Raw genomic sequence first — 57528 nt, 5'->3', positions numbered from 1 at the left:
TCGCGCGCCTGTTGAGTGGCACGCTCGACGTCTTCGAGGTAGATGCCGGTGCCGAGCATCCAGCCCCAGCGATCGAGCATCACGACGTAGGCAAGTTTGTCGGTCACTTGACCCGAGGAAGGTTTGTTCCAGGCATAGCGTTGAAAGCCTTCACCCGATTGCGCGCTTTTGAGCAAGGCCTGGATGACGGGCAGGCCATGGGGGTCTTTCATGTCCCACAGGTATTTGCCGACCAGCTCCGACTGCCGCGCGTGCATCAGGCTGCGGCCCTCGTGGTCGTAGACGAAGAAGTAGCCGTTGATGCCAAAGCTGAGTTTGCGCAACTCTTCGAGCACTTTTTGCTGGGCCTGGGCGTCACCGTGGCCGTCATCGTAAAGCGGCTCGATGAGGCTTTTCGCCATTTCCACGTAGTTTTTCAGTTCGGCGCGTTTGCTGGCCAGAATGCTGTCTTCGATCAACTGAGCCTGTTGATCGCCCAGTTGCCGGTTCAGGGAAATCACCAGCGCGCAGATGACGGCAATGGCCAGCACCAGCGGCAGAATCCCGAGGGCGACGATCTTGTGTTTGAGTTGCATGCTGACTCCTGCGCGCGAAGGCTCGGGATCATATGCCAAACATACGCCTGGCCAGTAGCGTTGCAGGACGGAATGACTGATGGCCCAAGTCCTGTAGGAGCAAGCTTTGCTCCTACAGGGGTTTGCATCAGCATGTTCTACGTAGAACTACGTAGAGGCCACGTACGTAGTAACGCGGATTTATTTGTGGACGGCATGCGCGGATATTGGGCCAGCTCCGCACAGCGGACACAATTATAAAAATTACCGCCGCAGTTCACTGGCTGTGGCAGGAGACACGCTATGCCCCGTCTGGCTAAACACCTTGCCTGGTTTGCCGTGGCTGTCCTGGGAGCGATTGCGCTGAGTGTCGTGGCCTTGCGCCGCGGCGAAGCGATCAACGCCCTGTGGATCGTAGTCGCAGCCGTTGCCATCTATCTCGTTGCTTACCGCTATTACGGTCTGTTCATCGCCAACAAAGTGATGCAACTGGACCCCAATCGCGCCACTCCCGCCGTACTCAATAACGATGGTCTGGACTATGTGCCGACCAATAAACACGTGCTTTTTGGTCACCACTTCGCGGCGATTGCCGGCGCGGGGCCGCTGGTCGGTCCGGTGTTGGCGGCGCAGATGGGCTATCTGCCCGGCACGCTGTGGCTGATCGCCGGCGTGGTGCTGGCCGGTGCCGTTCAGGACTTCATGGTCCTGTTCATGTCCACCCGCCGCAACGGTCGTTCGCTGGGTGACATGGTCCGTGAAGAAATGGGCCGCATTCCTGGCACCATCGCGCTGTTCGGCTGCTTCCTGATCATGATCATCATCCTCGCCGTGTTGGCGCTGATCGTCGTCAAAGCCTTGGCCGAGAGCCCGTGGGGGATCTTCACGGTGATGGCGACCATCCCGATCGCGATGTTCATGGGCATTTACATGCGCTACATCCGCCCGGGCCGCATCGGTGAGATCTCTATCATCGGCGTGCTGTTGCTGCTGGGTTCGATCTGGCTTGGTGGCGAGATCGCCGCTGACCCGATGTGGGCCAAGGCCTTTACCTTCACGGGAATCCAGATCACCTGGATGCTGATCGGCTACGGTTTTGTCGCGGCAGTGTTGCCGGTATGGCTGATCCTGGCGCCGCGCGACTACCTGTCGACCTTCCTGAAAATCGGCACCATCGTTGCCCTGGCCATCGGTATTCTGGTGACCATGCCGGAGCTGAGAATGCCGGCGCTGACCCAGTTCGTCGACGGTACCGGTCCAGTGTGGAAGGGCGGTCTGTTCCCGTTCCTGTTCATCACCATTGCCTGCGGTGCGGTATCCGGCTTCCACTCGTTGATTGCTTCCGGCACCACGCCGAAGCTGCTGGCCAGTGAAGGTCATGCCCGCTACATCGGCTACGGCGGCATGCTGATGGAGTCCTTCGTGGCAATCATGGCCATGGTCGCCGCTTCGGTGATCGATCCGGGTGTGTACTTCGCGATGAACAGCCCGGCCGCCGTCGTCGGCGCCGATGCTGTAACGGTCGCGCAAACCATCAGCAGTTGGGGCTTTGCAATCACCCCGGAAGCGCTGCAAGCGGTGGCCCATGACATCGGTGAAACCACCATCCTGGCCCGTGCCGGCGGTGCACCAACCCTGGCCGTCGGTATCGCGCAGATCCTGCACAGCGTGCTGCCGGGTGAAAACACCATGGCGTTCTGGTACCACTTCGCGATCCTGTTCGAGGCGCTGTTCATCCTCACGGCGGTAGACGCCGGTACCCGTGCCGGTCGTTTCATGCTGCAAGACTTGCTCGGCTCGTTCGTTCCGGCCCTCAAACGTACCGAATCCTGGACCGCCAACCTGGTTGCAACTGCCGGTTGCGTGGCGATGTGGGGTTATCTGCTGTATCAAGGCGTGATCGACCCGCTGGGTGGCATCAACACCTTGTGGCCGTTGTTCGGTATTTCCAACCAGATGCTGGCCGGTATTGCGCTGATGCTCGGCACCGTGGTGCTGATTAAGATGAAGCGCCAGCGTTACGTCTGGGTCACGTTGCTGCCAGCCGTTTGGCTGCTGATCTGCACCACGACGGCGGGCTTCATCAAGTTGTTCGACGCTAACCCGGCAGTCGGCTTCCTGGCCTTGGCCAAGAAGTACAGCGATGCCTTGGCCAACGGTCAGGTATTGGCGCCAGCGAAAAGCATCGACCAGATGCAGCACGTGATCTTCAACGCCTACACCAATGCAACGCTGACCGCGCTGTTCCTGTTCGTGGTGTTCAGCATCCTGTTCTTTGCGCTCAAGGTCGGCGTTGCCGCCTGGGGTACCAAAGAGCGCACGGATAAAGAAGCGCCGTATCAAGCGCTGCCGGATGCCTGATCATGTTCAATGACCTGAGTCGTCTCGGCAAATACCTCGGTCAGGCCGCGCGCCTGATGGTGGGCATGCCCGACTACGATAACTACGTCGAGCACATGCAAACCAAGCACCCGGACCAGCCGTTGATGGACTACGAGGCGTTCTTCCGCGAACGCCAGGAGGCCCGTTACGGGAGCAAGGCTGGACCGAAGTGTTGTTGAGTGAATAAAAAAACCGGCCTGAACAGGCCGGTTTTTTTATGCGCAATTCTGTAACGCCAGCGGATCACGCCGCCAGGCGAGCCGAGGCATGGTCACTGTGTGTAACCTGAACCTCGGTATTTCGTTCGCGGGGCGCCAAATCCCGCCGTTGTTGTGCCTGAATTGCCCGATCAGCCAGTTTGGCCTTGTGGATCAGGCGACAGAATACGAAGGCGGTGGCGATTGACAGCAATGGCCAGTAGATGAACAGCGCTTTCATGGACATGGCGTTTCCTCATGCTGCCGATGTTTTTGGTGACTACCGAGTGTGTATGGCAGTGGTGTAATGTCATTGTGACATCTTTTCATGAAAAAGACTGTTCATTTCTTATGTATCGGCATGAATAGTCGCTAGGAATGGCCATTTCAAAGTCACTTCCAAACCAAAGCGGGATAGCCGTTTGCCAGGGGTATCGGTATGCTCTGCGCGTCGTCTGAATGCCATCGATTAATAACTACAGTGATGCCATGAGCCAATCAGAATCGCGTGCGAATGTTCTAGCGCTTTATCCGGAAGACTCCCGCGAGGCCGCTGCGTTGCTCAAGCAAGCCGTGCCCCTGATGGTTCGCCACAACATTCCGCCCAATCCTGTGCATTACGCGCTCTGGTACACCTATAGCAAGGGGCTGGATCCGGAGCTCAACCGGCACCTGGACCGGGTTGTGCGGGACTTCGACGGTTGCCCGCCAGAATCCGCCACCCGGCTGTTTCGCGAATACATCATTCGTGACGAGCTGGAAGACGCCCGCGCCGAGCAGCACCAGGTCATCAGTCTGGTCGACGGGATGGAGCGCGACATTTCGCGTAGCGTGCAGGGCAGTCAGAACTTCCAGAACCGCTTGGGGCAGTGCCTTGAAATGCTCGACGAACCGGTCAGCGATCGCTTGCCGGGCATTCTCAATGAGCTGCAGCAGAGCACCCGCGTGATGCAAAGCCAGCAGGAGCACTTCCTCGGTCAGTTGCAATCTGCGCAAAACGAAATCAAGACCCTGCGCGACAAACTGGAGCGCGCCCAACGGGCCGCCACCGTCGATGGCCTGACCGAACTGCTCAATCGCACGGCGTTTACCCGTTTGCTGCAGCAGGCACTGGGCAAGGCCTCCCGGGCGGTGGCGCTGGTCATGCTCGACATCGACCATTTCAAGCAATTCAACGATCAGTACGGTCACCCATTGGGCGACCGCGTGTTGCAGCATGTCGGGCAAGTGTTGCGCGGCGCGCTGCCCGCCAATGCATTCGCAGGACGTTACGGCGGCGAGGAGTTCTGTGTCGTGCTCGAGGGCTGCGCCGATCTGGCCGCCGCCCATGCCTTCGCCGAACACCTGCGCCTGAAAGTGCAATCCCTGCGGATCAAGGCGCGTGGCACCGATACTGTGCTGGACACAATCACCGCGTCTTTCGGTGTCGCCTTCGCACAGCCCGACGACAATCTTGAAAGCCTGGTGACCCGCGCCGATGACGGACTGTATGAAGCCAAGCGCAACGGTCGCAATCAGGTGCATGCCTTGCAGAAAAGCCCGGCATAGTCTTGCGCTTGCGTCGCGCCGGATTTCTGTTTACTGACCGTCCACGCTGCGCGGCACGCCGAAGGGGTTGCTGTCACGCAAGACCTCGGGCAGTAGCGCGTCAGGGAAGCCCTGATAGGACAACGGACGCAAAAAACGCTCGATCGAGGTCATGCCCACCGAGGTGAAACGGCTGTCTGACGATGCCGGAAACGGCCCGCCGTGAATGGTGGCGTACGACACCTCCTGCGGATGGGCGAAAGCGTTGACCACGATTCGCCCGGTACGACGCTCGAGGATCGGCAGCAATCGCCGGGCCAGTTCAAAGTCTTCCTCCTCCAAATGCATTGCCGCGCTGAGTTGGCCGCGCAGTGCACGCGCGACCGCGAGCATTTGCGCCTGATCCTTGACCTTCACCAACAGCGCTGCCGGACCGAACACTTCGTGTGCCAGGGCCGATTCGCTGAGGAAGCGATCGCCGACCACTTCAAGCAAGGCCGACTGGCCATCCAGGTCTGCCACCGCCGCCGTGCCTTCAGCGACAGGTTGAGCGCCAGCGTTTTGCAGGTGGTCCAGACCGCGGAGGTAGGACGCGTGAATGCCCGGCGTCAGCATCGGACGCGCTGGTGCGTCAGCCACACGTTTGATCATGGCGGCACGCATGGCTTCGAACCCGGCGCCTTCGATGGCAATCAGGATCGCCGGCTTGAGGCAGGCTTGCCCGACGTTGACCAGCATGCGCTCGACAAATCCGTCACCGATCTGCGCGCCGCGCACGGCCAAGGCCTGGGGCAGGATGAACGTCGGGTTGACGCTGGTCATCTCGGTAAACACCGGGATGGGCTCAGGGCGTAGCTGTGCGCGGCGGTACAGCGCCATGCCACCCTGTTCCGAACCGGTGAAGGTCACGGCCTTGATCAATGGATGGTCGACCAGCGCCTCGCCGATGGCATTGCCGCCGCCACGCACCATGGAGAACACGCCTTCGGGCAAACCGCTGTCCTGCACGGCTTTGCGAATGGCCAACGCTTGAATCTCCGAGGCACCAGGATGCGCGTTGTGCGCCTTGACGATCACCGTCGCGCCGGCCGCCAGCGCTGAAGCAGTATCGCCACCGGCTACCGAGTAGCTGATGGGAAAGTTGCTCGCACCAAAAATGGCCACCGGGCCGAGGGCGATTTTCTGCAGGCGATGATCCATGCGCGGCCGTGGCTGGCGATCAGGCTGCGCCGGATCGATGGCCAGTTGCAGGAAGCGACCTTTGCGCACCACTTCGGCGAACTGACGGAACTGGGTGGCAGCCTTCGCCGCTTCGCCCTGGAGTTGCGCCTCGGGCAGGCCGGTTTCCAGTGCGGCCCGCGCCGCCAAGGGCTGGGCGAGCGCATCGAGGTTAGCGGCGATGCGCTCGAGGAACGCCGCGCGTTCAGTCAGTGAAGTATGGCTGTAGTGGTCGAACGCTTCGTCGGCCAGATTGGCCGCCATGTCCACTTCGTTGACGCCACCGAAGGCGAAGTCTGGCTCGATGAGCAGATTGGTCGCTGGGTTGAGCGCTTTCATGGTCCCGGCACTGGCGGGGACTTCGCTGGTGCCGATCAACAGGTTTCCGGTCAGTTTCATGTTTGGCTCACGGCTTGAGGGTGGCGATCAGTTGCTCGGTCGTCACAATCGAATGGGCATACGTCGGGCCATTCAGTTCATGGGCGGCGTGCATCATTTCCGGTTTGAACGCGGCGGTGGCGTCGCGTACCAGGGTGACGTGATAGCCGAGTTCCTGGGCGTAACGGGCAGTGGCCTCAATGCAGGTGTTGGCGAGGAGGCCGACGATGATCACGTGAGTGATGCCTTTCTGTTTGAGCCGAAAATCCAGGTCGGTATTGGCAAAACCGCTGGAACCCCAATGCTCCTGGACGATGATGTCGCCTTCCTGCGGCGCGAAATCGGGATGCCATTCGCCACCCCATTCGCCACGTGCGAAGTGATGCATGTGCTGGATCTTGCATTGGGTGGGGCTGGGGTGATCCCAGTTTTCGTAGTCGCCGTGTTCCCAGCGACGGTGCGGTACGATGACCACCGGAATGTCGAGGGCGCGGACGGTGCGGTCGAGGCTGCGCAGGTTATCGAGCAAGCCGACCTGCTTGGCGATGGGCTCGAGCAAGGGGAAGATCTTGCCGCCTTCGGACAGGAAATCATTGTAGGGGTCGACCAGCAGGTAAGCGGTCCGATCAAGCGGGTAGGCTGCGTTGGACATGACGGATACTCCAGGAATTTAGACTGACCCATGCCATGGGATTGCCTTGGCATGTTGTTAGTATGATAATCATAGTAACTAGGAAAGAGGCAAGCCCGTATGGCGGTAAAGAAGAATAGTCCTGAAACGTTGTGCCCGATTGCACGGGCCGAGGACATCGTCGGCGATCGCTGGACCGTGCTGGTTTTGCGCGAGTTGTTCATGCGCAATCATCGTTATGACGAGATTCAAGTGCAGACGGGCGGCACGCCGCAGATGGTCGCGGCGCGTCTTAAAAGCCTGGAGGCTGACGGGATGGTTGAGCGCCGCGCCTACAGCGAGCGGCCGCCGCGCTACGAGTACCACCTCACTGCCAAGGGCGAGGCGTTTTACTCGGTGGTCCTGGCGTTGCGTGCCTGGGGCGAGAACTGGTGCAAATCCCCGGACGAGGGGCTGGCCGTGCGTCATATCCACCGGGTCTGCGGCCAGCCTGCGGGACTCGGGCCGTTGTGTGCACATTGCGGCGAGTTGCTGAGTCGTGAAACGCTGATCAGCGAGCCCGCGCCAGCCTACATCGAAGAACGCGCTGCACGGCGCGACGCTTTCAAGGGCAAGCGCGGGACGCTGGTCGATAAACTCGAACAGTGAGGCGCAGGTGGCATGAGGCCGCTAACGCCGACTATTCGTTCGAGTAATAGTGACCATCATTGATCACAAGTTCTGTTGCCTGCAGCAAACAGTGAAAATTGCGCCCAACTCAAACGCTTTTAACGGAACCGGCGCGATGAAGATTTTAACTCCACTGGCCCTTGTCGCATTTGTGCTGTTGTCGGGTTGTGCCTCCACGCCAAACGACCCGACGCTGACATTGCAGACGAAAAAAGCACCTGAAGAATACGCAGAGTGCGTTCTGCCAAAACTGCATGAAGGTGCACTGCACACCACCGTCTCGGAAACTCAGCGCAGTTACCGGATCGTGGTCTCGAGCAAGGTGGCTGCCGACGACGTTCTCGAGGCCTACAAAGGCAAAGTGTTCCTGTACGAGCGCGCTTTGCTGGCGTCGACGTTCGGTCCTTCCCGGCTTGAACGCGCTGCCCAGGAATGTCTGTGAGGCACCGCTAGCAGGTACGCTCCCGCCGGGGATCAGGTTCGCGCCGCTGTGCTGCTGCGCAACGTCAACTCAAATGGCAACACCACATGCCGCTGTGCCAGCGGTTTTTTCTCGATCAGCGCGATCAACATTTCGACGGCTGTCTGGCCGAACATTTCCGCCGGTTGCGCGATGGTCGTCAGCGGCGGGTCGCAGTAAGCCGCGAAAGGGATATCGTCGAACCCCACCAACGAAACATCCTCTGGCACGCGCAGGCCTTGTTGCTTGATGTGCTTGAGCGCACCGATGGCCATCTCGTCGTTTTCGCAAAACAACGCGGTGGGACGATCGGCCAGTTTCAGCATCGCTGCCGCGCCGTCATAGCCGGCTTTGAGGCTGAAATCACCGTGGCAGATCAAGGCAGGATCGGAGGCAATGCCCGCCTGATCCAAGGCAGCCTGATAACCCGCCACGCGATCGCGGGTCAGCGGGCTGCTTTTCGGGCCTTTGATCAGGCCGATGCGGCGGTGGCCGAGTGCGATCAAATGTTCAGTCATGGCTTTGGCGGCGGCGCGGTTGTCGAGGCTGATCGTTGGATGGCGACCGCCCTGGATGACTTCGCAGGCGTTGACGATGGGCGGCAGTTCGGCGTTGGGGAAGGGCGCCTCGAACGGGTCGTAGGCACGCAGCTGGATCACGCCATCGGCCTGGTGGTTGTACACCAGTTCGGCGAATTCCCGTTCGATTTCCTCCCGCCCCTGGGTGTCGCACAGTAGCAAACGATAGTTTGCGGCCTGGGCGGCCTGCTGCGCACCGCTGATGACCCGGGCGAAGAAGGTGTTGGCGATGGCCGGCACCAGAATCACCAGATTGCCGGTCCTGCGCGAACGAAACTGCACCGCCATCAGGTTCGGACGGTAACCGGCCTGTTCCACGGCGGCATTGACCTTGTCGCGGGTTTCGGGGAGCACGCGCTCGGGCGACTTCAGTGTGCGGGACACGGTGGCCACCGAGACACCGGCCAACCGGGCTACTTCGCGGATATTGGACAAGACCACCTCGTTTTCAAACAGCGCGGCCGGCGAGCTTACCGCAGGTCGGTCATGGGCTGAAATGTTCGTCAAGTTTTAACCGGGGTTTGACAGGTCACTGAACTGAGCCTAAATTTCCGCCACGATGTAACCGGTTACATCATGGCCGGTTTCCAGTCCAGATAGAGAAAAAATGCAATGAACGCTGTGGTGCCAAAAATAAGAATGGGATTTGTCGGCGGTGGCGAAGGTGCCTTCATCGCCAAGGCCCACCGTCAGGCCGCCGGGCTCGATGGGCGCTTTGAACTGGTGTGTGGCGCGTTCAGCCGCGACGCCGAAAACAATCAAGGCACCGGCGCAGCGCTGGGCTTGGCGGCGTCACGCTGCTACAGCGACTGGCGTCAAATGCTCGAAGCCGAACGTGCCTTGCCAATGGAACAACGCATGGAACTGGTGGTGATCGTCACCCCCAATCATCTGCACGCGCCGGTTGCCAGCGAGGCGCTGAGCGCGGGGTTTCATGTATTCAGTGAAAAACCCGCAGCGTTGAATCTGGCCGAACTGCTCACCCTCAAAACGGTGGTCGAGCGCAGCGATCGTTTGTACGGCCTGGCCCACACTTATCTGGGTTATCCCATGGTCTGGCAAGCGCGGGACATGGTGCGCAGTGGTGTGATCGGCGCCGTGCGCAAGGTGATTGTCGAGTATCCCCAAGGCTGGCTGAGCCAGGACGTCGCCGGGCAGGGCAACAAGCAGGCCGCCTGGCGTGATCTGCCTGAGCAGTCCGGTTTGGGTGGATGCATCGGTGATATCGGCACCCACGCGTTTTCCCTGGCCGAATTTGTCGCGGATCAACCCATTGAGCAGCTGTGCGCAATGCTGGGTATCCATATTGACGGCCGACAGTTGGACGACGATGCCTCGATGCTGTTCAAGATGGCCGATGGCGCCAGTGGCGTGCTGATTGCCAGCCAGGTCTGCGCGGGCGAAGAGAACCCGTTGAAGATCCGTGTCTACGGCGACAAGGGCGGGTTGGAGTGGCGCCAGGAGGAACCGGCCAGCCTGATCCACCGAGCCCTCGATCAGCCGTTGCGCATCCTGCGTTCCGGGGTCGGCCAGGCGTGGTTGTGCGAAGCCGCCAGCCAGCGCATGCGCCTGCCCGCTGGCCATCCCGAAGGCTATCTCGAAGCCATGGCCAATCTGTACAGCGATTTTGCCAATGCGATTCGAGGTGAGGTTGCCGGGCATGACGCGCTGGGCGTGCCCGGTATCGACGTCGGCCTGCGTGGCATGGCGTTCATTGAAACCGTCATCGCCAACCATCGCGGCGACGCCAAGTGGACCGAACTGGTCTGTACCCCATGACGCTGGAGACCTGCATGACCGACTTTTCTCAATCTTCATCCGGCATGCGCGGCCCGGGGATTTTCCTTGCGCAGTTCATGTCCGCCGAGGCCCCGTTCGATACCTTGGCCAACATCGCCCGATGGGCGGCCTCCCAGGGTTACAAAGGCATTCAGTTGCCGACGCTGGGGACGCAGTTCATCGACCTCGCACGCGCTGCCGAAAGCCAGAGCTACTGCGACGAATTGAAAGCCGTGTGTGCCGACGCGGGTGTCGAAATCAGCGAGCTGTCGACCCATCTGCAAGGGCAATTGGTGGCAGTGCATCCGGCGTTCGATACGCTGTTCGATGATTTCGCGCCACAGCATTTGCGTGGGCAGCCCGAGGCGCGCACTGCATGGGCCATCGACCAGTTGAAACTGGCCGCGCGCGCCAGTCAACGTCTGGGCTTGAAGGCTCACGCGACGTTTTCCGGTGCGTTGCTGTGGCCATACATGTACCCGTGGCCACAGCGTCCGGCCGGTTTGGTCGAGCAAGGTTTTGCCGAACTGGCCAAGCGCTGGCTGCCGATCCTCGACTGCTTCGAAGCCGCCGGGGTTGACCTGTGCTACGAAATCCACCCCGGCGAAGACCTGCATGACGGCGCTTCGTTCGAGCGTTTTCTCGAGGCGGTCGATCACCATCCCCGCGCCGCCATCCTCTACGACCCGAGCCATCTGTTGCTGCAGCAAATGGATTACCTGGGGTTCATCGACATCTACCACGAGCGCATCCGCATGTTCCACGTCAAGGACGCCGAGTTCCGCCCCGATGCCCGTTCGGGTGTCTATGGCGGTTACCAAGGCTGGGTCGAGCGGCCGGGGCGCTTCCGCTCGTTGGGCGACGGCCAGATCGATTTCAGATCGATCTTCAGCAAATTGACCCAATACGACTTCGACGGTTGGGCCGTGCTGGAGTGGGAATGCTGCCTGAAGGATTCCGCGCAGGGTGCCGCTGAAGGTGCAGCGTTCATCGAGCGACACATGATCACCAGGACGCGCAAAGCCTTCGACGACTTCGCCGGGGTGTCTGCTGATGAGCGTTTCAATCGGCGTTTGCTGGGGTTGCCCGACGCCTGATGCAGGTCCCTTGCTGGTAAAAAACAACAATAAGACGGTGACTGTTATGACGTTGATGACCGCGCGACTGAGCGCAATGATGTTCCTGCAGTTCTTTATCTGGGGTGGTTGGTTCGTCACCCTCGGTACATTCCTTGCCAGCAATCTGGGCGCCAGTGGCGGGCAGATCGGCATGGCGTTTTCGACCCAGTCCTGGGGCGCGATCATCGCGCCTTTTGTGATCGGCCTGATTGCCGACCGGTTCTTCAATGCCGAGCGCATCCTCGCGGTGTTGCACCTGGTCGGCGCGGTATTGCTCTATCAGCTGTATCAAGCGCCTGACTTCAGCACGTTCTACCCGTTTGTGCTGGCCTACATGATGATTTACATGCCGACCCTGGCGCTGGTGAACTCGGTGGCTTTCCGCCAGATGAGCGACCCGGCCCTGGAGTTTTCGCGCATTCGCGTGTGGGGCACGATCGGCTGGATCGTCGCCGGTGTGGTGATCAGTTTTGTGTTCGCCTGGGACTCGCAAGCGGCGATTTCGTCTGGCGGATTGCGCAATACGTTTCTGATGTCGGCCATCGCTTCGCTGCTGTTGGGGCTCTACAGCTTCACCTTGCCGCGTACCGCGCCATTGCAGCCAGAAGCGGGGCGTGTCGGCCTCAAGCAAATGCTCGGGCTGGACGCGCTGGGTTTGCTCAAGGATCGCAGCTACCTGGTATTTTTCATCGCCTCGATCCTGATCTGCATTCCACTGGCGTTTTACTACCAGAACGCCAACCCGTTCCTGGCGGAAATCGGCGTGACCAATCCCACGGCGAAAATGGCCATCGGGCAAGTCTCCGAAGTGTTGTTCATGCTGCTTCTGCCGCTGTTCATCCATCGCTTCGGGATCAAGCTCGCGCTGTTGGTGGGCATGCTGGCGTGGGCCTTGCGCTATCTGCTGTTTGCCTACGGCAATAACGGCGACCTGGCCTTCATGCTGTTCACCGGCATCGCTTTGCACGGCATCTGTTACGACTTCTTCTTCGTTTCGGGCCAGATCTACACCGACGCCAAGGCCTCGGAACGTTTCAGGAGTTCGGCCCAAGGCTTGATTACGTTGGCGACTTACGGTCTGGGCATGCTGATCGGTTTCTGGGTGGCGGGGCAGGTGACCGATCACTACGCCACGACAGCGGGCGGCCATGACTGGAAGCACATCTGGTTGTTCCCGGCAGGTTTTGCATTGGTGATCTTTTTCTTCTTCTCCCTGGCGTTCAAAGGCCGGGAGGCTGTGGAGGTGCAAACTTCGGTTTGATGATCACCTGCCAGCGCACATTCGCCGTCCGCCTGCGCGCGGGCGGTGTCGGCAACGAATTCGCCAGCGGTCTCTCCCGCTCAGCGGCCATGACTGAAAAGCACAAGACTTGCAGCTGAAAAGCCGGATAATGGCCGCCATTCGTTTAGCTCGTATTCTGGTAATCCCGCATGGAAATCAAGGTCAACTTTCTCGACAACCTTCGACTTGAAGCCAAGTTCGATGACTTCACCGTGGTTGCCGACCAACCCATCCGCTACAAGGGCGATGGTTCGGCACCGGGTCCATTCGATTACTTCCTGGCTTCGTCGGCGTTGTGTGCGGCTTACTTTGTGAAGTTGTACTGCCAGACCCGCAACATTCCCACCGACAATATCCGCCTGTCCCAGAACAATATTGTCGACCCGGAAAACCGCTACAACCAGATCTTCAAGATTCAGGTCGAGTTGCCGGCCGACATCTCCGACAAGGACCGTCAGGGCATTTTGCGCTCCATCGACCGCTGCACGGTGAAGAAGGTGGTGCAAGCCGGGCCTGAGTTCGTGATTGAAGAAGTGGAGAACCTGGACGCCGATGCCCAGGCGTTGTTGATGCCTGCTTCCATGTCGGAGGCGGGCACCTACATCGTCGGCAAGGACCTGCCGCTGGAGCAAACCATCGCCAACATGTCGGGCATTCTGGCCGGCCTTGGCATGAAGATTGAAATCGCTTCGTGGCGCAATATCGTGCCCAATGTGTGGTCGTTGCATATCCGCGATGCGCACTCGCCGATGTGTTTTACCAACGGCAAGGGCGCGACCAAGGAAGGCGCGTTGGCGTCGGCGTTGGGCGAATTCATCGAACGCTTGAACTGCAATTTCTTCTACAACGACCAGTTCTGGGGAGAAGAACTCGCCAACGCGGCGTTTGTGCATTACCCGGACGAGCGCTGGTTCCAGCCTGGCCCTAAAGATGAACTGCCGAGCGAGATTCTCGACGACTATTGCCTGAAGATCTACAACCGCGATGGCGAGTTGCGTGGTTCGCACCTGTACGACACCAACTCGGGCAATGAAGAACGTGGCATCGTTTCGCTGCCGTTTGTACGTCAGTCGGACGGCGAAGTGGTGTATTTCCCGTCCAACCTGATCGAAAACCTGTACCTGAGCAACGGCATGAGTGCCGGCAACACCTTGGCCGAGGCGCAGGTGCAGTGCCTGTCGGAAATCTTCGAGCGCGCGGTCAAGCGCGAAATCATCGAAGGCGAGTTTGCCCTGCCGGACGTGCCTGCCGAGGTGCTGGCGAAGTACCCGGGGATCCTCGCTGGCATTCAGGCGCTGGAAGAGCAGGGCTTCCCGGTGCTGGTCAAGGATGCGTCACTGGGTGGCGAATTCCCGGTGATGTGCGTCACCTTGATGAACCCGCGCACCGGCGGCGTGTTCGCTTCGTTCGGCGCGCACCCGAGCCTGGAAGTAGCGCTGGAACGCAGCCTGACGGAACTGCTGCAGGGCCGCAGCTTCGAAGGCCTGAACGATTTGCCCCAGCCGACGTTTGAAGGCCATGCGGTGACTGAGCCGAACAACTTTGTCGAGCACTTCATCGATTCCAGCGGTGTGGTGTCGTGGCGTTTCTTTAGTGCCCAGTCGGACTACGAATTTGTGGAGTGGGACTTCTCGGGCCAGGGTGAAAACTCCAATGCCGAGGAGGCCGCAACACTGTTCGGCATTCTCGAAAACATGGGCAAGCAAGCGTATATGGCGGTGTATGAGCACATCGGTGCAACTGCCTGCCGCATTCTGGTACCGGACTACTCGGAAATTTATCCGCTCGACGATCTGATTTGGGACAACACCAACAAAGCCCTGTTCTTCCGTGCCGACATTCTGAACCTGCACAGCCTCGACAAGGCCGGCCTGAAATCACTGGTCAAGCGACTGGAAGACAGCGAGCTGGATGACTACACCGATATCACCACGCTGATCGGTATCGAATTCGACGACAACACCGCCTGGGGCCAGTTGACGATTCTGGAGTTGAAACTGCTGATTTATCTCGCTCTGCAGAAATACGAAGAAGCGAAAGAAGCGGTGGAAATGTTCCTGCAATACAACGACAACACGGTCGAGCGCGGCTTGTTCTACCAGGCCGTGAACGTGGTGCTGGAGATGAAGCTGGACGAAGACCTGGAACTGGAAGACTACGAAGCCAACTTCCGCCGCATGTTCGGCAACGAGCGGATGGACGCGGCCATCGGTTCGGTAGAGAGCACCGTGCGCTTCTATGGCTTGACGCCGACGAGCATGAAACTCGAAGGCCTCGACCGGCACCAGCGGCTGATCGACAGCTATAAAAAACTGCACGCGGCGCGGGCCAATATGACGGCTTTGTCCAACTGACAGGTCTGCTGCACCAATCCGTGTAGGAGCCAGCCTGCTGGCGATGGGCCTGAAGACAGCGCGTTCATTCAGGCAGAGCGCGTCATCGTTGACGACCATCGCGGGCAAGCCCGCTCCCACAGGGGATCTACTGTGGTCGAAAATCCCGATCACACCGGGATCCACTGTGGGAGCTGGCTTGCCAGCGATGGTGCCGGCACATTCAGCACTTCTATGACTGATACCCTGCTTTCGTCGGAACGCCGCCAGGAGCGAGCCCGCTCTCACAAGGCTTGGGAGCCGAGCACAAAATCTTCCGCCAGCCCCAAAACCTGTAGGAGCATGGCTTGCCCGCGATGGCTGCCTGGCTGCCAGCCCATCTCTGCCAAATGTTCCCAAATCCTCGCGATCTTCCAGACGAGGCGCGTCATCGTTGATGCCCATCGCGAGCAGGCTCGCTCCTACAGCAGCATCGGCTTTTTACATTCAGCCCTCGCTTGCTGAAAACATTCGCGCCAGCTGTCGCTGTTCGAACACCTCACTGACGAAGTCGATGAACACTCTTGTCTTGGCTGGCATCAGGGCGCGAGTGGCGAAGTACATCGAAATGGTTCCCGCGTCGGCGTACCAATCCGGTAGCAGTCGCACCAGGTCGCCGCGCTCGATCCAGCTCAGCACATCCGGGACTGCGAGGAAGCAGACGCCCAACCCCAGCAATGCGGCCTCGCGCATCGCCGCCGGGTCGTTGACGACAATGGTCTCCTTGAGACGGGCGGTCATTTCTGCGCCTTGCTTGTCGCGCAGGGTCCAATGCCTGACACGACCGGTGCGGCCGGAGCGCATTACGATTCCATTCAAGTCTTCGAGTGCGCCTGGATGGGGGGGTGAGGTTTTTCCACGCATGTATTGCGGTGATGCAACCGCGATGACATGAGCCGCAGAAAGTCGGCGCGAGATGACGCCTTGAGCCAGTTCAAAGCCTGCACCAATGGCCACGTCAAACCCCTCGGCGATCAGGTCTACCTGCCTGTTCTCGAAATGCCATTCCGGGCGAACCAACGGATACCGGGCCAAAAACTCTGGTAGCAGTGGCAGAACGTGGCTGATGCCAAAGGTGGGGGGCATGCTCACTTTCAACAGCCCGGCGGGCTCACCGTGGTCCGCGGCAATCGAGCTGATGGCGTTTTGCAACGCGTCCAGGTTGCCGCCAATGCTTGTCAGAAAATGCTCTCCGGCTTCGGTCAACGTCAGCTTGCGTGTCGAACGATGAAACAATCTCACGCCGATGTTTCGCTCGAGCATCGCCACATTGCGACTGACGGCGGCGGGGGTCAGCGCGAGTTGGCGCGCGGTAGCGGAGAAGCTGCCGGACTCTGCACTACGGACGAAACATTCGAGATTGGCCAGGGTTTCCATGGGTCACCTGATACTAATACTTGAAAATGATGCTAATCATTGCACGCTAATCAATTCATTTTCAGCAAGCCATGATGATTTCACCCTAACTCAAGAGTGAAATGTTCATGACAACTCAAACACTCCCGCTTGCTGGAAAAGTCGCCTTGGTGACCGGTGGTTCCCGTTCGATTGGTGCTGCGATTGCCAAGCGTCTTGCCGCTGACGGCGCACGGGTTGCGCTAACCTACAGCGCCTCGCCTGACAAGGCTGAAGAAGTCGTAAAGGCCATTAACGCTGACGGTGGACGCGCCATTGCCATTTCCGCTGATGCCGGCAAGCCCGCTGCCGTGCGCGCAGCCGTTGCGCAAACCGTAGAAGCATTGGGTGGTATCGACATTCTGGTGAACAACGCCGGCCTTGCGCTCGGTGGTCCGATCGAGGACATCGAGTTTGAAACCTACCAGCGCATGATCGCCGTCAATGTCACTGGCGTTTTTATCGCCACTCAGGAAGCAGTTCGCTACATGAAAGACGGCGGCCGGATTATCCACATCGGCTCTTCCATGACCCGTTATGCCGCGTTCCCTACGGCGTCCCTCTACACCCTGACCAAAGGCGCCATCACCGGTTTCAATCGCAGCCTGGTGCGTGACCTGGGACCTAAAGGCATCACGGTCAACACCGTTCACCCCGGCCCGACCGATACCGACATGAACCCGGATGGCGGCCCGGTGAGCGACATCGTGAAACCTGGTATCGCGGTGGGCCGTTACGGTCAGTCCCACGAAATTGCCAGTGTTGTCGCGTTCCTCGCAGGGCCTGAAGCCTCCTTCGTCACTGGCGCAGACATCGTCGCGGACGGTGGTTTCACGGCCTGATCCAGCTCTTCATTGAACAGCCGCAATCCAGTCGTGCGCAGGATCTGCGGCTGCTTTTGTAAGGGAAATCTTTACCCGGGTTGGAGATTTCCCCCCTTCGGATGCTGTTCGTCTTAATACCGCTGCGGTGATGACTGACTTACCTTGCACAGACAAGAGGCGTGTCGTCGCAGCGGACCTTTCCATGAGTCCGCCTGGCGTTTTACCCATAACAACAAGAGGCCTGGCAATGCTCGATTCAAACGTCCCGTACATCTCCCCTCCAAACCGCCGGTATGTGACAGGCATCTGCCGGTAACTGCTTCTGGCGACTTTTAGTTTGACACTGCTCCTATAAATACAGTGCCCCGAGCACATACAGATGTGGAGATGTTAGATGCATCAGGTAAAGCAATCTTGCCGCGGGCTCGGTATGGCCGGCGTGCTGGGGATGATCTGTGCGCCGTTGGCGGCACAGGCCGATGTCATTGATGACAGTCATTTCAAAGTAGATACCCGTAACTTCTACTTGCACCGTAACTACACCAATCACAATGCCGCGGATTCCGAAGTGCACAGTTGGTCGCAGGGCTTCGATGCGCAATTCACTTCCGGTTACACCGACACGGCGCTGGCCATCGGCCTCGATGTGGATGCGCAATACGCCCTGCGCCTGGATTCGTCTGGCAACGACGGTTCGCTGCCCTACAGTGTGAGCGACCAGCAGACGGCCGATGACTACAGTCGCGCCGGTGCAACCTTGAAAATGCGCTACAGCAAGACCGAGTTGAAGGTGGGGGATCTTCGCCCGCAATTGCCGGTGGCGTTCGATGACCCCAGTCGGCAGTTGGACACCATCTATCAAGGGGCCGTGGTTGAGTCCAGGGAAATCGACAAGTTGACGCTGACCGGAGGCCGTTTCTGGTCTGCGGTGACACGTGAGTCATCCAACCACGAGAAACTGTACAAGTACGGCTCCACCGATAACCTCGACAGTGACGGCCTGGATTTCGGCGGCGCCACTTACGACATCAGCAAAAACCTGCAAGCCAGTTACTTCTATGGCGTGTTGCACGATATTTATCAGCAACACTATTTCGGCCTGATGCATATGGCTGATCTGGGCAACGGCTACAAACTGAAAACCGATTTGCGCTACTTCAATAACAATGAAGATGGCAGTGCGCTGAACGGTGAAATCGACAACCGTTCCTATGGTGCACTGTTCAGTTTGCTCAAGGGCGCGCACATGTTTGGCGTCAGTTACCAGCGCATGCTCGGTGACAGCGTGTTCCCGACGATGAACGGCTATATCCCGCAACCCTACCTCGTGCACTGGTCATCTCTGGGCTTTGTGCGCCCGGACGAAAAGTCCTGGTCGGCGCGCTACAGCTATGACTTTGCCGGAATGGGCATGCCGGGCTTGAAGTTCTTCACTCGCTACACCAAGGGCACCAACTGGGACCGTGGTGGCAACCTCAGCGACAACGAAGAAAGCGAGCGTTTCCTGGGACTCAACTATGTGGTGCAGAGCGGCGCGCTGCAAGGCTTGGCACTGGATTTGCGTAACATCGATGTGAAGCAGAAGTACGGTTACGACTACAACGAATTCCGAGTCGCCACGACCTACACCTGGAAGTTCTGGTAAACCCGGTTCACCCAGTGATTGTCCCCATAACAATAAGAGGCCTGACCATGAGCGAACCCCTCATCCTTTACATCTGCCCCGCAACTTCCCAGTCGCTGCGCCGTGCAGCGTCACCCGGTGCGCTGCGCGCATGAGCGGATTCCAAAAGGAGCAAACACTAGTGAATATCCAGGTCGATAACGCGGTCCTGCAGCAGAAGAAGACTTACCTTTACGAGTGGTACGTGGTCGGCTTGTGCATGATCGCCTACATCTTTTCATTTGTGGATCGGCAGATCCTGGCGTTGATGATCGAACCGATCAAAGCCGATCTGCAAATCAGCGACACCCAGTTCAGCTTGCTGCACGGGTTGGCGTTTTCATTGTTCTACGCGTTCATGGGCATGCCCATTGCTTATCTGGCTGACCGCTTCTCGCGGCCGAAAATCATCGCCATTGGCGTGGTGTTCTGGAGCCTGGCGACGGCCGCCTGCGGCCTGAGCAAGAATTTTCTACACATGTTTCTCGCGCGTATCGGCGTGGGTGTCGGCGAAGCTGCGCTATCGCCTTCGGCATACTCGATGTTCAGCGACATGTTCCCCAAGGAGAAGCTCGGCCGCGCAGTGGGTATCTACTCGATCGGCTCGTTCGTTGGTGGCGGCCTGGCCTTCCTGGTCGGCGGCTATGTGATCGCGATGCTCAAGGACATGAACACCATCGAAGTGGCCTTTCTCGGCGCGATGAAAGCCTGGCAGTTGGCGTTCTTCATTGTCGGTCTGCCCGGCATCCTGGTCGGCCTGCTGATCTGGCTCACCGTGCGCGACCCGGCGCGCAAAGGCCTGCAGGTCGATGCGCAGGGGCGGGCAAAGAAGGTCGCGCTGAGCGATGGCTTGCGTTTCCTCGGGCGCCACCGTGCAACGTTCACCTGCCATTACCTGGGCTTTTCGTTCTACGCCATGGTGCTGTTCTGCATGATGAGCTGGAGCCCGGCGTTGTACATCCGCAAGTTCGGTCTGTCGCCCATGGAGGCGGGCTACATGCTCGGGACCGTGCTGTTGCTGGCCAACACCGCCGGCGTGCTGTTCGGCGGATGGCTCACCGACTATCTGGCCAAGAAGGGGCACCAGGACGCCGCCATGCGCACCGGCGTCATCGGCGCCCTCGGCATGGCGGTACCGGCCGTGCTGTTCCCGCAAGTCGATCAACTGTGGCTGTCGGTCGCGCTGTTGGTGCCGGCGATGTTTTTTGCCTCGTTCCCGATGCCGGCGTCCACGGCGGCCATGCAGATCCTCGCGCCGAATCAGGTGCGGGCACAGGTCTCGGCAGTTTTCCTGCTGATCAGCAATCTGTTGGGGTTGGGTTTGGGCACTACGCTGGTGGCTCTGTTGACCGACCGCTACTTCGGTTCGCCGGCGGCGGTGGGTTCGTCGATGTCCTTGGTGATCGCCGGCGCGTCGGCGTTGACCGTGCTTCTGCTGTGGCGTGGTTGCCGTCGATTCCGTGAAAGCTATGCCCGGGAATATCCGGCTCACGCGTGATCGGTCATAGTCCATGATCGGCGCCTCGGCCTCGCTCCTTTCGACGGGAGCGGGGCCTTGGCGCTCCAGGTCAGGAGGATCCTCGATGTTGAATGACGTACACCTGCTGGAACGGCACAGCCTGCTCAGCTCGGCCGATTACCGTGAGATCAAGGACAAGGTCAGCCACTACCTGTGCCCGCACAGTTTCAACGTGCTGCGTGACGCGCCGATCCAGACCCGGCTCAACGGCGTGTTCTTCGGTGATTCGGCACTGCTCGACTTGCGCTATGGCGCGCCGGTGGAAATCACCATCGGCGACATTGCCGATCAATACCTGTTTCGCATTACCTTGCAGGGCCATTGCGAAGTGGCCCACGGCCGGCGCAGCGCGGCGATGCAGTCGGGCTACCTGAGCGTGTCCTCGCCGTTCGCGCAAAGCCGCATCGTCACCGATGGGCAATGCCGCAACCTGATCCTGCGCATCGACCGGGATGCCCTGGAGACCCAACTGCAACGCTTGCTCGGCCGCAGCCTGCGGCAGTCGGTGATCTTCGATGTCAGCGTCGACCCGCTGGGCGCCGGCGTCGTCAGTCTCTACCACACGCTGGATTACATCTGCCGGCTCTACGGCGATGGCGTGGACGGTTCGCGCCTCGCCAGCGGGCTGTCCGAATACCTGATGCAATTGCTGCTGACACAGTTACCGCACAACTACTCCGCGGACCTTTTGCTCGACCAGCGTGCGCCGCTGCCGCATCACGTGAAGAAGGCCCGGGACTACATCGAGGCGCACCTCGATGCACCGATCAGCCTGGCCACCCTGAGCGAGCTGTGTGGCGTTTCGGTGCGCACCTTGCAGAACGGCTTCAAGCAGTTTCTGCAGCAAGCGCCGGTGGAGTACATCCGTGACCGGCGCCTGGCGGTGATCCATGAATCGCTGAAGCAGGGCCGGGACGGTGAAACCGTCACCGATATCCTGTTGCGCCACGGCATCAACAGTTTCGGGCACTTTTCCACGGCCTATCGGCATCGCTACGGCTGCTTGCCGTCGGACACCCTGCGGCGACGCAAGCATTGAGACTTCTGCGCAATCCGTAACGCGGCTGCGCAATCGGGTAAGTGCGCGGCAGCCCGGCTCGATAGCATCGAGTCACTTACAAGAGGAGTGACTCGATGAATATTACGGTGCTGGGTGGTGGACATGGCTGTTACGCCGCTGCTGTTGAAATGGCTGAAAAGGGACATCAAACCCGCCTGTGGCGTCGTGACAGCGCCGCGCTCAAGGATTTGCAGGGCATTGGCAGCCTGACCATCAAGGACTATCGGGGCACTCGACAGTTATCCGTCGGCAAGCAGGGCGACAAGCTGTCGTTGACCGACGACCTGGCCGAAGCCTTGGGCGATGCGCAACTGGTCATCATCCCGTTGCCGTCGACCTCCCACGAAGACCTCGCCAGACACGTGGCCCCGCACCTGCACGACGGTCAAGTGGTGTTCCTGCCGCCGGGCACGTTCGGCAGCTACGTGTTCGCCAAGGCCATGGCCGAAGCGGGCAACCAAAGCAAAGTCGCCTTCGCCGAAACCGGTACGCTGCCGTACCTGGTGCGCAAGCATGGCGCCAGTGACCTGGTGATCAGTGGCTACGCCACGCGCCTGCCGACCGGCGTGTTCCCCAGCAATCTGTCCGAGCACGCTTTCGCGGTATTGCGTGAGGCCTACCCGAGCGTGGAGCCGATCGAAGACGCCCTCAGCGGCGCGTTGATGAACGCAGGTCCCATCATCCACCCGCCGCTGATCATGATGAACGCCGGTCCTCTTGAGCACTTCGAAGCCTGGGACATTCACAACGAAGGCACCCAACCGTCGATTCGCCGCGTGACCAACCAGCTCGACGCCGAACGCATGGCCGTACGCGAAGCCCTGACTTATGGCGCGCCGCATTTCCCCTTGGCCGACCACTACAACACCCACCAAGGCGACGAGTGGATGTACGGTCGCGGCGCCCACGGCAAGCTGACCGACAGCGGCGACTGGCGCGAAGAAATCGACCTGCAGAAACATCGCTACATGCTCGAAGACACTCGCCTGGGCCTGTCTTTCCTGGTGTCCGTGGGGCGCTGGGCCGGTGTGCCGACCCCGGTGGCGCAGGGCTTGCTGAGCATTGCCTCGGTGGTTGCCGAGCGTGATCTCTACGCCGAGGGCCGCACCCTGGAAAATCTCGGTCTGGCCAAGCTTGACCGGGTGCAAATGACCGAACTGCTGACCAAGGGTTTTAACTGATGAACGCCCCGTTGCCGAACGTCAGCGTGGTCGGTGCCGGGCGGATGGGCGAGGGCATTGCCCTGGCGTTCATTCATGCGGGCCTGCCGGTCACCCTCATCGATATCAAGGATCGCGCCGAGGCAGAGCGTCACGATTACTTCGAGCGTGTACGCAACAATATCCGCGGGGAACTGCAAACACTGGTACGCCTGGGCGTGCTCCAACCGGAGCAGGCGGACATCGCGCTTTGCCGATTGACGTTGCAATGCCGGTCCGGGGCCGCAGCGACATTGCGCCTGTGCGACCTGGTGTTCGAAGCCGTGCCGGAAGTCATCGCGGTCAAGCAGCAGACCTTCGCCTGGGTCAGCGAGCATGTTCCGGCGTCGGCCATCATCGCGTCTACGACCTCGACCTTTCTGGTCACCGAGTTGAGCGAAATGGTCAGTCAGCCACAACGCTTTGTGAACGCGCACTGGTTGAACCCGGCCTACTTGATGCCGCTGGTGGAAGTCAGCCGCAGCGCAGCGACCTGCCCGCAGATGGTCGAACGCCTGCTGCAATTGCTCAAGCGCATTGGCAAGGTGCCCGTGGTGTGCAATCCGGTGGCCGGCTACATCGTGCCGCGCATTCAGGCACTGGCGATGAACGAAGCCGCGCGGATGGTGGAAGAGGGCGTGGCCAGTGCAGAGGATATCGACACCGCAGTGCGCGTCGGTTTCGGTTTGCGCTTCTCGGTACTCGGGCTGTTGGAGTTCATCGACTGGGGCGGCGGCGATATTCTCTACTATGCCTCGCGTTATCTGAGCGGGGCGCTGGCACCGCGTTTCGAGTCGCCACAGGTGATCGCCGACAACATGCAAAACGGCCGCAATGGTTTGCGCGATGGTCAGGGTTTCTATGATTACCGAGACCTCGACGTGGACGCCTACAAGCAACAGCGACTCGGCGATTTCGTTCGCAAGCTGGCGTTGTCGGGGCTGACGCCGGCATTCGACGGCGCCTTGAAGCAGGGTTGAACATCAGGGCCGGCAACCGGCCCTGACCGCTACGGTTTCTTCGGCGGGACGGTAAAATTCACCGTCGTGCTGGTCAGGATCTTGTGCGTCGGATCGGCGACTTCGAGCAGAACCTTGTGTGGCCCGGGCGTCAGTCCAACCAGAATGATCGGGTCTTCACTGGTGTGCGCCCATGTACCTTTCCAGTCGTCGACGGTCACGTGCAGATGACTCAGCCGAGGCGATACATCAGCCGCCGCTTTACCAAAGACCGGCATGATCCTGGCGTGCGCCGCTCGATACTGGATGATCACAACACCACGTGCGAGCGGCTCGGCAAGCGGGGGGTAGGCAATCAGTTCGGGTGCTGTTTCGGATTCCAGGGGCAGAATCGCCGGCGGCGGGTTGGTATCTGCTGGCGTTTGCGCGCACGCGGCTGTGCCAAAGAACCCGGCAAAAGCCAGGGCTATCAGGTTTTCTTGAGCGAGGAACATGGTGGTTACTCCCGCGAGATGTCTTCCAAATTAAAGTTGGCTTCCCCCAAAACTCCCCAGCTGACTGTCATCGATGGATAGTTTGACTTCGCTTTGCAACAACGCCAAGGCCCGGTCAAAGTCAAAGCGTTCAAGCTCATGCGCCACCCGGCTCAGGCGCTTGGCCAGTGCGACATCGAGCGCCAACCGACGGATCTCCTCGAGCGCTTCAAAGGCGGCGGTGTCGCTCTCAGCCAATAATTGCCCGAGCCGAGTGAGCTGCTGCTTGAGCTCCGTTGAGGGTTGAGGCGCCTGCTGCGCAATCGGTGGACTGGCTGCGCCAAGACGAGCAAGCGCGTTCAACACCGGCATCAAGCATTGTTGCACCTCAGCCAAATGGCTCTGCACGACACTACTCGTTTCGCCAGCCCGGCAGGCTTGCTCCAACTGCGCAGCGGTCTGCGCTAAAGCCTTGGCCCCAATGTTGCCGGCGCAACCGCGCAGGGTATGAGCCGCGCGCATGGCCGCGGCCGGATCGGTGTCGGCGAGGGCTGCCTGGAACTGCTCGACAAAGCTGATCTGGGCTGCATGGAATGTGCGCAACAGCCGCAGGTAAAGGGCGCGCTTGCCTGAACAGGCGGCTAATCCTGCGACCTGATCGATACCTTCAAGCTCAGCGGGCAACTGTTCGGATGTTTCGGGATCGTTCACCTCCTGCTCCCGGCCTCGACGACCGCGCCTTGGTTTGATCCAGCCGGCCAACGTGGCGAACATGGCCTCGACGTCCAATGGCTTGGTCAGGTGGTCATTCATGCCGCAGGCGAGGGCGCGTTCGCGGTCTCCGGTCATGGCGTCGGCGGTCATGGCGATGATCGGTAGTGCGGCCAGATGCGACTGCTGACGAATCCGGCGGGTCGCGGTATAGCCGTCCATTACCGGCATCTGGCAGTCCATCAGCACACCGTCGAAATCGCTGTCGCGTGCCAGCAGATCAAGTGCCTGTTGACCATCAAAAGCCAGTTCCAGCGTTATGCCGGCCTCTTGCAACAAGTCGCACGCCAGCTCCCGGTTCAGCTCATTGTCCTCCACCAACAGCAGCCGCGCGCCTTTCAAGCGTGCGATATTGTCAGCGCTCTGCTCGCTGCGTTCACTGGCGCGTGTGCCGGTTTGCGGCAGTTTGCCGAACACGCTGCCTATGGCTTCGAGCAAAGTGGAGGGAGTGACCGGTTTGGTCAGTACCACCGGCAGTTGCACATGCTCGCGCCTGGCCTGTTCAAGCAACTCCTCGCGGTCGAGTGCCGTGACCATGATGACTGACGGTGTACGCGCCAGATTGGCCGAACGCATCTGGCGGACCGTCTCGACGCCATCCATGCCCGGCATCCGCCAGTCCATCAGAACGACGTCGAAGGGCAACGAATTCTTCTCGGCCTGCGCCAGCATGCGCAGGGCCATGCGACCACTTTCGGCGACGTCCACTTCGACACCGAAGCTGTGCGCCATGCCCGAAAGAATCTCCCGGGCACTGGCGTTGTCATCGACCACCAACACGCGGATACCCAGCAATTCATCGGCGGTGAACATCCGTCGCGCAGGGGCATTTGCCTGTACGCCCAGACGTACGCAAAAGTGAAACGTCGAACCGCTGCCCAGTGCGCTTTCGACCCAGATACGTCCCTCCATCATTTCCACCAGACGCTTGGAAATCGCCAGGCCCAGGCCTGTGCCGCCGTACTTGCGCGTTGTAGAACTGTCGGCCTGCATGAACGACTGAAAAATTCGCTGGCATTGCTCTTCGCTCATGCCGATACCGGTGTCGCGCACCCAGAAGTGCAGTTCGACCTTGCCCTCGGCAGTTCCCAGGCGCTCGATGCCCAACACAATTTCACCCTGTTCAGTGAACTTCGTCGCGTTGTTGCCCAGGTTGGCCAGGATTTGGCCGAGGCGCAACGGGTCGCCAATCAGCGCGGTCGGCAAATCGGCGACCGTGCTGTAGAGCAGCTCCAGGCCTTTGTCCTCGGCCTTCAGGCCCACCACGTTGGTGAAGTTCTCCAGCACGTCTTCGAGGCGGAATGGAATGAGTTCCAGGTCCATCCTGCCAGCCTCGATCTTGGAGAAATCGAGGATGTCGTTGATGATTCCCAGCAGGCTTTCCGCCGAGCGATGCACCTTCACAATGTAGTTGCGTTGCCGGTTGTCCAGATTGGTGCGCAGCGCAAGATGACTCATGCCGATAATGGCGTTCATCGGTGTGCGGATCTCATGGCTCATGTTGGCGAGGAATTCACTCTTGGCCCGTGTCGCCTCTTCGGCGATTTCCCGGGCGTGCTGCACATGTGCCTCGGCGGCCTTGCGATCGGTGATGTCGTAATACCAACTGGCGCTGATGCGGCGCTCACCCAGCGTCAAAGGAACAGCCGAGAGCAAGACCTCGAAACGTTCTCCTCCATCGCGCTGCAGACTGGCCTCGAAGTTCAAAACCGCGCCCCTGGCGGCGGCGTCCAGGAAGCGCCCGCGTGCTTGCGCATCGCACCAGAACTGACTTTCATCCATTTCGCCCAATTGCTCGCGGTCGACGCCAAACAGGCCCTCCAGCTCCGGGTTGCAGTAACTCAGGCGCCCCTCATCGTCACGGATCAGCATGGCCACCGGGCTGCTGTCCAATACCGCACGCAACTGCGTTTCGCTGGACTTGAGCGCCGCTTGCATTTGCCGACGCTCGCTGACATCGCGAACCGAAGCGCATATGCACGTGCCACGACCTTCCAGCAGCGGCAAGTGCGACAGGCCGATCTCTACGGAAAACAGGTTGCCGTCCTTGCGAAGGCCCTTGAGATCCTCCAGCTTGGCGCCCATCTGCCGGGTGCTGCCATGGGCAATGAAGCCATCGCGCAAACTCACATGCCGCCCGCGTGCGGCTTCAGGCACCAGGCGCTCGATGGACTCGCCCACCAACTCGCCCGGGGCATAACCGAACAGCGTGTCCAATTGCGGATTGGTCATCAGGATTGCGCCTTCGGCATTGATGACGATCATGCCGTCCGGCGCGGCCTCGAGGATCGCCCGATACCAGGCCTTTGTGGCACGCAAGGCGCTCTGTTGCTTTTCCAGTTCCTGCGATTGCAGCTCCAGGCGCAAGGCCTGCTCACCCATTTCATCAGCCTGGCGACGAGTTTCGATCAACAAGGATTGCACCGCCAGATTGCGTTCCATCACCGCCATGGCACCGGCGAGGCGCGGCATTGCCTCCTGTAATAACGCCTGTTCACGAGGCCCCAGCGGTTGATGACCCGCCAGTTCGAGCACGCCGAGCAAACGTTCACCGCGTAATACCGGCTGAACCAGCAGATAGCTGGCCGGCACTTCACCCAACTGCGAATGCAAGCGTCCCAGCGACTGGCCAAGTCCCTGCAATTCACGCGGCGCCCGATCCAGCGCGCATTGCCCCAACAGGCCGGCTCCCATCATCACCGTCGGCGCCGGCGGGTAATCAGGATCGGTCGCGTAGCTGCCAATCAGTTGCAGGCTTTCATCCTGCTCTTGCACGCTATAGAGCACGCCCCGGCATACACCCAACATGCTCGCCATATGCCGCAAAAAGACCTGTGTCAGCTCCCGTGGCGTTTCCGCTTGCGGCAAATCGGCCTGCAGCTGCTCGGTTTGCGCCTTGACCCAGCGTTGGCGCTCCAATTGTTGCGACTCGGTTTGCAGCGTCGCGATGGCACGCGCCAGATCCCCCGTTTCATTTTGCAGATCGGTGTGGGGGATCGTCCCATCCAGATGGCCGGCGGTCAGTTCGTCTACGGCGGCGCGAACCTGGTAGAGGGGCAGGCGAATCGAGCGGCTGATCAACCAACCCATCAACCACGCCAGTGCCAGGCCACCGAACAGCAACACATAAGTGAGCCGGGTACTGCGTCCGGCGGATTCGGCGATCTGTTTGGCCGTGTCATGAATGGAGGCCTGTTTGACGCTCGCCACTTGTTTGAGCAAGTCGTCTGCGCGCTCATCCAGGCTTTGGAACACGACACTATTGATCAGCCGAGTGGCTTGCACTTGATCCCCGGCACTCGCCAGTTCCAGTGCGGTCTCACCGTCGTGCAGTAAACGCTTCAGCAAAATCTCGAATGTGGCGAACCGCTCCTGGTTCTCCTGGCGCCAGAGGGTCGGTTGGATTTGCAGCAGCGCTTCTTGCAGATGTTGCCGAGACTCGCGAAATTGCGTGACGCCCTTGCTACGAACAACTTCATTGCCGCCATCGACGGCATGCTGCAATCCCTGTACGAGATGCGGCATCAGCACTCTCGCTTCCTGCAGCGGTTCGATGCCCGCCAACTCTTGCCGGTACAGCCTCTGCATATCGGCTTTCAACAAGTCTTGGGCACGCAGGCTTTGCACGCCGAGTATCAGAACCAGCGCCCCTAATGTCCCGAAGCCGAGGATCAATTTGATGCGAAGCGGCAGACGTTCCAGCAGCGCGAGCACTCTGGTCATGGCAATTCCCGTTAATGAAAAACCGACGTGTTCACCGCTCAGGGCTTTTGCGAAAGGCGTTGCAGGTCGGCCAGCCTGGTCATGTCCTGATCGCTGTCCGTAAACCGCTCGGCAATGGCATGGAATTGCTCGGCATTGGCAAGGAAGGCATCGCACACGTCAGGATCGAAGTGGCTCGCGCGCCCCTGACGAATGATCTCCACGGCCTGTTCGTGCGGCATTCCGGCCTTGTACACACGACGACTGATCAACGCGTCATAAACGTCCGCCACCGCCATCAACCGGGCACTGACTGGAATTTCTTCGCCGACCAATCCCTGCGGATAGCCGCTGCCGTCCCACTTTTCCTGGTGGCTGTAGGCGATTTCCTTGGCCACGCGCAGAAAGTCCACTGAAAGCCCCAACTGGTCCTCGGCACGCTGAATAGCGTCGCGGCCCAGGGTGGTGTGGGTCTTCATGATTTCAAATTCATCCGCAGTGAACCGCCCCGGTTTGAGCAGGATGTGATCAGGAATGCCGATCTTGCCGATATCGTGCAGCGGCGCCGACCTGAACAACTGGCGGATGCTGTCATCGTTGAGCACTGGATTGAAACGCGGATGATCGCGCAGCAATTCAGCCAGCAGCCTGACGTAGTGTTGGGTGCGGCGGATATGGTTGCCCGTCTCGTTGTCGCGGGTTTCGGCCAGCGAAGCCATGGCGTGGATAGTGACATCCTGAATGGCCACCACCTCGCGAGTGCGGCGCTGGACCTCCTGTTCGAGGAATTCATTCTGGTCGCGAAGGAAGTCAGCCGCAGCCTTGATCTTCAGTTGGGTCTGCACCCGAGCCAGGACCAATGGTGGACTGATGGGCTTGGTGATGTAGTCAACCGCGCCCAACTCCAGGCCGTGGATTTCGTTTTCCAATGACGCCAGTGCCGTGAGGAAAATGATCGGGATGTCGCGGGTGCGTGCGTCTTGCTGCAGCTTGCGTGCGACCTCATGACCGGACAGCCCCGGCATCATGATGTCGAGCAGGATCAGGTCCGGCAGTGGATTGTTTTGCAGTATGCGCAACGCCGTTTCGCCGCTGTTGGCGGCCTTGACCCGATATTTGTCCTTGAGCAGATCGGCCATCAACATCAAGTTGTCTGGCGTGTCATCGACCACCAGAACGGTGGTCGCAGGATAAACATCCTGTTCAATACCCATGTCTTTTGGCTCCGCTGCCCTTTGAAGGATTGCCCAAAGTCCTTCCATTGCAGTCAAGCGTAGCTCTATTCATCGCGTTTGCTGCTGGAGTAACCGTTGTACTTGAGTTGTCCGTTACGAATGCTGGAACAGATGAGCATTGCTGTCGATGATGGTCTGGATGATTTCCACTGAACCATTAATGGCGAATTGCGCGCCCATGCACACCAGAAGAAAACCCATCAGCCGTGATATGGCATCAATGCCTGACTGTCCCATGATTTTCATGATGATTCCCGAACCCCGCAGGCATACCCAAAGAATGAGTGCGGTGAACAGAAAAATCAGCGGTGGGGCGACCACCAAGACCCAGGCAGGAAACAAGGTACTGTTTTTGATCGTGGCGGCGGAGCTGATGATCATCGCAATGGTGCCAGGCCCGGCGGTACTCGGCATGGCCAGCGGGATGAAGGCAAAGTTCGGTTGTTCCTGTGGGCCGTTGCTCAAGGAAGAGGGGGCAACAGTCGGCGGAAACAACATCTTCAAGCCCATGATGATAAGAATTCCGCCACCGGCCATACGCAAGCCCGGGATGGAGATGTTAAACGCATCCATCACAAACGCGCCTACGTAGTAGGTCACTGCCATGATCAGAAAAACATAGAACGACGTCAGAAAAGCCTGGGTGTTTTTTTCCTTGTGACTCAACCCTTTACTCAAGGCGAGAAACAGCGCAACTGTCGTAGGCGGGTTCGTCAGTGGCAGCAGTGCCAATAACCCAAGGCCGATTGCGTTGAACAGATCTGTCATATCGAACTCAAGTCCTGTTGTTCGGGGCCACGTTATCGGCAAACGCAATCAGCGTGAGGTTTTGACCGTCATGACTTCGGTATAGATGGCATCGATTGTCTGCCCCACCTGAAGCTTCTTCATTCTTTCCTGAAGCTTCGGATCTTCGACTTTCAGGACAGTCGCTTCGCCCTCTGGCGGAAGCAAGGTCACCTCATGCTGTTTCAAGTCAATGCGGGTGATCTTGGACGTGACCTTGACCTCGCGAACCGCTTCACCGCCGGGATTGGGATTGTCCTTTGTGGCGCGGATAGTCATCGATTCCTTGCTAACGCCGGGTGTGCCGCCCACATCGGTATCGAGCACATACGCCACCGAGCGAACCACATGGATGTCGACCGTGTCGCCGACTTTCAGATTGTGCAGGTTCTTGGCCTGGTCTGTGAGTTGGATGGGCACCGGACTCTTGTCACGTCCTTCGATGGTGACCTGGTGGTTTGCGGGATCAACGGCCAGTACACGGGAAACAATATGGCCTTGCATGGAATTGCTGCCCAACGGTATGTCGTCGGCATGGGTTGTCAGGCAAAGCGTCGAGAAGAGGGAGGCGAGGGCAATGGCGCAGGAAAGGGAGCGGGTTGATTTCATGGGCTGCTTTTCCGTGGAAATTGGAAAGGGCGAATCCGTGCGCAACAAGTTGGTCACTCGGTTACACGTCGATGCCTCTAGTTAAGCGGCCATTCCTGGCTTTAGCCAACATCTGGGCTGAGTAAGCGCCGAGATGGCACGTCCCGTCACTGGCAGTGAGTTCAACATTGACGGCGGACTGCTGGTCCGGTCGGCCGTGACACCATTGGTTGTGGAAGACACTTCGAAGGCCACAGAACAGGAAAGCCTGCCGCGTTCTGGGGGGAACTTCATCTAGCCAAAGGGGGGAGGTCCCACGCACACCAGCCTCCGCAGCCTGCTTTTTGGGACGGTTGCAATTAAAAGCACAGAATTGTCTGAATTCTCATATTGACATATCGATAAATCTCGATATCCTCGGGTTTATGGAATTGATCGAAATATTCAAAGCCCTCTCAAACCCTACGCGTCTTGAAATCTTGAAAGGTTTGAAAGATCCCGTAAAGAACTTCCCTCCACAGGATGAAGGTGACGTTCTCACGGTCGGAGTGTGCGTCAGCAGTATTCAAGAAGGCATCGGACTGTCGCAGTCAACGGTGTCCGGTTACCTTGCCACGTTGCAGCGTGTGGGCCTGGTCGAAGTCAGGCGAATAGGTCAGTGGACCTATTACAAACGAAATGAAGCAACCATCAATGCGCTTGCCGAGATCATAGGGAAAGATCTGTAATTTTTTTACCGTAGCATATCGAGATATCTCGATATCCCATTTTGTCGATACGAGGATTCATTATGAAAGCGATGATACTTAAAGCATTTGGCGGTCCTGAAGCGTTTGAACTCTGCGAGGTGCCCAAGCCTGTGCCGCGCGCGGGGCAAGTCCTGGTGCGGGTACACGCAACCTCCATCAATCCGTTGGATTACCAGGTTCGACGTGGCGACTATCCCGACCTGGTGCAACTGCCGGCCATTACCGGGCACGACGTATCTGGCGTTGTCGAAGACGTTGGGCCGGGCGTGACGACCTTCGTTCCAGGAGACGAAGTCTGGTACACCCCGCAGATATTTGATGGGCCAGGAAGCTATGCCGAGTACCACGTCGCTGCCGAAAGCATTGTCGCGAAGAAGCCACCCACGCTGAGCCATCTTGAGGCCGCAAGCCTGACCTTGGTTGGCGGGACGGTGTGGGAAGCGCTGGTCGTGCGTGCGGCGCTCAGAGTCGGTGAAAGCATTCTTGTACACGGCGGCGCCGGAGGCGTTGGTCATATCGCGATCCAGCTGGCGAAAGCCATGGGAGCAAGAGTGTTCACAACCGTACGCGCAGCAAACGCTGAGTTCGCCCGCAGCTTGGGTGCCGATGTGATCATCGACTACGAAAATGAAGATTATGTTGACGCCGTCATGCGGGAAACAGGCGGCCACGGCGTTGATGTTGTTTTCGACACCATCGGCGGCAACACATTGTCCCGCAGCCCCGACGTGCTCGCTCAACTTGGCCGTGTCGTCTCGATCGTGGACATAGCACAGCCACAAAATCTCGTTCAGGCGTGGGGCAAGAATGCGAGTTATCACTTCGTTTTTACCCGGCAAAACCGCGGCAAGCTGGATGAGTTGAGCGCATTGATTGCGCGCGGCCAGCTGCGGCCACACGTTGGCGCTGTCTATTCGCTTGCGGACATTGCGCTCGCCCATGCTCGGCTGGAAAGTCCGAACAACGGTATTCGAGGAAAAATTGCGATTGCAGTCGAGCCATCGCTTATCGCGTAAACGCATGTTTTTTAATCGTTCAAGTCAATTGAGAGGAACACCATGATCTATGAGATCGCTCTGCTCCCCGTTCACAAGGAACGCATTGAAATGTTCCGACGTGCATTTGCCGAGGTCGCACCTTTGCTCCGCCGCGCCAAAGGTTACGGCGGCCACTTGCTCGCGCAGGGAATCGAAAGCCCTGAGCGGTTCAACCTGATCGTGAGATGGCAATCACTTGAAGATCACACGCCGGGCTTCGAAGCGAGCGAAGACCATCGGCTGTTCATGATGGGCTTGGAGGAATATTTTTCGGCAGAACCGACGGTCTACCACATTGAGGGGGCAGCCTTTATGACTGACGAACATGATGGTTTAGACCATTCCGTTGGCATGGCTGCTGCCAGCGCATCAAGAGGTTTGTGGCCTTGAAGCCAGTTTCGTTTTCTCAAACTGCTTAGCGGTAATGCTGTTCACTTAAGGACGAACACCCGTGGCGAGGGAGCTTGTCGGATCGCCGCACCGTCCCGCCGGGGCGCGAAGCGGCCCTAAAAGGGACTGCTGCGCAGCCCAGCGGGAGCGAGCTCCCTCGCCACAGGATGCTAATGTTCGCTTAAGTGAACGGCATTACGACCCTCGGCGGGGGCAATTGATGATAAGGGCTTAGTGAGCCATCACCTCGTCCAGCGCCTGCTCAAGGGTGCTGACCGTGCGCTCGATATTGTGCAGCTTTTCGAGGCCGAACAGACCGATGCGGAAGGTCTGGAAGTCGGCCGGCTCGTCGCATTGCAACGGCACGCCGGCGGCAATCTGCAGACCGTGGGCGGCAAATTTCTTGCCGCTCTTGATGTCGGCATCATCGGTGTAACTCACCACGACACCAGGGGCCTGAAAACCGGCTGCGGCCACGCTCTTGATGCCTTTGCCAGTCAACATGGCGCGCACCCGATCACCCAGCGCCTGTTGTTCGTCGCGGACCTTGTCGAATCCGTAGGCTTGCATCTCTTTCATCACTTCGTTGAACCGCGCCAGGGAATCGCTGGGCATGGTTGCATGGTAGGCATGTCCGCCTTGTTCGTAGGCCTGCATGATCTGCAGCCACTTTTTCAGGTCGCAGGCGAAGCTGCTGCTCTGCGTCTGCTCGATGCGCTCGAGAGCCAGAGAACTGAGCATCACCAGCGCGCAGCAAGGGGAGGCGCTCCAGCCTTTCTGCGGAGCGCTGATCAGCAAGTCGACTGCGCATTTGTGCATATCCACCCAAATCGTGCCTGAGGCGATGCAGTCGAGCACCAACAGGCCACCTACCGCATGCACGGCGTCGCCAACGGCGCGAATGTATTCGTCGGGCAGGATAATCCCGGATGAGGTTTCAACGTGGGGGGCGAAGACCACCTGTGGCTTCTGCGCCGCGATGGCCGCCAGCACTTCGTCCAGAGGGGGCGGGGCGTAGGCTGCCTGGCGACCCGTCTCGACCGGTCGGGCTTTAAGCACCGTGGTGGCCGCCGGAATGTTGCCCATCTCGAGGATCTGGCTCCAGCGATAACTGAACCAACCGTTGCGTATCACCAGGCATGGCTGGCCGCTGGCAAACTGTCGCGCCACCGCTTCCATGCCGAATGTGCCGCTACCCGGGACCACCGCAACCGCCTCGGCGTTGTAGACCTGTTTCAGGGTCGTGGAGATGTTCTTCATCACGCCTTGAAACGACTGCGACATGTGATTGAGCGAGCGGTCGGTGTAGACCACTGAGTACTCGACCAGCCCTTCGGGATCGATACTGGGATATAGCTTTGACATGGAGTGACTCCTTTGGCAGAGATATCAGTGGTATCGACCCTGCCCTAAGCCTTGGCAAATGACAAGATTGCTCGGGATCCAATGGCGACTTCTGTCGGGCGGTTGGCAATATCAGGTTGATTACAGGATCTGGCAGTGCTCGCAGGTGGCTGCTGGTCGGAGGAGGGTGGGCATTGAAGATTCCTGCCCCCCTTCGTTCGGTCGATAACGACTCGTTACTTATAGTGCAGCTATAGGTACCTGTTTGCTGATGGCCACTGCAAATTCTTCGGCAGTTGGGCTTTCCGGCCACTGCGCTACGCCTTCCGGCAGCGAAATCCACGGCTGCTTACGCTTGACCCAAATGTGCGCCAAGGGCGTCAAACGGTCTGCGCCGTGGAGTACGCCGGCACGCAGGACACGCATGCCCGGGGCGGCGTCAGTCTCATTGAACAGGCGGGTGAAACACGTACTGCAGGCGTACTGCGTAGAGGTATGTCCTTGTGCAGTATGGATGTACGTCGTGGTGCTTCCCGAGATCTCAATAGCCTGAGCGGCACAGAGCATATGCAAGGCAAAAGCACTGCCGCTCCAGCGCTGGCAGTCAAGGCAATGGCATGCGTACAACGGTGCAAGTGCTTCAATCTGCAGTTGAAGATGGACTTGTCCGCATCGGCATTGACCAGTGAAACCCATGGTATTGCTCCTTATACTGCTGCGTTACGAAAGAGACGTGCATCATCCACGTTCCTCAAACCCGGCAGAAGACAATAAACGGAGCAACCGTTGGTACGAAATAGATGAGCGGCCTTGAATGGGAAAGTCAGCGAGTGTTCCTGGCAGTGTTGCGCAGTGGCAGCCTGTCAGGCGCCTCCAGATTGCTGGGCATTGCGCAGGCAACGGCTCGTCGACGCCTGGAAAGCCTTGAAACGGGTCTGGGGGTGAAGCTGTTCACCCGAACCTGCGCTGGCCTGGTGCCTACTGCATCGGCACGTGGGCTTGTTCACCATGTCGAATCCATGGCGATGGCTGCCGAGGCGTTCAATCGCATGGCCAGTGCTGAAACGGACGTATCGTGCGGCACTGTCAGGCTCACCAGCAGCGCCTTTTTGGGCGTTGAGGTACTCCCCGGATTACTGCGCGAGTTTCATTACAAGCACTCAACGTTGAAGCTTGAAATCAGCATCAACGATTCGCTGGAGAACATTGCCCGTCAGGAGTCAGACATCGCTGTGCGGCTCGTGCGGCCCAGAGAAGCCGAAGTCGTCGTGCGACGTGCAGGGGCTCTGCGAGTCGGCCTCTACGCAAGTGCCCAATGCCTTGAACGCTATGGCGAACCTGCAAGTCTCGAGGCCCTGCGTCGTGCGCCGCTGATTGGCCCCGACCGACGCTCCACCGACAGGCGTCGGCTGATCGAGGCGGGACTGTGTGAGGACCAGCCATTTTCTATTGCCACCGATAACCACCTGGCTCAACTCGCTGCGCTGAGAAACGGCCTTGGGTTTGGCTTATGTCCAGCCACCGTCGCAGCGACCTATGGACTGATCCGGGTTTTGCCTGACAGCTTCGGCTTCGACGTTGATGTTTGGATTGCCATGCACAATGACCTGCGCAACGTCGGGCGCATTGCCAAAACATTTGAAGCCCTGAGTGAGGCGCTGTCGCTTTACCTGGACGAAAGCGCTTAGCCGAGAACGGCCAGGAGATGCCATTCGAAGCGGGCGGCTTTCGGCCAAAACCGGTCACTCACAAAATAGACTCTCTCGGTGGACCACCTCACAGTGTTGCGCATCGTAGCGGCGATCCGGCTTACTATCGAACGCAGAAAGACAAACGAGGACATATCGATTGAACGCCGTAAGCGAATATGAAGATTGGCTAGTAAATGATCTGGCTCGCTCCGAAAAGGACGAATGGTGTTTGACAAATGCCAGAGAGGAGATCGTGACGAGGCTGAAACCGGACGAAGCTTATGCTGCACTCGTAAGCGCGCTTGAGCTCACGGTAAAGCAAGACAGTCCATTCTACTTTGCGAACTGTTGCTGGTTTGTCCTTGCTCTGGCTCGCAAAGCTGACACAACGCAGTTCCCTTCAGACGCATTTTCAATTATCCCCGCTCTCGAATCCAAAGCCAGGCTGCTGTGTGAACAGCATGCACTCGAAGGAGTGTTCACGTGGTTTCGTATTAACCCTTGGACAGCCTATTGAAGTTGAAACCATAGGACGTAATACGTCATGCTTTCCAAGCAAAAAAAAACACATCTGGCTTTGCTTGTTTTTTCTTTTCCCAAAGGGCCGCTTTGGGTCGATTAGCGACCTCCACGCATTGCGACGTGAGTTCTTGGCAACTGGGTCAATTCGGCGTCGGCGACAACAGGATCGAACTCAATGCGCTTGGTTTTTCGTTCAATGGTTGTCTTGATAGGCACCCAACGCAGAGCAATGGCGGCATCTGAAGAGGTAGGCGGTAGGGCCGTGGTCCTTGTCCAGTGCACTGAAGAACGTGTTCCATTGAGGTCCATCCTCCAGCCCCGTCGCGTCCTGTACGGCAGTCATTGCTTCTGCCCCTAATGCAAGCAGCTCGGCATGGCCTGCCTTGCCGATGAACTCGCCTGCGTCATTGCAATGGGTAAACCATCGTTCCTGCTGCCAGCCATTAAAACCGGGTGTGCGCTGGCTCAACTCGGCGACCTGCGCTTCATCAAGTTCTTCTTCAGCGTCCAGACCAATGCAGTCTTCATCGACAAAGGTTGCGCTGAGCCGTTGGTGGGCGCTCCCATCGGCAATGCACCAGGGACAGATGCAGGCTTCGTAATCTTCGACGGCGTATACCGGCCCCACATAGATGTAGCCGCGAGCCTGGTCGCAGCTGATGCAGGTGTTTGTGGAGGGATTTACCGAGCCGCTGGTAACAGGGTCTGGGTGGTAGGTGAACTGTGGCAGATTCATTGGAAGGTCCTTGATCCAAAGTCATGCCCTGAGCCGGAAGCGTTAGCGCACATCGCAGTATTCTTCCTTGAACTTGAGGGCAATTGGGTAACACCAGTCAGATTGCGAACTGTGGTGATGGTTCAAAATGCCTTTATCTACATCGATACATCACCCGTCCGAGTGTTGCTCCAGCCAGGACTTGAATTCGCCGGCCTGCTCAGGGGTGTTCAACGCACAAATCCAGGCGATTTCCTCAGGTGCGCTTTCAAAGTCAGATACTGAAAACACATGGATGGCGTGCTCGAAAGTCGAGCCAGTGAGCTTTTGCATGGCTGCCACACATAACGCAAAAACCTGTCTGCGATGCTGTTCGAAATTTTCCCGGGAGCTTGCGTCGGCCATGCTCCACAGCGTTTTCGACAGGTCCGCGAAGAAGTGTCCGCCAAAGGCTTCGTGGCTCCACTCGGCGGGAGACCACTTGAAGTACTGGCGGTCATCGGGGTTTTCAGCCTGCACACGTGCCAGGTGGTCTTTGGTATTAAAGGCCGGCGCCAGGCTTCGCGCATCGGCGTCTGAATACAACGCGAATCCGCAGACCTCGGCGTTCGGGAAGTCCTTGCGAAATTGTTCGATTGCCTTGAGGGACGCTTCCTGAATCTTTCGTTGAAGACGTTCGCTACTGAAGCTCAACATCGGGCTTCTCGCTGTACGGGTCATGAGTCGTCGCCAGGCTTGAGCACGATGAACGCATCGTTCTGGTAATAGTATTTAAACGCTATGAAGTAATCATCCAGTGTGGCTTGGACCCGTTGTTGGTTCGTGTTGGAAATAACATCCTCGATCATGGCCGTTTCCAACGTTTCCACCCAGCCTTCATTGAGTACCTGCGGTGGCAGGTGTTCGTTGGAGTCGGCAGGGAAATCCCGACTGTCCAGTGAGAACGCGCCGAGTGTGTCCAGCGTCCACCCGGTATTAGGCAAGTAGAACCAGGCATTGGGCATGTGCTCGATCTGCTGTAGAACTTCGCGGATGCTGTAAGTGTTCATAGGATCCTCATGACGGGTTGCTCAATGATGTGGTCCAGCGCCGGTGATGGGCGGGATTAGCCCACAACTTCTTTGATCAAGGCATCCATGGATGAAAAGGACAGCCCATCGGTGATGGATGGGCACCCCGAGTCCAGCAGATAAAAACGCTCTATCGCCGATCTGTCCACCAGTATCAGCCGGCCGCCTGAGTCATCACCGATCAACAGATATCCGGGGAAGTACTCTGCTGTTTCGTATGTCTGTTGACGCTCGGCTATTTCATCCGTCGAATAAATCTTCACGAGTTCTTCGATCATCGCGCCGTCGCAGGACGACCAGAATCCGGTTATCCATGAGCCCGGTTTGATGGATAGCTGTTGCACTGCCCGGGTGATTTTTTCGACCCCGGCAGGCGGATTTTTTTCTGTGTAACGCACGTTCATTCGGATGCACCAGATAAAGGATTTCTACAGCTGCCGGGGCAGGGCCTCACGCCGTGCCAACGAAAAAAATACCCGGCGCCTTGGCCTGACTGTCTTTTTTACGAAGGTAAAGATACGCAACCGCATCGGTCAGATAAAACAGATCAGTAAAGGGTGCCTGGAAATCATTTGAGTAAAACTGACAGAAAAATGCGTAGTCGACGGCAAGTTGCGGAGGCAGTTCAGCCCACTTCGGTGGCACTATGGCGACCAGAGAACAAAGCGGGATATCGTGCTCGGCCAGTACTTTTTCTCTGAGCATGACCGCGACTTGGGGAATACCCGGAACAGGACTGTGCAGCTCATGGTCGCAACCTGAGACCACTGCGGTATAGCCACTCACCTGCGAGCCCGATTTCGATATAGCGCCGTCGTAAGTGATGTTGTCCAGGAAGTACGCCGAAGGGCTGTAGGTGGAGAACACGTACAACAAGCCGTCCGAGGGCAGGCACTGAGCAGCGGTGCAGTCGAAGGCCTGACGGCAGTCGATGGTGGCGACCAGTGTCAGCGGGTCACCGTCGGGGTTGATCGGCCACTGTTCAATTCGCGCGACTTGCCCTCCCAGGGAAATGCCGCTGGTCGCTGCCGTATGCTCCTTCGAGAACTGCATTTCCAATACAGATGCCATGACTTCCCTGGTTGCCGAGTGGTTATCTTTAGCGCAACTGATGCATCGCCCCGGCTCAAGGCCGGTTGAGACATGGGCTGGCGGCGTCGCGGGTGAAACTGCGCTCTTGGGCCACGGCCGAGTCATAGCATTCGACGGTCATTTTTACGCCCCTGCTATAAACAGTTTGATTATGCCATCGGTGTAATTGATCGTCCGGTCCCTTTGGGGGCGAAGACTAAAATATATCGACAATGACCGTCCGCTTCTGGCCGATTTCTGCCTGTCGCGAAGGGCAGCAAACGGCCCAGAGTGTGTAAAAACGCAATGGCTGCGGTGCAGTAATCGGTAGCTCTTCACTGCACTGAAGACTTGTAGGGGCCTCAACCAAGCCAAATTGGTGTTACTGGTTTTGCTTGGGGTTTTAGCCCCCGGAGCACATGCCAGATGCACTATCAGGCCGCTAAAAAGGCCTCAGGCCTTCATCGCCGCCATCAAGGCATCGCTGCCCAACAGCCGCAACACGCGTTTGAGGTTATAGGCGAGCACATGCAGGCTCATCTCGGTACTCACTCGGCCTAGGGTTCTGATAAGGAAATGCGTGGCGCCCATCCAGGACTTCAATGTGCCGAAGGTATGCTCAACCGTTTGGCGCCGGATGCGCATCATTTCTGGCGCTTGATCAAGGCGACTTTGCATCGCCTCGAGTACTGATTCATGCTCCCAGCGGCTAACTCGCCGCTCAGAACTGGGCGTGCACTGCTGCTTCAACGTGCAACTCTTACAGTGTGAGCTCCAGTAACGATGGAACTTCAGCCCTTTCTCAACGTGTGAAAAACGCCAGATCAAGCTTTGCCCAGCAGGGCATCGATACTCGTTCATTGATGCGTCATAGATGAAATCATCTTTGCCGAAACGGCCAGCCGCTGTCGCTCCCGAGGTCACCGTCTTGGGTACGAAAACGGTGACTCCAGCCTCATGGCACGCGAGAATTTCTTCACCCTTGAAATACCCTCTGTCTGCGACTGCCGACAGTTCTTCGACACCCATGGCCGCTCGGGCATGCATGGCCATAGAACTCAGTTGGTCTCGATCAACACCATCATTCGTTACTTCGTGCGCCACGATCAGGTGGTGCTTCGCATCGACCGCCGTTTGAACGTTGTAGCCGACCATTCCGGTTCCGCGCGTTTTCATTGATCGAGCATCAGGATCGGTTAGCGAGATCTGTTTATCCGGTGTTTGGTTTAGCTGTACCTCGATTTCCTTGAGCTCCTGCATCTTGGCTTTTAAGGCCGCGATCTTGTCATGGAGCCGTTCGGCTTAGACCTGGGCAACGGAAGGCTCGCGACGGTCTGCGGTATCGAGTGCTGTCAGATAGCGATTGATACTGGACTCAATTTCCTCCATTCGCCGCTTAAGCTTGGCGCTGGTGAAGTTCCGATCCCGATTGTTGACCGCCTTGAACTTGCTGCCGTCGATGGCAACGAGCGCTTCCGAGAACAATCCCAGTTGCTGGCACAGCACCACAAATTGACGGCAGACTCCGCGGATTGCCTTGCCATTGTCTTTGCGGAAATTGGCGATGGTTTTGAAGTCGGGCATCAAGCGACCAGTTAGCCACATCAATTCGATGTTGCGCTGGGCTTCTCGTTCCAGGCGCCGGCTTGATTGAATGCGGTTGAGGTAGCCGTAAATGTAGATTTTCAGCAGGATCTCAGGGTGGTAAGCAGGCCGACCAGTATCGGCTGGAGTGACACCTTCAAAACCCAGCTTGGCTAGGTCAAGTTCGTCGACAAAGACGTCGACTACACGCACCGGATTGGTATCGCTGACGTAGTCGTCGAGGCTCTCGGGAAGTAAGGTGCCTTGGCCTCGATGTTCACCTTGGATAAAGCGCTTCATGGGCGATCCCTGCGATGAAATCCTCAGAAATCATAGCAAGGGTTCACGAAGGCGTTTTTCACACTCTGGGCCAGAAGCGGACACTCGACACTCCAGCTAATGGTCTGAGAAAGTACCGATCACACCCGCCACAGTGCTCGCGAAGGATTTCATGCCATGGATTGCCCCCCCACACTTTACACCAGCCGCCTGATCCTCACGCCGCTTCAACTGACTGATGCGGCGGCGGTGCAGCAGTTGTTCCCCCAATGGGAGGTCGTCCGATATCTGGACAGCCGCGTCCCATGGCCATATCCGCAGGATGGCGGGCTGGTTTACGTGCGCGATATGGCTCTACCCGCCATGGCCGCGGGACGAGAGTGGCACTGGATGATTCGCACGCTCGCTCAACCTGAGCGCAGCATCGGTAGCATCAGCCTGTATGACCAGCCTGGCAACCACAGAGGCTTCTGGCTCGCCCCGCAGTATCAGGGGAACGGCTACATGCGCGAAGCCTGCAAGGTCATCAACGCCTACTGGTTCGAAACATTATTGCGCCCGGTCATGCAGGTGCCCAAGGCCGTCGCCAACCACGCTTCGCGCAAGGTGTCCCAACATGAAGGCATGCGCATGATCGAGACACGGGAAGGACGTTTTGTCTCCGGGGCCATGCAGGTTGAAGTATGGGAGATGACGCGAAGCGAGTGGCTCGCCGCAAGGACTGAATCTTGACCTGGTTTTATGTCAATGCGAGCTACAGGCCCCTATCGGCCCAGACTGTGTAAAAACTCTCACGGGGGCTCGACTGGTTAAAAACGACCAAAAAATTGCGAGCCTATGTAAATTTCAGGTCTGTTGACCCCACGCGCTTTTCTAGATTGACATAGGAGCGCGCACTTCGATTTTTGGTCGGCGTTTTTACACACTCTGGGCCAAAAGCGGCCCTTGGACAACCTGATGGCGAAACAGTAGCTTATGCAGCGAGACTGACAAGAAACACTCGGCAGCGGGACTCACTTCCCATACCGTGTTTCACTTGAAGGATGTTAAGAAATGGGACCGAAAACCGAAGAACTGATCTGCGTTCTTGATCAGCTTGCAGCAATGCTTGAGAGCGATGGAGATACTCACTGGAGCCTGTGGATGCGTAAGGCAAGAGCACGCTTAATGGATTCTGATTACTCCGGAATTGAGTACCTACAGTCAGCCTATGGCGGAATGGGCTCATTCAATGATCTCATTCTTGGTCAAAGCCATGACAATGGCGTCCTTTGCTGGAAGCCGGGCCATGTTGAGCTAAACGAAAAATTCGATGAATTACGCAATGAAGCCGCGAAGCTCTCCGATTTCATAAAGCGAAATACATAGAGGGGCGCGGTTATCAAACTACGTTATTCAAAGGGGTCAGGCCGGCCACCGGCGCATCTCACTTTGATCAGCTCCGTAGACTCAGTAACGGGCAATCTGGTGTTTGCCTACACGGAAGTCGGGGAGCACAGAGTGCACTACATCACATGCCGAGCTGTTGTGCATGCTCAACATCCTTTTGCGTCAGCGCGTGCCCATTGCTGTCGGAGGCATGCTCCCGGGACCTGCCGACGAAGTCGACATGTTAATAGCGAACGAAGTACTTGAAGGCCCCTACATAGAACTGTCCTGGTCCGGTCCCCAGCAATGGACTCTGCGCGAAATCGACTCCACCACTGCTGAATGGCAGCCAGTACCTGATGCTCAAAGTATGGCGAATGTGTCATTCGATCCGAAGTCCCTGAAACGCTCTGGCTGAATTGGCTAAGAAATTAATACAAGTTCGGGCAGTTCTTCGCTTCTGGCCGCAATCGCCTGCGGTCGCGACAGACAGCATTGGGTCGGTTGTTGCCCTTTGCGACATGCAGCAATCGGCCCAGGCTGTGTAAAAACGTGCACTGAGATCGACCCGAGAAAAAATCGACCTCCTGTAATCGCGTATACGCCACGATCGCCTATTAGTTAAGGGGTCAAACACCCCTAAAACTTCCAGAACTTACGTTTTTACACAGCCTGGGCCAAAAGCGGACGGTCAAGCGCCTCTTTGAAGCAGGATAAGAGATGTAGCACCGTGAGAAAATCAGTTGCTGCCCTTCTTGAGTTGCCGTTGCCTCTGCAGCTCTCTCTTCAACCAGGTGCTGGCCGGTTCCACGACTTCTGAACATCGCACCTCATAGGCGCGGCCACTCATACTGCTTTTAGTGGCAGCAAGCTCGATGAAGTCTTCTGCGCTGTGCACCTTGTTCTTGTCTTCGAGATAATCCAGCTTCTTCTGCAGATGCGCCCGAGCCCGGGAACCTGGGTATTGGTTTCCATTGCGCACAAACTGACACTCACTGTGTTCGACAAAGTCCAGCAAGCCTTTTATCTCTTGATTGACTTGAGGTGTGCGCAGAACTTGCCCTTCAGTGACGATGGCGAAAAGGCTGATACCCGCGGCCATTATCAAGCGGCTGATCAGCAGAGCCGTGCGCCTCATCCACATCTGCATGATTAACTCCAGTGCTCAACGTTGGCTATAACATCTTCTCCAGCCCAATCGTGCTGCTCAGCCACGAATTGAAGCGTCGCCACCAACTCCCTGGCTCCGTGGTCAATGTATGCGGTTTGCCGTTGTCCTCGGTAACCCAGACCAACTGGTTCTTTTCCAGCAGGACATGATAGCTGAGGGGAGGTGACATACCTTCCAGGGCCAGTTCGCGCACCCGTCCGGCAAGTTGCGGATTATCCACCAACACCCCGACTTCGGTGTTCCACAGTATTGAGCGCGAGTCAAAATTGAACGAGCCGATGAACGCTTTCTGCTGGTCGAAAATCATCGCCTTGGTATGCAGGCTGGAGTCGGAACTATTGGAGGATCCGCTGTGGAACAGGCGCGGTCCGCTGTCGCTGTTGCCATTGTCGCCGGACTGGCGGCGCAATTCGAACAACTGCACACCATGCTTGAGCAAGGTTTTGCGATAAGGCGCGTAACCACCGTGTGCAGCGGGTACATCGGTGGCTTCCAGTGAGTTGGTCAGCAAGCTGATCGACACGCCGGCGTCGGCACGACTGGTCAAGTACACCACGCCGGGTTGGCCAGGCACCATGTAGGCTGAAACCATGATCAGTTCCTTGGTGACCCCGTTCAGCTCGGGTGCCAACTGAGTAGTCAAAAGCAAGTACGGGGGTGGTTCGCCTTCCGACAAGACCTTACTCGGTGCATCCCACATCGCAATGTTCCAGGCCCAGATCAGTTCCCCGCGCCAGACATGCAGGCGAGGATGAGTGGTGTAGCTCATCAATTGTTGGTAGAGCGCGTGATTCTGGATGCGCGTTTCTTCCAGGGATTCGTCCAGCCGGGTCCGCGTATTCTTCAGGTCCTTGGTTGTCGGCATGGTCCAGAGGAACTGCTCGATCGGCTTGCTCAGGGCACTGTTCCAGTACTGGTCAAAACTATGTCCCAGTTGTTCTGCAACCGGTCCGACACTGAGCATGTCGATGTCGGTGAAATTCTTGTTGGGTTCGGCATCGAAATACTCGTCCCCCAGGTTGCGCCCCCCGACGATGGCCACGCTGTTGTCCACCACCCACAATTTGTTGTGCATGCGCCGGTGTTGTTGCGACAGGTTGAACAGCCGGCCCATTGTTCGCGTCACGACGGTCCTGCGGCCCAGGTGCAGCGGATTGAATACCCGGATCTGAATCTTGGGGTGCGCAGCCAGCGACGCGATAATTCGGTCCAGGTCATCGCTGGTGGTGTCATCGAGCAGTATCCGCACGCGGACTCCGCGGTCGGCGGCGTCGAGCAGTTCGCTCACCAGTATCCGCGTACTGATACCGTCGTGAACGATGTAGTACTGCAAGTCGAGGCTGCGTTGAGCGTTGCGAATCAGTTCGGCGCGGGCGTTGAACGCTTCAGCGCTATCGGATAGCAAGCGAAAGCCCGACTGGCCTTGATGCGGGGCTGCCTGGGCCTGGATAGACCGCCCGAATGGCGAGTCGCTTGCAGGCAAGGCTTGACTGGGTATGTGAGGGGCGTTGGGGGTCGTACAGCCACCAAACAGCAAGGTGAGCAACAGCAGAGCAAGCAGGGGCTGTTTGATTCCCACGGAGCGTACTCCGAGTAATGCGATCAGGGATGCCGGGTCCCGAAGAATGGTCGGTTGGTGCCACCAGCACTGCGGTGGTTTCGACCTTGCGCACTGTTTCTTCGATCTGCGGATTTGTTTTTGGAGAGTAGTTCATCCCGGTGGCAATTGCGGTGTTTGCATGACGCGCAAAAGAGGGTGTCGCCAGCAATCGACAAGAAAAAAATCAACTGCCAAAGCTTATGAAAATGACAGAGCGACGCATTTTCATGGCAGCGCAGACACAGGTGTCCAGCGCGCAGGTTTAGTCAGGGAGAGCTGGTGAACCGCGAGAGAATCAGGTGCTAACTAAATTGCGAGTTTCTGCGCAACTGCGCCGGACTCACACCCAGGCGCTGCCTGAACACAGTCGCCATGTGCGCCTGGGAGTTGAAACCGCAACGGTAGGCGATTTCCGTCAGCGTGGCGGTCGAGTCGCGCATCAGGGCGCGGGCTTTGGCGAGACGTCGGTCGATCAGGTAACTGTGCGGGCTATTGCCGGTGGCACGTTTGAATGCCCGCATGAAGTAGCCTTCGGACAAGCCCAGCAATTGCGCCATTGCCTGAACTCCCAGCGGGCCATCGAGGCCAGCGTCAATGAACTCATCGAGCAAACGCAGGCGATTGCCGGTTATCGCGTCAGCGCTCGGGGTTGCGCATTTGGTGTTAGCCGTCGTCCTTTGCGCCAAGGCGAGCGCCCAGGCCTCCCAGTCATCCTCCACGGATGCCCGCAACAAGGCGCTGCGCAGTCGCAGGGCGAGGTTCGTGGCTTGCGGGTCGATGCGGTTGTTGAAGGCACGGTCGCCCGCCAGCGCGATACCGTCAGTGCGCAGCACTCGCAGGTACTCGCCGCCCCTTGGGGATTCGGATAAAACGTCACACCCGGCAGGTACAAACGCCAGGCCGTTAGGCACGGCATTGAAGGGCAGTACCCGGTCGCTGCCGATTGCGTGCACGCCTCGCTGGCTGTCGTAGGCAAAGCCAATCGCCGATTGAGGCGCGACATAGCGGGTCGCGTAGGCGCAGCCGGGGAGCAATTCGATCAGCCACGGCCCGACTTCGACACGGCGAACCGGTTCAGGCGGTGGGGGTGACGGTTGGCGGTTTCGATGGCTCATGAAAACCATACTAATCAACCGCGGGTAGAAAAGTCAGGTCAGTTTTCTGAAAGCCGGTAGAGGGCGGCGTATCTACACTGGGCAAAACCTCAGGGGAGCAACTCATGCACAGACTGACTCGCGACGACATCGAACAAGCGGCCCAACGTGTTTATCAGGTCATGCCTGCCACTGCCCAATACCCTTGGCCCTTGCTGGCGCAACGGTTGGGTTGCACGGTGTGGGTCAAGCATGAAAACCACACGCCGACCGGTGCGTTCAAGGTGCGCGGTGGCATTACCTTCATGCATTGGCTTAAACGCGAGCATCCCGATGTGCAGGGCATCGTCAGCGCCACCCGAGGCAATCATGGACAAAGCCTGGCACTGGCGGCAGGTGCGGTGGGCTTGCGCGCCTTGATCGTCGTGCCGCAAGGCAATTCCCTGGAAAAGAACAACGCCATGCGCGGCTTCGGCGGCGAAGTGGTGGAGTATGGCCGCGATTTCGATGAGGCCCGCGAAGAGGCTGCACGCCTGGCACAGGCCCAAGGCCTGTACCTGGTGCCGCCGTTCCATCCTGAGCTGGTCAAAGGCGTGGCCACCTATGCGCTGGAGCTGTTCAAGGCTGCGCCGGACCTGGATAGCGTCTACGTGCCGATCGGCTGTGGTTCGGGGATTTGCGCAGTAATCGCCGCCCGTGATGCGCTGGGTTTGAAGACTGAAGTGGTGGGCGTGGTGTCCAGCGAAGCTGCCGCCGCGAAGTTATCGTTCGACACGGGAGCAATATGCGAAACCGCCTCGGCCGATACCTTTGCCGACGGCCTGGCGGTGCGCAAACCGATTGCTGAAGCCTTTGCTGTGTACGCCCAAGGCGCGGCGCGAATCGTATCGGTCAATGATCAGCAGATTGCCGAGGCCATGCGGGTGTATTACACCGACACCCACAACCTCGCCGAAGGGGCGGGCGCAGCGGCCCTGGCGGCGCTCATGCAGGAGTGTGAAGCGATGCAGGGAAAACGGGTTGGCGTGATTCTGTCCGGCGCCAACGTCGACCAATCGGTGTTTGCGAACGTGATTGGGTAAAGCAGTGCCTGGGCAAGTGTATCGCTGTGTATCCGCAGCCCTTGTTCGGAGACTGGCTTACAAATGCCCTGCAAGCCGATACATCCTGGATACACGGTTGCAGTCAAATAGCCCTGCCTTAGCGAGAAAGCAGATGCGCCTCGCACCACGGCTTATCGCCCTTAGTGGCAATGACCTTAGCGGCCTGGCCGCACACAGTATCCGGAGAATCACCATGTCCCGTATGTCGAACAAATCCCGTATTGGCCTGATCGCTGTTGCACTGGCCGGCAGCATGAATCTGGCATCGACCGCATTCGCTGCCGACGCTCTGCCTCAGGGCTATCAGCTGGCCTCGGCGGAAAAAACCAGTGAAGGCAAATGTGGTGAAGGCAAATGCGGTGCCGACGAAGCTGGCGCGAAAGTGACCAAGGCTGGCGAAGGCAAGTGTGGTGAAGGCAAATGCGGCGACGCTTCGTTCGCCCGTACCGACACCGATCACGATGGCCGCGTTTCGCTCAAGGAACTGCTGACCGTAGCCCCGCAAGGTGGTGAAGAATTCAAGGCGATGGACACCAACAACGACGGTTTCCTCTCCGAAGGCGAGGTCTACAAGTTCCGCACCAATCAATACACCTCCAACGGCAAGAAAGTACCGACCGAACTGTTCACCAAGATGAGCAAGGCCCAAGGCTGATCACTCGACACAGCTGTAAAAAAACCTCCCCGGGTTTGTGCCCGGGGAGGTTTTTTTATGTCTGGTGAAGTGCCAAGTCAGACGAACGCGCTTCGATAGGCAAACAGCCCGGGCAAGCCGCCAGTCATGACAAACAACAGGTTACTGCCCTGCGGGAATTCACCTCGGCCAATAGCGGCCAGCAGTCCGGCAAACGCCTTGCCACCGTAAACGGGATCGGTGAGCAAGCCTTCTGTTGAAGCCAGCAGGCGCACGGCTTCCAGCATCGCGTCGGTGGGCGCACCGTAGGCGTCGCCGCGTTGGCTGCCATCGACGTTGATTGTGCTTTCAACCAGCGCGGCGGCGGGATCGAGCAGGTGCAAGGTCTGCCGGGTTTTTTCAAGCGTCGTGGCCAGCGCTTGTTGTTCGTCTGCCAATACCGAGTAACCGGTAATCTGCGTTGCCGAGCGGGCGAGCGTCATGCCAGCCAGCAAGCCCGAGTGGGTTCCGGCACTGCCATTGGGCACGATGATCCGTTCGAACCGCAGGTCCAATGCGTCAGCCTGATGCAGGATCTCGGCTGCGCATGCGGCGTAACCCAGGGCGCCCCGGGGACTGGACCCGCCCAATGGCATGACAAAGGGCTTTTTCCCCAATTCCCTGAGCTTTGCCACCAACTCGGCGGCGTAGGCATCCGCGGTCACGCCCCGCGCCAGTCGGTGCACGCTGGCGCCAAACAGATCGTCAAGCAGAACATTGCCGTTGTGGCAAAAATCGTTATCGGTGCGCACGGCTGACGGCGTCAGAATCAGTTCGCATGCCAGGCCATGGCGTGCGGCGACCGCGGCGGTCAGCCGCGCATGATTGGATTGAAAACCACCCCAGGTCACCAGCGTATCGGCGTTTTCGGCCAGGGCTTGCCCCAGTAGAAACTCCAGTTTGCGCAACTTGTTGCCGCCACCGCCGAGGCCGGTGAGGTCATCGCGTTTGACGTAGACGTTGCACCCATTGAGTTCGGGCAACTGGCTCAGGCGGGTCAGTTTCTGGATCGGTGTCGGGCCTTCGAGCAAAGTCACCCGTGGGTAGGCAGCCAGCGCGGCATCAAGATGATTCAAGTCGTGGGGCATGGAGTTTCGCTCGTGGAGGGAAAGAACGCAGTGCATCGGCCACTGTAAAAAAGCCCGGGGGTGAAGATATAGGGTGGTTGCGGAATTACTGTTGATACACGGTGTAACTAACGGAGCGTGTGTCTGCCTTATCTTTAATAAAGATAACGGCTACCTGTTTAATTCGTTTATTGAGATATCTTGCGCGCGCGTACAGTCGGCCCAACTGAAGAAAGAGGGCCAGACGATGAACACTGTGAAGTCAATCACGACCGGTATCGCGTCACCACCCGCCAGCGTCTGGCGCGGAACGGTGGCCGGTTTTTCGGCCAGCCTCGTGGGGATCGGCCTGGCGCGATTTGCCTACACGCCGTTGCTGCCAGCGCTGGTCGGGGCGCATTGGTTCGACGCTTCCCGGGCGGCCTACCTGGGGGCGGCGAACCTTGCCGGCTACCTGGCGGGAGCGATTTTCGGCCGCTCACTGGCGGCGAAAACCTCAACCCGATTTACCCTGCGGGCGATGATGCTACTGGCAAGCATCGCGTTTTTTGCCTGCGCCTGGCCGGTGTCTTTCGCCTGGTTTTTTGCCTGGCGTTTTCTTTCGGGCGTTGCCGGCGGGGCCTTGATGGTCCTCGCCGCGCCAACGGTCCTGGCCCACGTTCCGCCATCCCGCCGAGGCCTGGCCGGTGGCCTGATCTTCATGGGCGTGGGCGTCGGAATCGCGGCTTCGGGGACGCTGGTGCCATTGTTGTTGCAGCAGGGTCTTGAACAGACCTGGCTCGGCCTCGGCCTGATCTCCCTGTTGCTGACAGTGCTGGCCTGGTGGGGATGGCCGACCGCGGATGCCCCGGTCAGCGGCACCTCACATCCGCGTCACTTTGCCGCTAACCGCACACTCAAGGCGCTGTATGCCGAATACGCACTCAACGCTGCCGGTTGGGTGCCACACATGATTTTCCTGGTGGATTTCGTCGCTCGCGGCCTGGGCCAGGGTTTGCAAACCGGTGCGCAATATTGGGTGCTGTTCGGCATCGGCGCGACCGTCGGGCCGTTGTTGGCCGGGCTGCTGGCGGATCGGGTCGGCTTCGGTCGCGCATTGCGAGTGTCGTTCATCATCGAGGCCGTTTGCGTCGCAGTCCCGGCTTTCGGGGTTGGCAGTGTCTGGCTGATGGCTTCCAGTGTCATCGTCGGCGCCTTTGTCACCGGAACCGTGCCGTTGGTACTGGGCCGCGTGCATGAAATTCTCGCCCATCATCCGGCTCGACAGACGTCAGCCTGGCAAACCGCCACGGTCGGATTTGCGCTGTTCCAGGCCGTCGCCGCTTATGGCCTGTCGTTCCTGTTTTCCTCCAGTGGCGGCAATTACAGTCTGCTGTTTCTCATCGGCACGTCGGCCATGTTGCTGGCCTTCGTGATCGATGTGCTGGCGGCTTTCCAGCGTCCGACAGCGGAGCCTCTGGTGAAATGAATTATGCCGAGCGCAATCGACTTTATTGGCGTCGCAATCTTGCCGTTTGTGTGTTCGGTTCGTTCACCACGCTGGTGAGCCTGAGCATGCTGTTGCCGTTCCTGCCGCTCTATGTGCAACAACTGGGCGTGACCAGCCAGGCCGATGTGGTGCAGTGGTCCGCCGTGGCGTTCGGCGCAACGTTTTTCGGCACGGCGATTACCGCGCCGCTGTGGGGGCGGCTGGCCGATCGTTTCGGGCGCAAGCCAATGCTGGTGCGAGCGGCCATCGGCATGGCCATCGTTATGTCGCTGATCGGGCTGGCGCGGGACGTCACCGATCTGGTGGTACTGCGACTGGTCGCCGGGCTGATCGGCGGCTATGCGTCGGCCTCTATCATCATGATCGGTTCCCAGGTGCCGAGGGAAAAGGCCGGTTGGGCCTTGGGCGTGCTGTCGACAGGGGCGTTGTCCGGCAATTTGATCGGGCCGCTGGTGGGCGGATTCCTGCCGCAATGGGTAGGCATTCGCGGCACGTTTTTCGTCGGTGGCGCGATGATTGCGCTGGCGGCGGTCACCACCATCGCGCTCATCCGCGAGGACTTCAATCGGGCTTGGGATGGTGCTCGACGAGTCGACAACAATCAGGCACCGGATGAACGTTCCCGATGGCCTGTCATCGGCGCACTGTTGCTGACCGCAATGATGGTGTTGCTGGCCAACATGTCGATCGAGCCGATCATCACCGTTTACATTGGTCACCTTGGCGTCGCCCTGGATGAGCAGGCGCGGATTGCTGGTGTGGTGATGGCCTGTTCGGCGCTGGGCAGTATCTTGACCGCCGCCAGGCTGGGGGCACTGGCCGACCGGGTCGGCAGCTGGAATGTGATCATTGGCTGCTTGCTGCTGACTGGCCTGCTGATGGTCCCTCAAGCGTACGTCACGCAATGGTGGCAACTGGCGGTGTTACGCGGGCTCATGGGCATGAGCATTGCCGGGCTGCTGCCGGCCATTGCCAAGCTGATCCGCCATTCGGTGGCGGAACACAACACCGGCAAAATTCTCGGTTACCTGCAATCGGCGCAGTTTTCCGGGCAGGTGATCGGGCCATTGATCGGTGGCCAGATCGGCGCGCATTTTGGCTTGCACCAGGTGTTTTTGCTGACCGCCGCGCTGCTGGTGTTGTGCGCCGCCGTCAACGGCTGGGTGAAAACTCGTTTGACTGCGATGCCCGGCTTTACAGCGCGGCAGTGACGCCCTCTACACGCACGCTTTGCAGAAAGGTCGCCAGCGCACTGGAAAAATAGCCGTCGAGGCGGCGCACGAACACTGTCTCCACGTGAGCCAGTTCCGCGGGCAGTTCGTGCACCGCCACCAGGCCCGCGCGCGCCGCGTCGGCGATGACGCCTCTGGGCAAAAGCGTGATGCCGACGCCGGCGGAAACGCAGGCAATGATGGCTTCGATCGAGCCGAATTCCAGCGGCTCGGGAGCCAGCACGCCGAGCTGGGTCAGCAGCGTGTCCAGGCGTTGCCGATAGGAGCAGCCAAGGCGAAATACCACGGTCTTGAGATTCTCGACCAAGGCGACATCGTCGATGCGCAGCATCGTTGGTGAAGTGATCAGCACCAGTTCTTCGCGAAAGGCGACTTCAGTGTGCAGTTCCGGGTGATTGACCGGCCCGACCACGAACGCCCCCTCCAGCTTACAGTCGAGGACGTCCTGGATCAGGCTGCACGTGGTGCCGGTGCGCACCACCGGGCGGACCTCGGGATAGGCCTTGGCGAACCGGGCGATCAGCTGTGGCAAACGTAACGCGAGGGTGGTTTCCAGCGTGCCGATTTCCATCACGCCTTTGGGATGGCCGTCATCGCGGGCAGCGCTGGAGGCGTCGGTCAGCAGTTTCGACAAGCGGGCGGCGAAAGGCAGGATGCGGCGGCCGGCGGGCGTCACCTGCACGCCTTTGGCGCTGCGCTGGAACAACGCAACCCCGAGCTCGTCTTCCAGCGAGCGAATCCTCGAAGAAACATTCGACTGCACGGTGTTCAGTTCGGAGGCGGCCTTGTTCATGCTGCCGTGGCGTGCCACCGCGTCCACCACCTTGAGATCCGCTACATCCATCGACATCACCTATCTCAAAAAGTAATAGCCATTGCTATGGCTAACGCTACAAGGAGATTAGAGACGAGGTCCATTGAAGACAAGTGAAACGACGCTTTAGATTCACCAAAAACGATCAACGGAATCATTAATGATCATTTTACATGATCACCTGCCAGGCATAGGTTGAAGGGGCACAGATACCGCAGCCAGTGGCGGATCGAGTCTGAATCTGAGGCTGTGGAACAACAATAACGCAACCACTGCTACACGGAGTCAACGTGAATCATGCAACCGAGTCAGCCAGAATTCGCAACCACCCCCGGTACAAGGATTTGGTCTCACGGCAGCGACGGTTCGTCACCTGCCTGACCGCCGCAACCCTTGTCCCGTACTTCACGTTCATCCTCGTCGCCGCTTTCGCTCCCCAACTATTAGCGACGAAGGTTTCCGCCACCAGCATCATCAGCATCGGTTGGCCTTTGGGTGCGGTGTTCATCGTCGGGGCCTGGTTGTTTACCGGGCTCTATATTCATCGTGCCAACGGTGAATTCGATGACCTGACCGCAGAAATCCGCGCGGGGGCCATCGTATGAAACGCCTGCTCGTGAACCTCATCCTTCCGGTTCTGTTGTGCGTATTCGCCGCGCGCGCCATGGCCGGCGACGTCATCCAGAACGTCGAAAAACAACCGATCAACATCACGGCGATCAGCATGTTCCTGGTCTTCGTCGTGACGACCCTGGGCATCACCTATTGGGCTGCGTCCAAGACCAAATCCATGGACGATTTCTACACCGCCGGCGGTGGTATCAGCGGTTTCCAGAATGGCCTGGCACTGGCCGGTGACTACATGTCGGCGGCGGCGTTGCTGGGGGTCACCAGCATGATCTTCTTCAACGGCTTCGACGGTGTGCTGTATTCGATCAGCTTCTTTGTCGCCTGGCCACTGTTGTTGTTTCTGTTCGCCGAGCGCATCCGCAATCTGGGGCGTATCACCATTTCCGACATCGCCTCGTTTCGTCTCGACCAAAACCGCATCCGCACTCTGACCGCTTTCGGCTCGCTGACGGTGGTGTGCTTTTATCTGGTGGTGCAGATGGTGGGGGCAGGGCAGCTGATTCAGCTGTTGTTCGGCCTGCCTTACAACTATGCAGTGATTGCCGTCGGCCTGTTGATGGCGGTGTACGTGACGTTTGGTGGCATGGTTGCGACGACGTGGGTGCAGATCATCAAGGCCGGGTTGTTGCTGGTAGGCGGCACGCTATTGGCCTTTCTGGCGCTCAGCAAATTCGGCTTTTCCTTCGATCTGCTGTTCGAAAAAGCCGTGGCTGCGCACCACGATGGCGAACGGATTCTGCTGCCGAGCAAACTGGTGGCCGATCCGCTGTCGTTGATTTCGCTCGCATTGGGATTGGTGTTCGGCACGGCCGGACTGCCGCACATCCTCATGCGCTTCTTTACCGTGCCCGACGCCAAGCAGGCGCGCAAATCGGTGTTCGTCGCCACGGGGTTCATTGGCTTTTTCTACCTGATTGTCGCGGTGCTTGGGTTGGCTGCCATTGTCATCGTCGGACAGGATCCGGCCTTTTACGAAGGCGGCAATCTGGCGGGCAAGTTAATCGGCGGCGGCAACATGCCGGTGATGCACCTGGCCAAAGCCGTGGGTGGCGATCTGTTGCTTGGCTTCATTTCCGCCGTGGCGTTCGCAACGATTCTGGCGGTGGTGTCCGGGCTGACCATGGCGGGCACATCGGCGATTTCCCATGACCTGTATGTGATGGTAGTCCGCAAGGGCAAAGCCGATGCCAGCGACGAGCGTCGCGTGTCGCGTATCGCTTCGGTGGGCATCGGTATCGTCGCGGTGGTGCTGGGGATTCTGTTCAAGGACCAGAACATCGCGTTCCTCGTGGCGCTGACGTTTGGCGTGGCCGCGTCGGTCAACTTCCCGATTCTGGTGCTCTCTATGTACTGGAAAGGACTGACCACCCGCGGTGCGCTGATCGGCGGGGTCGCTGGTTTGGTGAGCGCGGTCGGGCTGGTCGTGCTCTCGCCGGCGGTGTGGGTCAAGGTGCTGGGCAATGCCGAAGCGATCTTTCCCTACGACTACCCGGCGATCATCTCGATGAACGTGGCGTTCTTCTTCACCTGGCTGGGCTCCGTCACCGACCGCAGTCACGGTGCAGTGCTTGAGCGCGAGCGTTTCGACGACCAGTTGATCCGTGCCCAGACCGGGCTCGGGGCCGCCCAGGCGGTCAATCACTGAGATCGTCGCGGCGACTTTTCCCTTCCTGATTTGCGACCTCTGCAAAAGGAGTCAGCCATGCAACTTAGAGACAATGGCTTGAGATTTTCACCCATCACCGTGGCCTTGCACTGGGTCGTGGCGTTTTCCCTGCTGGCGATCTTCGGCCTGCAACTGTTGATCAATATCGCCGCCAGCGAAGCCCTGCAACTGCAACTCGGCAGGCTGCAAAACCTGGTGGGCCTGGTGCTGTTCCTCGTCTCGATCTATCGATTCTGGGCGCGGATCACTTCGTACCATCCACTGCCGGTGGGCACGCCGAACCCTATCGAAGTGATCATCAGCCGCTCGGTGGCGGTGTCGCTCGCCCTGGCGATGGTGCTGCTGCCGATTGCGGTCTGGGCTTCACGATGCGCAGCCGGTGAAGTGGTGGAATTGCCGGGTGGGTGGTGGATTCCGAGCATCCTGCCGGTCAATGAGTCACTCAAGCATGTGGTCGATGTGCTGTTCAACATCGGCGCCTCGGCGTTTCTCGCCGGCCTGGCGCTGCACATTTTCGGCGCGGTCAAAAATCACTTTCTCCTGAAGAACAACACGCTCAAGCGGATGCTGGGCAAACATGTGGAGCTGTGAGTCATGAACCAGGACAGACTTGATTTTGCCGGTAACGCCATTACCCGGCTCTGCGGCGTTCAGTACCCGATCTTCCTCGGCGGCATGGCGGCCATTTCCGGGCCGCAACTGGTAGCTGCCGTGGCCAATGCGGGAGGCATGGGGGTCCTTGGCGGCTTGCGTCTGCCGCCACTGACCTTGCGTCGCTGGATACAGGAAACCCGTGCCCTGACTGACCAACCTTTCGGCGTGAACCTGGTGCCGCAATTCGGTGGCCCGGATGTGTTCGAAGCGCAGTTCCAGGTGATCCTCCAGGAAAAGCCCAAACTGTTGTCGCTGTTTTATGCCGAGAAGTATGCCGCCGACATGATCCCCCGGGCCAAGGACGCCGGGCTGATCGTGATGGTGCAAGCGGGGTCGGTGGAACTGGCCAACATCGCCATTGCCCAGGGTGCGGACATCATCATCGCCCAGGGCAGTGAGAGTGGCGGGCATCTCAATCGCGGCACGATCGGCATCATGCCGTTGTTGACCTCGATCCTTGCGGTTTGCGAAGGCCGACCGGTTCTGGCGGCGGGCGGCATCGCCCAGGGTGACGATGTCCGGGCGCTGATGTCGCTGGGTGCAAGCGGGGTGGTGGTGGGCACCGCGTTCATCGCCACCGATGAATCCAATGCCCATCCGCTGTACAAACAGAAAATCGTCGAGGCGACCACGGACGACACCGAGTACCGTACCGGTTACTCATTTGGCTGGACCTACGGCACACCCCATCGAGTGATTCCCAATCGGGATAAATGGAACCTGTTGCGTTTCATCGGCGGCGGCGCCCGGGCCATCGACAAGCCAAGGATGGCCGAGAAACTGTCGCTGTATGCGGGGCAGGGCGTGGGCAAGATCCACAGCGTTGTGCCGGCGGCGGAGCGCGTGGCGGAGTTGGCGCGGGGTTTGGAGCGGCTACCGGTCGCCGAGCTTGCCGTCACCGACCATGCCGCCACCGGGCGGTTCTTGCAGGAGCCGAGAAGGACGCTCGGCTGGCAGTAGCAGATTCAACATCACCGCTGACTGACGCAAAGCCTTCGCGAGCAGGCTCGCTCCTACACTGGATTTTTGCCAGGCACAAAATTTGTGTGCAGCGCAGATCCCCTGTGGGAGCCAGCCTGCTGGCGATGACGATGGCAAATCCAACATCACCGTTGACTGACCCCGCGCTATCGCGAGCAGGCTCGCTCCTTGTATGTTGACCCTGAGTCCAAAGAGAGAGGTTACGCTCAAGGACT

52 protein-coding genes and 1 pseudogene (1 of these 53 only partly in view) are annotated in these 57528 nt (G+C 58.7%); 29 read left to right on the top strand and 24 right to left on the bottom strand.

The features are described 5' to 3' along the window. A protein-coding gene (locus D8U73_RS12060; protein WP_056856657.1) for a cache domain-containing protein crosses the window boundary here: on the bottom strand, positions 1-575 show its 5' end (the start). Its footprint begins 793 nt before the window's first position; the window shows 575 of its 1368 coding nt (coding positions 1-575); the start codon lies at positions 573-575; its stop codon lies off the left edge, out of view. A 282-nt stretch (positions 576-857) separates the two neighbouring features. Here D8U73_RS12060 and D8U73_RS12055 point away from each other — a divergent pair, with 282 nt between their 5' ends. Further along, a complete protein-coding gene (locus tag D8U73_RS12055; RefSeq protein ID WP_130904575.1) occupies positions 858-2915 on the top strand; it encodes a carbon starvation CstA family protein in 2058 nt (685 codons plus the stop codon). Between the two features lie 2 nt (positions 2916-2917). Continuing rightward, a complete protein-coding gene (locus D8U73_RS12050) occupies positions 2918-3115 on the top strand; it encodes a YbdD/YjiX family protein (protein WP_056856655.1) in 198 nt (65 codons plus the stop codon). A 64-nt stretch (positions 3116-3179) separates the two neighbouring features. On the opposite strand, the gene D8U73_RS12045 is transcribed toward D8U73_RS12050, so the two are convergent. Beyond that, positions 3180-3380, bottom strand: a complete 201-nt coding sequence (locus D8U73_RS12045) for a hypothetical protein (RefSeq protein WP_130904574.1) — start codon at positions 3378-3380, stop codon at positions 3180-3182. A 242-nt stretch (positions 3381-3622) separates the two neighbouring features. On the opposite strand from D8U73_RS12045, the gene D8U73_RS12040 reads away from it, so the two are divergent. Next, positions 3623-4681: a diguanylate cyclase gene (locus tag D8U73_RS12040; RefSeq protein WP_177336607.1), complete on the top strand. Its 1059-nt coding sequence runs from the start codon at positions 3623-3625 to the stop codon at positions 4679-4681. A 30-nt stretch (positions 4682-4711) separates the two neighbouring features. On the opposite strand, the gene D8U73_RS12035 is transcribed toward D8U73_RS12040, so the two are convergent. Then, complete coding sequence (locus D8U73_RS12035; protein WP_130904573.1) at positions 4712-6277, bottom strand: aldehyde dehydrogenase (NADP(+)); 1566 nt, start codon at positions 6275-6277, stop codon at positions 4712-4714. Positions 6278-6284: 7 nt separating this feature from the next. Continuing rightward, positions 6285-6908, bottom strand: coding sequence for an isochorismatase family cysteine hydrolase (locus D8U73_RS12030; RefSeq protein ID WP_056856651.1), 624 nt, complete (start codon positions 6906-6908; stop codon positions 6285-6287). Between the two features lie 99 nt (positions 6909-7007). On the opposite strand from D8U73_RS12030, the gene D8U73_RS12025 reads away from it, so the two are divergent. Both D8U73_RS12025 and D8U73_RS12020 read left to right on the top strand, forming a co-directional pair. Further along, positions 7008-7535: a helix-turn-helix domain-containing protein gene (locus tag D8U73_RS12025; RefSeq protein ID WP_130904572.1), complete on the top strand. Its 528-nt coding sequence runs from the start codon at positions 7008-7010 to the stop codon at positions 7533-7535. Positions 7536-7671: 136 nt separating this feature from the next. Then, positions 7672-7998, top strand: a complete 327-nt coding sequence (locus D8U73_RS12020; RefSeq protein ID WP_056856908.1) for a hypothetical protein — start codon at positions 7672-7674, stop codon at positions 7996-7998. 32 nt (positions 7999-8030) lie between these two features. On the opposite strand, the gene D8U73_RS12015 is transcribed toward D8U73_RS12020, so the two are convergent. After that, positions 8031-9029, bottom strand: coding sequence for a LacI family DNA-binding transcriptional regulator (locus D8U73_RS12015; RefSeq protein ID WP_130904571.1), 999 nt, complete (start codon positions 9027-9029; stop codon positions 8031-8033). Between the two features lie 177 nt (positions 9030-9206). Here D8U73_RS12015 and D8U73_RS12010 point away from each other — a divergent pair, with 177 nt between their 5' ends. The 4 genes from D8U73_RS12010 (at position 9207) to D8U73_RS11995 (ending at position 15127) form a co-directional block, all read left to right on the top strand. Continuing rightward, positions 9207-10373, top strand: a complete 1167-nt coding sequence (locus D8U73_RS12010; protein WP_130904570.1) for a Gfo/Idh/MocA family oxidoreductase — start codon at positions 9207-9209, stop codon at positions 10371-10373. Positions 10374-10387: 14 nt separating this feature from the next. Further along, positions 10388-11470 carry a sugar phosphate isomerase/epimerase family protein gene (locus D8U73_RS12005; RefSeq protein WP_241668511.1) on the top strand — a complete coding sequence of 361 codons (1083 nt, stop codon included), beginning with the start codon at positions 10388-10390 and terminating at the stop codon, positions 11468-11470. Positions 11471-11516: 46 nt separating this feature from the next. Continuing rightward, positions 11517-12752 carry a nucleoside permease gene (locus D8U73_RS12000; RefSeq protein WP_130904569.1) on the top strand — a complete coding sequence of 412 codons (1236 nt, stop codon included), beginning with the start codon at positions 11517-11519 and terminating at the stop codon, positions 12750-12752. A 170-nt stretch (positions 12753-12922) separates the two neighbouring features. Then, positions 12923-15127, top strand: a complete 2205-nt coding sequence (locus D8U73_RS11995) for an OsmC domain/YcaO domain-containing protein (RefSeq protein ID WP_056856645.1) — start codon at positions 12923-12925, stop codon at positions 15125-15127. 465 nt (positions 15128-15592) lie between these two features. Here D8U73_RS11995 and D8U73_RS11985 read toward each other — a convergent pair whose 3' ends face one another. Next, positions 15593-16522 (bottom strand): LysR family transcriptional regulator, encoded by a 930-nt coding sequence (locus D8U73_RS11985; RefSeq protein ID WP_130904568.1) that lies wholly within the window; start codon positions 16520-16522, stop codon positions 15593-15595. 107 nt (positions 16523-16629) lie between these two features. On the opposite strand from D8U73_RS11985, the gene D8U73_RS11980 reads away from it, so the two are divergent. From D8U73_RS11980 to D8U73_RS11955, 6 genes are all read left to right on the top strand, one after another. Beyond that, a complete protein-coding gene (locus tag D8U73_RS11980; RefSeq protein ID WP_130904567.1) occupies positions 16630-17382 on the top strand; it encodes a 3-oxoacyl-ACP reductase family protein in 753 nt (250 codons plus the stop codon). 376 nt (positions 17383-17758) lie between these two features. Then, complete coding sequence (locus tag D8U73_RS11975; RefSeq protein ID WP_130904566.1) at positions 17759-19009, top strand: OprD family outer membrane porin; 1251 nt, start codon at positions 17759-17761, stop codon at positions 19007-19009. Positions 19010-19169: 160 nt separating this feature from the next. Further along, positions 19170-20525, top strand: a complete 1356-nt coding sequence (locus tag D8U73_RS11970; protein ID WP_056856641.1) for an MFS transporter — start codon at positions 19170-19172, stop codon at positions 20523-20525. Between the two features lie 85 nt (positions 20526-20610). Beyond that, positions 20611-21585 (top strand): AraC family transcriptional regulator, encoded by a 975-nt coding sequence (locus D8U73_RS11965; protein ID WP_130904565.1) that lies wholly within the window; start codon positions 20611-20613, stop codon positions 21583-21585. Between the two features lie 95 nt (positions 21586-21680). After that, on the top strand, positions 21681-22787 hold the full coding sequence (locus tag D8U73_RS11960) for an NAD/NADP-dependent octopine/nopaline dehydrogenase family protein (RefSeq protein ID WP_130904564.1): 1107 nt from the start codon (positions 21681-21683) through the stop codon (positions 22785-22787). Further along, entirely contained in the window at positions 22787-23785 is a 999-nt protein-coding gene (locus tag D8U73_RS11955) for a 3-hydroxybutyryl-CoA dehydrogenase (RefSeq protein WP_130904563.1), read from the top strand. The genes D8U73_RS11960 and D8U73_RS11955 overlap by 1 nt, the downstream gene beginning before the upstream one ends. 29 nt (positions 23786-23814) lie before the next feature. On the opposite strand, the gene D8U73_RS11950 is transcribed toward D8U73_RS11955, so the two are convergent. The 5 genes from D8U73_RS11950 to D8U73_RS11930 form a co-directional block, all read right to left on the bottom strand. Beyond that, positions 23815-24258 (bottom strand): DUF6130 family protein, encoded by a 444-nt coding sequence (locus tag D8U73_RS11950; protein WP_130904562.1) that lies wholly within the window; start codon positions 24256-24258, stop codon positions 23815-23817. 30 nt (positions 24259-24288) lie between these two features. Continuing rightward, entirely contained in the window at positions 24289-28731 is a 4443-nt protein-coding gene (locus D8U73_RS11945) for a response regulator (protein ID WP_130904561.1), read from the bottom strand. 38 nt (positions 28732-28769) lie between these two features. Further along, a complete protein-coding gene (locus D8U73_RS11940) occupies positions 28770-29924 on the bottom strand; it encodes a two-component system response regulator (RefSeq protein ID WP_056856635.1) in 1155 nt (384 codons plus the stop codon). A gap of 114 nt (positions 29925-30038) precedes the next feature. After that, on the bottom strand, positions 30039-30713 hold the full coding sequence (locus D8U73_RS11935; RefSeq protein ID WP_056856634.1) for a MarC family NAAT transporter: 675 nt from the start codon (positions 30711-30713) through the stop codon (positions 30039-30041). A 48-nt stretch (positions 30714-30761) separates the two neighbouring features. Continuing rightward, a complete protein-coding gene (locus D8U73_RS11930; protein WP_130904560.1) occupies positions 30762-31340 on the bottom strand; it encodes a hypothetical protein in 579 nt (192 codons plus the stop codon). A gap of 404 nt (positions 31341-31744) precedes the next feature. Here D8U73_RS11930 and D8U73_RS11925 point away from each other — a divergent pair, with 404 nt between their 5' ends. The 3 genes from D8U73_RS11925 (at position 31745) to D8U73_RS11915 (ending at position 33495) form a co-directional block, all read left to right on the top strand. After that, positions 31745-32047: a metalloregulator ArsR/SmtB family transcription factor gene (locus D8U73_RS11925; RefSeq protein WP_056856632.1), complete on the top strand. Its 303-nt coding sequence runs from the start codon at positions 31745-31747 to the stop codon at positions 32045-32047. A 62-nt stretch (positions 32048-32109) separates the two neighbouring features. Further along, positions 32110-33084, top strand: a complete 975-nt coding sequence (locus tag D8U73_RS11920) for a zinc-dependent alcohol dehydrogenase family protein (RefSeq protein WP_130904559.1) — start codon at positions 32110-32112, stop codon at positions 33082-33084. A 42-nt stretch (positions 33085-33126) separates the two neighbouring features. Then, positions 33127-33495, top strand: a complete 369-nt coding sequence (locus D8U73_RS11915; RefSeq protein WP_130904558.1) for an antibiotic biosynthesis monooxygenase — start codon at positions 33127-33129, stop codon at positions 33493-33495. A 231-nt stretch (positions 33496-33726) separates the two neighbouring features. Here D8U73_RS11915 and D8U73_RS11910 read toward each other — a convergent pair whose 3' ends face one another. Both D8U73_RS11910 and D8U73_RS11905 read right to left on the bottom strand, forming a co-directional pair. Continuing rightward, complete coding sequence (locus D8U73_RS11910) at positions 33727-34860, bottom strand: aminotransferase class V-fold PLP-dependent enzyme (protein ID WP_130904557.1); 1134 nt, start codon at positions 34858-34860, stop codon at positions 33727-33729. Positions 34861-35079: 219 nt separating this feature from the next. Next, positions 35080-35535 (bottom strand): GFA family protein, encoded by a 456-nt coding sequence (locus tag D8U73_RS11905; RefSeq protein ID WP_130904556.1) that lies wholly within the window; start codon positions 35533-35535, stop codon positions 35080-35082. Between the two features lie 104 nt (positions 35536-35639). On the opposite strand from D8U73_RS11905, the gene D8U73_RS11900 reads away from it, so the two are divergent. Further along, on the top strand, positions 35640-36527 hold the full coding sequence (locus D8U73_RS11900; RefSeq protein ID WP_130904555.1) for a LysR family transcriptional regulator: 888 nt from the start codon (positions 35640-35642) through the stop codon (positions 36525-36527). Positions 36528-37245: 718 nt separating this feature from the next. Here the strand turns inward: D8U73_RS11900 and D8U73_RS11895 are convergent. The 6 genes and pseudogenes from D8U73_RS11895 to D8U73_RS11870 form a co-directional block, all read right to left on the bottom strand. Further along, positions 37246-37788, bottom strand: a complete 543-nt coding sequence (locus tag D8U73_RS11895; RefSeq protein WP_130904554.1) for a CbrC family protein — start codon at positions 37786-37788, stop codon at positions 37246-37248. A 150-nt stretch (positions 37789-37938) separates the two neighbouring features. Continuing rightward, positions 37939-38463 (bottom strand): DUF4303 domain-containing protein, encoded by a 525-nt coding sequence (locus D8U73_RS11890; protein ID WP_177434276.1) that lies wholly within the window; start codon positions 38461-38463, stop codon positions 37939-37941. Between the two features lie 20 nt (positions 38464-38483). After that, the gene (locus D8U73_RS11885) at positions 38484-38816 is read right to left on the bottom strand and encodes a hypothetical protein (RefSeq protein WP_130904552.1); all 333 of its coding nucleotides are present in this window, start codon (positions 38814-38816) and stop codon (positions 38484-38486) included. Positions 38817-38872: 56 nt separating this feature from the next. After that, positions 38873-39241, bottom strand: a complete 369-nt coding sequence (locus D8U73_RS11880; RefSeq protein ID WP_130904551.1) for a hypothetical protein — start codon at positions 39239-39241, stop codon at positions 38873-38875. 46 nt (positions 39242-39287) lie between these two features. Beyond that, positions 39288-39908, bottom strand: coding sequence for a DUF1963 domain-containing protein (locus tag D8U73_RS11875; RefSeq protein ID WP_177434278.1), 621 nt, complete (start codon positions 39906-39908; stop codon positions 39288-39290). Between the two features lie 453 nt (positions 39909-40361). Next, positions 40362-41792, bottom strand: a pseudogene (locus tag D8U73_RS11870) (IS1182 family transposase). Between the two features lie 156 nt (positions 41793-41948). Here D8U73_RS11870 and D8U73_RS11865 point away from each other — a divergent pair. Both D8U73_RS11865 and D8U73_RS11860 read left to right on the top strand, forming a co-directional pair. Further along, positions 41949-42503 carry a GNAT family N-acetyltransferase gene (locus D8U73_RS11865; RefSeq protein WP_056856626.1) on the top strand — a complete coding sequence of 185 codons (555 nt, stop codon included), beginning with the start codon at positions 41949-41951 and terminating at the stop codon, positions 42501-42503. 321 nt (positions 42504-42824) lie between these two features. Further along, positions 42825-43139, top strand: a complete 315-nt coding sequence (locus D8U73_RS11860) for a hypothetical protein (protein ID WP_130904549.1) — start codon at positions 42825-42827, stop codon at positions 43137-43139. 739 nt (positions 43140-43878) lie between these two features. Here D8U73_RS11860 and D8U73_RS11850 read toward each other — a convergent pair. The 3 genes from D8U73_RS11850 to D8U73_RS11840 form a co-directional block, all read right to left on the bottom strand. Beyond that, positions 43879-44289 (bottom strand): DUF5329 domain-containing protein, encoded by a 411-nt coding sequence (locus D8U73_RS11850; RefSeq protein WP_130904548.1) that lies wholly within the window; start codon positions 44287-44289, stop codon positions 43879-43881. Between the two features lie 25 nt (positions 44290-44314). Then, positions 44315-45889: a phospholipase D family protein gene (locus tag D8U73_RS11845; protein ID WP_130904547.1), complete on the bottom strand. Its 1575-nt coding sequence runs from the start codon at positions 45887-45889 to the stop codon at positions 44315-44317. Positions 45890-46212: 323 nt separating this feature from the next. Beyond that, positions 46213-47034, bottom strand: coding sequence for an AraC family transcriptional regulator (locus D8U73_RS11840; RefSeq protein WP_130904546.1), 822 nt, complete (start codon positions 47032-47034; stop codon positions 46213-46215). 95 nt (positions 47035-47129) lie between these two features. Between D8U73_RS11840 and D8U73_RS11835 the strand changes: the two genes are divergently transcribed. Both D8U73_RS11835 and D8U73_RS11830 read left to right on the top strand, forming a co-directional pair. Next, the gene (locus D8U73_RS11835; RefSeq protein ID WP_130904545.1) at positions 47130-48086 is read left to right on the top strand and encodes a threonine dehydratase; all 957 of its coding nucleotides are present in this window, start codon (positions 47130-47132) and stop codon (positions 48084-48086) included. A 214-nt stretch (positions 48087-48300) separates the two neighbouring features. Continuing rightward, positions 48301-48762 (top strand): hypothetical protein, encoded by a 462-nt coding sequence (locus D8U73_RS11830; RefSeq protein WP_056856622.1) that lies wholly within the window; start codon positions 48301-48303, stop codon positions 48760-48762. Positions 48763-48839: 77 nt separating this feature from the next. Here the strand turns inward: D8U73_RS11830 and D8U73_RS11825 are convergent, their stop codons facing one another. Next, complete coding sequence (locus D8U73_RS11825) at positions 48840-49868, bottom strand: D-cysteine desulfhydrase family protein (RefSeq protein WP_130904544.1); 1029 nt, start codon at positions 49866-49868, stop codon at positions 48840-48842. A gap of 226 nt (positions 49869-50094) precedes the next feature. On the opposite strand from D8U73_RS11825, the gene D8U73_RS11820 reads away from it, so the two are divergent. Together D8U73_RS11820 and D8U73_RS11815 are read left to right on the top strand one after the other, a co-directional pair. Continuing rightward, positions 50095-51315, top strand: a complete 1221-nt coding sequence (locus tag D8U73_RS11820; protein ID WP_130904543.1) for a YbfB/YjiJ family MFS transporter — start codon at positions 50095-50097, stop codon at positions 51313-51315. Continuing rightward, on the top strand, positions 51312-52547 hold the full coding sequence (locus D8U73_RS11815; RefSeq protein ID WP_130904542.1) for an MFS transporter: 1236 nt from the start codon (positions 51312-51314) through the stop codon (positions 52545-52547). The genes D8U73_RS11820 and D8U73_RS11815 overlap by 4 nt, the downstream gene beginning before the upstream one ends. Here D8U73_RS11815 and D8U73_RS11810 read toward each other — a convergent pair. After that, a complete protein-coding gene (locus tag D8U73_RS11810) occupies positions 52531-53412 on the bottom strand; it encodes a LysR family transcriptional regulator (protein ID WP_130904541.1) in 882 nt (293 codons plus the stop codon). The genes D8U73_RS11815 and D8U73_RS11810 overlap by 17 nt on opposite strands. 260 nt (positions 53413-53672) lie before the next feature. Between D8U73_RS11810 and D8U73_RS11805 the strand changes: the two genes are divergently transcribed. Genes D8U73_RS11805 through D8U73_RS11790 form a run of 4 tightly spaced genes read left to right on the top strand, consistent with a single transcriptional unit; the run spans position 53673 to position 57292 of the window. Beyond that, positions 53673-53987, top strand: coding sequence for a DUF485 domain-containing protein (locus tag D8U73_RS11805; protein WP_056856618.1), 315 nt, complete (start codon positions 53673-53675; stop codon positions 53985-53987). Further along, entirely contained in the window at positions 53984-55657 is a 1674-nt protein-coding gene (locus tag D8U73_RS11800; RefSeq protein ID WP_130904540.1) for a cation acetate symporter, read from the top strand. Before D8U73_RS11805 ends, D8U73_RS11800 begins: the two co-directional genes overlap by 4 nt. A gap of 57 nt (positions 55658-55714) precedes the next feature. After that, complete coding sequence (locus D8U73_RS11795) at positions 55715-56269, top strand: cytochrome b/b6 domain-containing protein (protein ID WP_130904539.1); 555 nt, start codon at positions 55715-55717, stop codon at positions 56267-56269. Positions 56270-56272: 3 nt separating this feature from the next. Continuing rightward, entirely contained in the window at positions 56273-57292 is a 1020-nt protein-coding gene (locus D8U73_RS11790) for a nitronate monooxygenase (RefSeq protein ID WP_056856615.1), read from the top strand. Positions 57293-57528: the final 236 nt, after the last annotated feature.

Source organism: Pseudomonas sp. Sample_22, from assembly GCF_004307635.1.
Taxonomy (GTDB): domain Bacteria; phylum Pseudomonadota; class Gammaproteobacteria; order Pseudomonadales; family Pseudomonadaceae; genus Aquipseudomonas.
The sequence above is the reverse complement of the archived record's forward strand: the minus strand, read 5'-3'. Positions and strand labels throughout refer to the sequence as shown.

Bases quoted from the DNA above. Each gene is read 5' to 3' on its own strand.
- D8U73_RS12030 (WP_056856651.1), bottom strand. From the start codon at position 6,908: ATGTCCAACGCAGCCTACCCGCTTGATCGGACCGCTTACCTGCTGGTC.
- D8U73_RS11920 (WP_130904559.1), top strand. From the start codon at position 32,110: ATGAAAGCGATGATACTTAAAGCATTTGGCGGTCCTGAAGCGTTTGAA.
- D8U73_RS11885 (WP_130904552.1), bottom strand. From the start codon at position 38,816: ATGAACACTTACAGCATCCGCGAAGTTCTACAGCAGATCGAGCACATG.
- D8U73_RS11960 (WP_130904564.1), top strand. From the start codon at position 21,681: ATGAATATTACGGTGCTGGGTGGTGGACATGGCTGTTACGCCGCTGCT.
- D8U73_RS11835 (WP_130904545.1), top strand. From the start codon at position 47,130: ATGCACAGACTGACTCGCGACGACATCGAACAAGCGGCCCAACGTGTT.
- D8U73_RS11910 (WP_130904557.1), bottom strand. From the start codon at position 34,860: ATGTCAAAGCTATATCCCAGTATCGATCCCGAAGGGCTGGTCGAGTAC.
- D8U73_RS11945 (WP_130904561.1), bottom strand. From the start codon at position 28,731: ATGACCAGAGTGCTCGCGCTGCTGGAACGTCTGCCGCTTCGCATCAAA.
- D8U73_RS12055 (WP_130904575.1), top strand. From the start codon at position 858: ATGCCCCGTCTGGCTAAACACCTTGCCTGGTTTGCCGTGGCTGTCCTG.
- D8U73_RS11795 (WP_130904539.1), top strand. From the start codon at position 55,715: ATGCAACTTAGAGACAATGGCTTGAGATTTTCACCCATCACCGTGGCC.
- D8U73_RS12025 (WP_130904572.1), top strand. From the start codon at position 7,008: ATGGCGGTAAAGAAGAATAGTCCTGAAACGTTGTGCCCGATTGCACGG.
- D8U73_RS11915 (WP_130904558.1), top strand. From the start codon at position 33,127: ATGATCTATGAGATCGCTCTGCTCCCCGTTCACAAGGAACGCATTGAA.
- D8U73_RS11955 (WP_130904563.1), top strand. From the start codon at position 22,787: ATGAACGCCCCGTTGCCGAACGTCAGCGTGGTCGGTGCCGGGCGGATG.
- D8U73_RS11980 (WP_130904567.1), top strand. From the start codon at position 16,630: ATGACAACTCAAACACTCCCGCTTGCTGGAAAAGTCGCCTTGGTGACC.
- D8U73_RS11840 (WP_130904546.1), bottom strand. From the start codon at position 47,034: ATGGTTTTCATGAGCCATCGAAACCGCCAACCGTCACCCCCACCGCCT.
- D8U73_RS11985 (WP_130904568.1), bottom strand. From the start codon at position 16,522: ATGGAAACCCTGGCCAATCTCGAATGTTTCGTCCGTAGTGCAGAGTCC.
- D8U73_RS11930 (WP_130904560.1), bottom strand. From the start codon at position 31,340: ATGAAATCAACCCGCTCCCTTTCCTGCGCCATTGCCCTCGCCTCCCTC.
- D8U73_RS11905 (WP_130904556.1), bottom strand. From the start codon at position 35,535: ATGGGTTTCACTGGTCAATGCCGATGCGGACAAGTCCATCTTCAACTG.
- D8U73_RS11830 (WP_056856622.1), top strand. From the start codon at position 48,301: ATGTCCCGTATGTCGAACAAATCCCGTATTGGCCTGATCGCTGTTGCA.
- D8U73_RS11940 (WP_056856635.1), bottom strand. From the start codon at position 29,924: ATGGGTATTGAACAGGATGTTTATCCTGCGACCACCGTTCTGGTGGTC.
- D8U73_RS11880 (WP_130904551.1), bottom strand. From the start codon at position 39,241: ATGAACGTGCGTTACACAGAAAAAAATCCGCCTGCCGGGGTCGAAAAA.
- D8U73_RS11820 (WP_130904543.1), top strand. From the start codon at position 50,095: ATGAACACTGTGAAGTCAATCACGACCGGTATCGCGTCACCACCCGCC.
- D8U73_RS12035 (WP_130904573.1), bottom strand. From the start codon at position 6,277: ATGAAACTGACCGGAAACCTGTTGATCGGCACCAGCGAAGTCCCCGCC.
- D8U73_RS12020 (WP_056856908.1), top strand. From the start codon at position 7,672: ATGAAGATTTTAACTCCACTGGCCCTTGTCGCATTTGTGCTGTTGTCG.
- D8U73_RS11865 (WP_056856626.1), top strand. From the start codon at position 41,949: ATGGATTGCCCCCCCACACTTTACACCAGCCGCCTGATCCTCACGCCG.
- D8U73_RS11995 (WP_056856645.1), top strand. From the start codon at position 12,923: ATGGAAATCAAGGTCAACTTTCTCGACAACCTTCGACTTGAAGCCAAG.
- D8U73_RS11935 (WP_056856634.1), bottom strand. From the start codon at position 30,713: ATGACAGATCTGTTCAACGCAATCGGCCTTGGGTTATTGGCACTGCTG.
- D8U73_RS12045 (WP_130904574.1), bottom strand. From the start codon at position 3,380: ATGTCCATGAAAGCGCTGTTCATCTACTGGCCATTGCTGTCAATCGCC.
- D8U73_RS11850 (WP_130904548.1), bottom strand. From the start codon at position 44,289: ATGCAGATGTGGATGAGGCGCACGGCTCTGCTGATCAGCCGCTTGATA.
- D8U73_RS11895 (WP_130904554.1), bottom strand. From the start codon at position 37,788: ATGAATCTGCCACAGTTCACCTACCACCCAGACCCTGTTACCAGCGGC.
- D8U73_RS11965 (WP_130904565.1), top strand. From the start codon at position 20,611: ATGTTGAATGACGTACACCTGCTGGAACGGCACAGCCTGCTCAGCTCG.
- D8U73_RS12050 (WP_056856655.1), top strand. From the start codon at position 2,918: ATGTTCAATGACCTGAGTCGTCTCGGCAAATACCTCGGTCAGGCCGCG.
- D8U73_RS11790 (WP_056856615.1), top strand. From the start codon at position 56,273: ATGAACCAGGACAGACTTGATTTTGCCGGTAACGCCATTACCCGGCTC.
- D8U73_RS12040 (WP_177336607.1), top strand. From the start codon at position 3,623: ATGAGCCAATCAGAATCGCGTGCGAATGTTCTAGCGCTTTATCCGGAA.
- D8U73_RS11900 (WP_130904555.1), top strand. From the start codon at position 35,640: ATGAGCGGCCTTGAATGGGAAAGTCAGCGAGTGTTCCTGGCAGTGTTG.
- D8U73_RS11810 (WP_130904541.1), bottom strand. From the start codon at position 53,412: ATGGATGTAGCGGATCTCAAGGTGGTGGACGCGGTGGCACGCCACGGC.
- D8U73_RS11825 (WP_130904544.1), bottom strand. From the start codon at position 49,868: ATGCCCCACGACTTGAATCATCTTGATGCCGCGCTGGCTGCCTACCCA.
- D8U73_RS11925 (WP_056856632.1), top strand. From the start codon at position 31,745: ATGGAATTGATCGAAATATTCAAAGCCCTCTCAAACCCTACGCGTCTT.
- D8U73_RS12005 (WP_241668511.1), top strand. From the start codon at position 10,388: ATGACCGACTTTTCTCAATCTTCATCCGGCATGCGCGGCCCGGGGATT.
- D8U73_RS12010 (WP_130904570.1), top strand. From the start codon at position 9,207: ATGAACGCTGTGGTGCCAAAAATAAGAATGGGATTTGTCGGCGGTGGC.
- D8U73_RS11815 (WP_130904542.1), top strand. From the start codon at position 51,312: ATGAATTATGCCGAGCGCAATCGACTTTATTGGCGTCGCAATCTTGCC.
- D8U73_RS11860 (WP_130904549.1), top strand. From the start codon at position 42,825: ATGGGACCGAAAACCGAAGAACTGATCTGCGTTCTTGATCAGCTTGCA.
- D8U73_RS11890 (WP_177434276.1), bottom strand. From the start codon at position 38,463: ATGTTGAGCTTCAGTAGCGAACGTCTTCAACGAAAGATTCAGGAAGCG.
- D8U73_RS11875 (WP_177434278.1), bottom strand. From the start codon at position 39,908: ATGGCATCTGTATTGGAAATGCAGTTCTCGAAGGAGCATACGGCAGCG.
- D8U73_RS11950 (WP_130904562.1), bottom strand. From the start codon at position 24,258: ATGTTCCTCGCTCAAGAAAACCTGATAGCCCTGGCTTTTGCCGGGTTC.
- D8U73_RS11800 (WP_130904540.1), top strand. From the start codon at position 53,984: ATGAAACGCCTGCTCGTGAACCTCATCCTTCCGGTTCTGTTGTGCGTA.
- D8U73_RS11975 (WP_130904566.1), top strand. From the start codon at position 17,759: ATGCATCAGGTAAAGCAATCTTGCCGCGGGCTCGGTATGGCCGGCGTG.
- D8U73_RS12000 (WP_130904569.1), top strand. From the start codon at position 11,517: ATGACGTTGATGACCGCGCGACTGAGCGCAATGATGTTCCTGCAGTTC.